Source organism: Cohnella phaseoli (assembly GCF_003386235.1).
GTDB classification, from domain to species: domain Bacteria; phylum Bacillota; class Bacilli; order Paenibacillales; family Paenibacillaceae; genus Cohnella; species Cohnella phaseoli.
Window position 1 is genome coordinate 1 of record NZ_QRDZ01000046.1, and the last position, 57,671, is coordinate 57,671.

At 55.1% G+C, this 57,671-nt stretch carries 44 protein-coding genes, 1 pseudogene and 1 riboswitch (1 of these 46 running past the window's edge); of the genes and pseudogenes, 36 read left to right on the top strand and 9 right to left on the bottom strand.

The genetic code is table 11. The features are described from left to right. Positions 1 to 486: 486 nt before the first annotated feature. Complete coding sequence (gene hflX, locus DFP98_RS35310; RefSeq protein ID WP_425455575.1) at positions 487 to 1,773, bottom strand: GTPase HflX; 1,287 nt, start codon at positions 1,771 to 1,773, stop codon at positions 487 to 489. A gap of 512 nt (positions 1,774 to 2,285) precedes the next feature. Here hflX and DFP98_RS35315 point away from each other — a divergent pair. The 13 genes from DFP98_RS35315 to DFP98_RS35375 all read left to right on the top strand — a co-directional run bounded on the left by DFP98_RS35315 (position 2,286) and on the right by DFP98_RS35375 (position 22,602). Beyond that, positions 2,286 to 3,992 carry a sensor histidine kinase gene (locus DFP98_RS35315; RefSeq protein ID WP_116065343.1) on the top strand — a complete coding sequence of 569 codons (1,707 nt, stop codon included), beginning with the start codon at positions 2,286 to 2,288 and terminating at the stop codon, positions 3,990 to 3,992. Further along, complete coding sequence (locus DFP98_RS35320) at positions 3,989 to 5,632, top strand: response regulator (RefSeq protein ID WP_116065344.1); 1,644 nt, start codon at positions 3,989 to 3,991, stop codon at positions 5,630 to 5,632. Before DFP98_RS35315 ends, DFP98_RS35320 begins: the two co-directional genes overlap by 4 nt. Before the next feature lie 106 nt (positions 5,633 to 5,738). Beyond that, the gene (locus DFP98_RS35325; protein WP_116065345.1) at positions 5,739 to 7,019 is read left to right on the top strand and encodes an ABC transporter substrate-binding protein; all 1,281 of its coding nucleotides are present in this window, start codon (positions 5,739 to 5,741) and stop codon (positions 7,017 to 7,019) included. A 93-nt stretch (positions 7,020 to 7,112) separates the two neighbouring features. After that, positions 7,113 to 7,985 (top strand): carbohydrate ABC transporter permease, encoded by an 873-nt coding sequence (locus tag DFP98_RS35330; protein ID WP_116065346.1) that lies wholly within the window; start codon positions 7,113 to 7,115, stop codon positions 7,983 to 7,985. A 12-nt stretch (positions 7,986 to 7,997) separates the two neighbouring features. Beyond that, on the top strand, positions 7,998 to 8,822 hold the full coding sequence (locus DFP98_RS35335; RefSeq protein WP_209072823.1) for a carbohydrate ABC transporter permease: 825 nt from the start codon (positions 7,998 to 8,000) through the stop codon (positions 8,820 to 8,822). An 11-nt stretch (positions 8,823 to 8,833) separates the two neighbouring features. Then, positions 8,834 to 11,515, top strand: a complete 2,682-nt coding sequence (locus DFP98_RS35340) for a glycoside hydrolase family 2 protein (protein WP_116065347.1) — start codon at positions 8,834 to 8,836, stop codon at positions 11,513 to 11,515. Positions 11,516 to 11,517: 2 nt separating this feature from the next. After that, on the top strand, positions 11,518 to 13,725 hold the full coding sequence (locus DFP98_RS35345; RefSeq protein WP_181918143.1) for a glycosyl hydrolase family 65 domain-containing protein: 2,208 nt from the start codon (positions 11,518 to 11,520) through the stop codon (positions 13,723 to 13,725). Continuing rightward, entirely contained in the window at positions 13,722 to 14,795 is a 1,074-nt protein-coding gene (locus tag DFP98_RS35350) for a glycoside hydrolase family 172 protein (protein WP_246017055.1), read from the top strand. Before DFP98_RS35345 ends, DFP98_RS35350 begins: the two co-directional genes overlap by 4 nt. A 16-nt stretch (positions 14,796 to 14,811) precedes the next feature. Further along, complete coding sequence (gene pgmB, locus DFP98_RS35355) at positions 14,812 to 15,462, top strand: beta-phosphoglucomutase (protein WP_116065349.1); 651 nt, start codon at positions 14,812 to 14,814, stop codon at positions 15,460 to 15,462. A gap of 12 nt (positions 15,463 to 15,474) precedes the next feature. Next, positions 15,475 to 16,650 carry an MFS transporter gene (locus DFP98_RS35360; RefSeq protein WP_181918144.1) on the top strand — a complete coding sequence of 392 codons (1,176 nt, stop codon included), beginning with the start codon at positions 15,475 to 15,477 and terminating at the stop codon, positions 16,648 to 16,650. A 159-nt stretch (positions 16,651 to 16,809) separates the two neighbouring features. After that, positions 16,810 to 17,913: a site-2 protease family protein gene (locus DFP98_RS35365; RefSeq protein WP_116065391.1), complete on the top strand. Its 1,104-nt coding sequence runs from the start codon at positions 16,810 to 16,812 to the stop codon at positions 17,911 to 17,913. A 559-nt stretch (positions 17,914 to 18,472) separates the two neighbouring features. After that, a complete protein-coding gene (locus tag DFP98_RS40085) occupies positions 18,473 to 22,228 on the top strand; it encodes an RCC1 domain-containing protein (protein WP_220377218.1) in 3,756 nt (1,251 codons plus the stop codon). Positions 22,229 to 22,401: 173 nt separating this feature from the next. Beyond that, positions 22,402 to 22,602, top strand: a complete 201-nt coding sequence (locus DFP98_RS35375) for a hypothetical protein (RefSeq protein ID WP_116065352.1) — start codon at positions 22,402 to 22,404, stop codon at positions 22,600 to 22,602. Between the two features lie 12 nt (positions 22,603 to 22,614). Here DFP98_RS35375 and DFP98_RS35380 read toward each other — a convergent pair whose 3' ends face one another. Then, positions 22,615 to 23,028, bottom strand: a complete 414-nt coding sequence (locus DFP98_RS35380) for a carboxymuconolactone decarboxylase family protein (RefSeq protein WP_116065353.1) — start codon at positions 23,026 to 23,028, stop codon at positions 22,615 to 22,617. Between the two features lie 70 nt (positions 23,029 to 23,098). Beyond that, positions 23,099 to 23,782, bottom strand: a complete 684-nt coding sequence (locus DFP98_RS35385) for a Crp/Fnr family transcriptional regulator (protein ID WP_116065354.1) — start codon at positions 23,780 to 23,782, stop codon at positions 23,099 to 23,101. Positions 23,783 to 23,944: 162 nt separating this feature from the next. Here DFP98_RS35385 and DFP98_RS35390 point away from each other — a divergent pair, with 162 nt between their 5' ends. From DFP98_RS35390 to DFP98_RS35405, 4 genes are all read left to right on the top strand, one after another. After that, positions 23,945 to 24,553 carry a TetR/AcrR family transcriptional regulator gene (locus DFP98_RS35390; protein WP_116065355.1) on the top strand — a complete coding sequence of 203 codons (609 nt, stop codon included), beginning with the start codon at positions 23,945 to 23,947 and terminating at the stop codon, positions 24,551 to 24,553. Between the two features lie 74 nt (positions 24,554 to 24,627). Next, a complete protein-coding gene (locus DFP98_RS35395) occupies positions 24,628 to 25,851 on the top strand; it encodes an MFS transporter (protein WP_116065356.1) in 1,224 nt (407 codons plus the stop codon). 90 nt (positions 25,852 to 25,941) lie between these two features. Beyond that, positions 25,942 to 26,523 (top strand): sigma-70 family RNA polymerase sigma factor, encoded by a 582-nt coding sequence (locus DFP98_RS35400; protein WP_116065357.1) that lies wholly within the window; start codon positions 25,942 to 25,944, stop codon positions 26,521 to 26,523. After that, positions 26,513 to 27,511 carry a hypothetical protein gene (locus DFP98_RS35405; RefSeq protein WP_116065358.1) on the top strand — a complete coding sequence of 333 codons (999 nt, stop codon included), beginning with the start codon at positions 26,513 to 26,515 and terminating at the stop codon, positions 27,509 to 27,511. The genes DFP98_RS35400 and DFP98_RS35405 overlap by 11 nt, the downstream gene beginning before the upstream one ends. A 78-nt stretch (positions 27,512 to 27,589) precedes the next feature. On the opposite strand, the gene DFP98_RS35410 is transcribed toward DFP98_RS35405, so the two are convergent. Next, positions 27,590 to 29,203: a response regulator gene (locus DFP98_RS35410; protein WP_116065359.1), complete on the bottom strand. Its 1,614-nt coding sequence runs from the start codon at positions 29,201 to 29,203 to the stop codon at positions 27,590 to 27,592. A gap of 17 nt (positions 29,204 to 29,220) precedes the next feature. Next, a complete protein-coding gene (locus DFP98_RS35415) occupies positions 29,221 to 30,942 on the bottom strand; it encodes a sensor histidine kinase (protein WP_116065360.1) in 1,722 nt (573 codons plus the stop codon). Between the two features lie 318 nt (positions 30,943 to 31,260). Here DFP98_RS35415 and DFP98_RS35420 point away from each other — a divergent pair, with 318 nt between their 5' ends. The 5 genes and pseudogenes from DFP98_RS35420 to DFP98_RS35440 all read left to right on the top strand — a co-directional run. Further along, positions 31,261 to 32,190 (top strand): ABC transporter permease, encoded by a 930-nt coding sequence (locus DFP98_RS35420; protein WP_116065361.1) that lies wholly within the window; start codon positions 31,261 to 31,263, stop codon positions 32,188 to 32,190. A gap of 24 nt (positions 32,191 to 32,214) precedes the next feature. Further along, positions 32,215 to 33,126 (top strand): carbohydrate ABC transporter permease, encoded by a 912-nt coding sequence (locus DFP98_RS35425; RefSeq protein WP_116065362.1) that lies wholly within the window; start codon positions 32,215 to 32,217, stop codon positions 33,124 to 33,126. Positions 33,127 to 33,227: 101 nt separating this feature from the next. Continuing rightward, on the top strand, positions 33,228 to 34,838 hold the full coding sequence (locus DFP98_RS35430; protein ID WP_116065392.1) for an extracellular solute-binding protein: 1,611 nt from the start codon (positions 33,228 to 33,230) through the stop codon (positions 34,836 to 34,838). A gap of 45 nt (positions 34,839 to 34,883) precedes the next feature. Then, positions 34,884 to 35,960 (top strand): Gfo/Idh/MocA family protein, encoded by a 1,077-nt coding sequence (locus tag DFP98_RS35435; protein ID WP_116065363.1) that lies wholly within the window; start codon positions 34,884 to 34,886, stop codon positions 35,958 to 35,960. 61 nt (positions 35,961 to 36,021) lie between these two features. Then, positions 36,022 to 36,165, top strand: a pseudogene (locus tag DFP98_RS35440) (ThuA domain-containing protein); the annotation flags it as partial. A 281-nt stretch (positions 36,166 to 36,446) separates the two neighbouring features. Here DFP98_RS35440 and DFP98_RS35450 read toward each other — a convergent pair. Further along, the gene (locus DFP98_RS35450) at positions 36,447 to 37,595 is read right to left on the bottom strand and encodes a ParB/RepB/Spo0J family partition protein (protein WP_116065365.1); all 1,149 of its coding nucleotides are present in this window, start codon (positions 37,593 to 37,595) and stop codon (positions 36,447 to 36,449) included. Positions 37,596 to 37,748: 153 nt separating this feature from the next. Between DFP98_RS35450 and DFP98_RS35455 the strand changes: the two genes are divergently transcribed. The 3 genes from DFP98_RS35455 to rnhA all read left to right on the top strand — a co-directional run bounded on the left by DFP98_RS35455 (position 37,749) and on the right by rnhA (position 40,497). Beyond that, positions 37,749 to 38,990, top strand: a complete 1,242-nt coding sequence (locus tag DFP98_RS35455; RefSeq protein WP_246017058.1) for a multidrug effflux MFS transporter — start codon at positions 37,749 to 37,751, stop codon at positions 38,988 to 38,990. 91 nt (positions 38,991 to 39,081) lie between these two features. Further along, positions 39,082 to 39,828, top strand: a complete 747-nt coding sequence (map, locus tag DFP98_RS35460) for a type I methionyl aminopeptidase (RefSeq protein ID WP_116065367.1) — start codon at positions 39,082 to 39,084, stop codon at positions 39,826 to 39,828. A gap of 30 nt (positions 39,829 to 39,858) precedes the next feature. Beyond that, positions 39,859 to 40,497 carry a ribonuclease H gene (gene rnhA, locus DFP98_RS35465; RefSeq protein ID WP_116065368.1) on the top strand — a complete coding sequence of 213 codons (639 nt, stop codon included), beginning with the start codon at positions 39,859 to 39,861 and terminating at the stop codon, positions 40,495 to 40,497. A gap of 215 nt (positions 40,498 to 40,712) precedes the next feature. On the opposite strand, the gene DFP98_RS35470 is transcribed toward rnhA, so the two are convergent. Further along, positions 40,713 to 40,925 (bottom strand): sporulation protein Cse60, encoded by a 213-nt coding sequence (locus DFP98_RS35470; RefSeq protein WP_116065369.1) that lies wholly within the window; start codon positions 40,923 to 40,925, stop codon positions 40,713 to 40,715. A gap of 65 nt (positions 40,926 to 40,990) precedes the next feature. After that, positions 40,991 to 41,950, bottom strand: coding sequence for a DNA-methyltransferase (locus tag DFP98_RS35475; protein WP_116065370.1), 960 nt, complete (start codon positions 41,948 to 41,950; stop codon positions 40,991 to 40,993). A gap of 167 nt (positions 41,951 to 42,117) precedes the next feature. Here DFP98_RS35475 and DFP98_RS35480 point away from each other — a divergent pair, with 167 nt between their 5' ends. After that, on the top strand, positions 42,118 to 43,182 hold the full coding sequence (locus DFP98_RS35480) for a stalk domain-containing protein (RefSeq protein ID WP_116065371.1): 1,065 nt from the start codon (positions 42,118 to 42,120) through the stop codon (positions 43,180 to 43,182). A 191-nt stretch (positions 43,183 to 43,373) separates the two neighbouring features. After that, positions 43,374 to 44,021: a GntR family transcriptional regulator gene (locus tag DFP98_RS35485; RefSeq protein ID WP_116065372.1), complete on the top strand. Its 648-nt coding sequence runs from the start codon at positions 43,374 to 43,376 to the stop codon at positions 44,019 to 44,021. 186 nt (positions 44,022 to 44,207) lie between these two features. Here DFP98_RS35485 and DFP98_RS35490 read toward each other — a convergent pair whose 3' ends face one another. Next, entirely contained in the window at positions 44,208 to 44,861 is a 654-nt protein-coding gene (locus DFP98_RS35490) for a peptidylprolyl isomerase (RefSeq protein WP_116065373.1), read from the bottom strand. 260 nt (positions 44,862 to 45,121) lie between these two features. Continuing rightward, positions 45,122 to 45,324: riboswitch (cyclic di-AMP (ydaO/yuaA leader) on the top strand. Between the two features lie 274 nt (positions 45,325 to 45,598). On the opposite strand from DFP98_RS35490, the gene kdpF reads away from it, so the two are divergent. The 9 genes from kdpF to DFP98_RS35535 form a co-directional block, all read left to right on the top strand. After that, entirely contained in the window at positions 45,599 to 45,676 is a 78-nt protein-coding gene (gene kdpF, locus DFP98_RS40350) for a K(+)-transporting ATPase subunit F (RefSeq protein ID WP_116065393.1), read from the top strand. A gap of 36 nt (positions 45,677 to 45,712) precedes the next feature. Next, a complete protein-coding gene (kdpA, locus tag DFP98_RS35500) occupies positions 45,713 to 47,392 on the top strand; it encodes a potassium-transporting ATPase subunit KdpA (protein ID WP_116065374.1) in 1,680 nt (559 codons plus the stop codon). Positions 47,393 to 47,410: 18 nt separating this feature from the next. Continuing rightward, on the top strand, positions 47,411 to 49,441 hold the full coding sequence (gene kdpB / locus DFP98_RS35505; RefSeq protein WP_116065375.1) for a potassium-transporting ATPase subunit KdpB: 2,031 nt from the start codon (positions 47,411 to 47,413) through the stop codon (positions 49,439 to 49,441). Positions 49,442 to 49,460: 19 nt separating this feature from the next. Beyond that, the gene (kdpC, locus tag DFP98_RS35510) at positions 49,461 to 50,078 is read left to right on the top strand and encodes a potassium-transporting ATPase subunit KdpC (RefSeq protein WP_116065376.1); all 618 of its coding nucleotides are present in this window, start codon (positions 49,461 to 49,463) and stop codon (positions 50,076 to 50,078) included. A gap of 54 nt (positions 50,079 to 50,132) precedes the next feature. Beyond that, the gene (locus DFP98_RS35515; RefSeq protein WP_116065377.1) at positions 50,133 to 52,478 is read left to right on the top strand and encodes a universal stress protein; all 2,346 of its coding nucleotides are present in this window, start codon (positions 50,133 to 50,135) and stop codon (positions 52,476 to 52,478) included. A gap of 120 nt (positions 52,479 to 52,598) precedes the next feature. Continuing rightward, the gene (locus tag DFP98_RS35520; protein WP_116065378.1) at positions 52,599 to 54,350 is read left to right on the top strand and encodes an ABC transporter ATP-binding protein; all 1,752 of its coding nucleotides are present in this window, start codon (positions 52,599 to 52,601) and stop codon (positions 54,348 to 54,350) included. Then, positions 54,331 to 56,172: an ABC transporter ATP-binding protein gene (locus DFP98_RS35525; RefSeq protein WP_116065379.1), complete on the top strand. Its 1,842-nt coding sequence runs from the start codon at positions 54,331 to 54,333 to the stop codon at positions 56,170 to 56,172. The genes DFP98_RS35520 and DFP98_RS35525 overlap by 20 nt, the downstream gene beginning before the upstream one ends. 137 nt (positions 56,173 to 56,309) lie before the next feature. Further along, positions 56,310 to 57,428 carry a hypothetical protein gene (locus tag DFP98_RS35530; RefSeq protein ID WP_147310325.1) on the top strand — a complete coding sequence of 373 codons (1,119 nt, stop codon included), beginning with the start codon at positions 56,310 to 56,312 and terminating at the stop codon, positions 57,426 to 57,428. A 15-nt stretch (positions 57,429 to 57,443) separates the two neighbouring features. Further along, a protein-coding gene (locus DFP98_RS35535) for a DUF6953 family protein (protein WP_116065381.1) crosses the window boundary here: on the top strand, positions 57,444 to 57,671 show its 5' portion. It continues 24 nt past the right edge of the window; the window shows 228 of its 252 coding nt (coding positions 1-228); its start codon is at positions 57,444 to 57,446; the stop codon falls past the right edge of the window.

Below are 57,671 nucleotides of genomic sequence, written 5' to 3' on the forward strand. Positions count from 1 at the left end.
CAGGGTTAGCACCCTTAACGCCGTCATTTTTCAATTAGGCACCTTTTTTTCAAGCGAGCTGTTCTAAAAGTGAGCTAGAACTTACTTTTGAGACAGCCTCATCTTTTTTTGCATCGGGGTCGACTCGGGCGTAAGGAATAAGGCCGCCCCGCGTACTTAACCGCCCGGAATCGACTCGGGCGTAAGGAATAAGGCCGCCTCGCGTACTTATCCGCCCGGAATCGACTCGGGCGTAAGGAATAAGGCCGCCCCGCGTACTTAACCGCCCGAAATCGGCTCAGGCGAAAGGAATAAGGCCGCCCCGCGTACTTAACCGCCCGGAATCGACTCGGGCGTAACGAATAAGGCCGCCCCGCGTACTTATCCGCCCGAAATCGACTCGGGCGTAAGGAATAAGGCCGCCTCGCGTACTTATCCGCCCGGGGTCGACTCGGGCGTAACGAATAAGGCCGCCCCGCGTACTTATTCGCTCGGAATCAGCAAAGACTAAGCTTGTTCCACAGCGGCGAACAGGTCTTGATACTTGTCGTAATCGGCCTGCCGGCAGGTCATTTCCAGCCGGGTTCCGTTCTCCTCGTGGCTCATGGCGTGGATGACCGCATTCTCTTTGAAGTAGGAAACGAGTCTTCCCTGAGCGAACGGGATCAGCACCTCGCAGGTTTTGTCGTCCGTGAAAATCCGTTTGCCGATCAGGCTGACGAGCTCGTCGATCCCGACGCCTTTCCACGCCGACAAGTAGATGCCGCCGTCGGCCTCTTCGGGATAGCTTTGTCCTTCCGCCAAGTCCGCTTTGTTATAGACATACAACGACGGAATGTCCCCGGCTCCGAGCTCGCGCAGCGTCTCGTTCGTCACTTCGATTCGCTTGGCCATCTCCGGATCGGAACAGTCGACGACGTGCAGCAGCAGATCGGCTTCCGTTACTTCTTCGAGCGTGGAGCGGAACGCTTTGACCAGATGGTGGGGCAGCTGGCTGACAAAGCCGACCGTGTCGGCAAGCAGAAACGAGCGCCGATTCGGCAGCGCGATGCTGCGCACCGAAGTCTCCAGCGTGGCGAACAGCATATCCTTGGCCAGCACTTCCTTGTCCGAGCCGGGATCGACCTTCCGAATGACCGCGTTCATCAAGCTGGATTTCCCCGCATTTGTGTAGCCGACTAGGCAAACGACGGGAATTTCGTTTTTGCGCCGCTGGTTTCGTTGGACTTGGCGCCTGGCCACCAGCTTCTCTAGGTCGTCCTGCAGCGCAGAGATGCGGTCCTCGATGCGTCTGCGGTCCAGCTCCAGTTTCGTTTCGCCCGCGCCCCGGTTTTTCAAGCCCGACCCGCCGCCTTGGCGGCCGAGCGATTCGCGCAGCCCGATCAGACGCGGCAGCATGTACTGCAGTCTGGCGACTTCGACTTGAAGCTTGGCTTCCCGGGTCTGGGCCCTGCTGGCGAAAATATCGAGGATAAGCAGCGTCCTGTCGATGACTCGGCAGTCCAACTGCGCCTCGAGATTGCGAATTTGCGAGGGAGACAGCTCGTCGTTGAAGATAGCGATACCGGCCTGATTGGCCGTCATTGCTTCTTTTAATTCCTCAATCTTGCCGCTTCCCATATAGGTTCCGGTGATGATCTTTTCCGCTTTTTGCGTTACCTCTCCGACAACCTCCAGCTCGCAGGCGTCGGCCAAGCTGCGCAATTCCTCCATCGAAGCGCGGAAGCCGGGCGCCTGGTTCAGTTGAACTCCGACCGCGATCGCTTTATCTCTCGTTTGTTCTATTCGTTCCATATATTAATTCCTCCATTTTCGTATCCCTTCGTAAAAAAACGCAACAAAAAACACAGACATCTCTCTGCCTGTGCGGTCGTATGACGATAGAGGTTCCGAATGGACCATACCTATACCAACGGCGCAATACAAACGAACATGCCCGAAAAACAGATGGCGATCACCGTTCGCCATCCATCATCCGTTCCGCACATATCCGTTCCGTTCGCCGTTATAAAAGGGTTATAGGACAGACTTATCCAGAGTCCTCTGCACGCAGGCAGAGCCTTAAGCGCTATTCAATTAGCCGCGCAAGGATCTAACTCGGATGAAGTCTACCACACGTAACCCCTCCATTTCCTGTAAGTATGAGTTAGTGTAGCACAGTAGGGCTTCCAGGTAAAGCGGTAAGGCAAGATTTCGCTAAGGCAAGTTGACACGTCATGAGGTCGCGCCTATGCTTATGAGCATAATATAGGCCTGTCTATATATCCTAATTCTGCCCGCGCTTCGGACATTCTGGGGTGAACGCCATGCGCATCAATTTCAAATACAAGCTTTTTATATCCTTGATCGCGATCCTTCTTCTGGCGTCGGTCACAATCTCCGCGATCTGGTATGCGCATTCCCGGAACCTGATCACGGACACGATTCTGCAGTCGACCGAGCTTCTCCTGAACGAACGGAACCGGGAGATCGGCAAGACGATCGCGGGGATCGATTACCAAAGTCGGCTGTTGTCTGTCAACAACGCGAACGTGGACAGGGGACTCGGCAATAAGTGGAAAGACCCCTTCTTGAATTCGCAAGCGAACAAGAAGCTGAACAGCTATATCGACAGCGTGTATTCCGGAAGCTTGTCTATCCAAGCGATTGAGTTGGGCAACGACCGCGGGGATTTTTACGGCAGGGGCATCCGCAGAGGGTACCCTTATCTGAGGGAGGAAGGAATCGACCGTTTGCTGGCGCAAAGTCCCGACGAACTTCTCGTTCTGCCCTATTACGACAAAGGACAAAACGTCAAAGAAATCATGTTCTATCGCGCGCTTTCCTATTACGGGAAAAATATCGGTTATTCCATGATCAGCATTTCTTCCGGAGCGCTTCAGGAAACGTACGAGGGCATTTTTCTCAAAAACGCCATCGTTACCGTTAGAAACGCTCAAGGCCAAGCCCTGTACACTTCCGGTTACTCCGAGGAATCGCCTAACGAAACGATCGCGAAATTATTCGAGAAATCGGAGGCCGGGGGCAAGCATTTGGTGAAGGATGAGCAGGGCAAGGAGTGGCTGGCCATTCGCCAGAACGTCGCTTCCGGCTACCTGACGGTTCAGGTGGCGGTGCCGATGGAAGATATTCTGGCTAACATCAAGAGCAAGTTCGCCGATATTTTGTACATTACATGTTTGCTGTTCGGATTGCTGCTCGTGATCGTTTTTTTCGTATCGAACTATATCGGACGTAACGTCGCCAAAGTCAGCAATGCGATGCAGAGGTTCAGCGCAGGGGACCTGGAACGGACGCTTGTCATTCGCAGCAACGATGAATTCAGCGCGGTCGCGGAATCCTTCAACGAAATGACACGCAGCATCCGACAGCTTCTGGAAGACGTCAAGGCGAAGGAAAAAGAAAAGCTGGACCTTGAAATTCGGGCCCTTCAAGGACAGATCAATTTGCATTTTCTGTTCAACACACTAAATACGATCAAAAACCTTGCGTATATTCAACGAGTCACGAATATCGACCGGTTGGTCGGAGCGTTGATGGAATTGCTGAATATCAGCATGGCGAAGGGGACGAGCGAGACGACGCTAGAGACGGAGATCGCCTATGTTGAGCATTACTTGGAAATTTACCGCTACAAGTCGGTCAAAGAAATCGAATGCGTGGTCGACGTCGACGAGGAAGCGAAGGATGCCGAGATTCCGAAATTTATGCTTCAGCCGATCGTCGAGAACGCGATTATTCACGGCATCGAAGCCAGCGACGAAGACAAAAACGGACTCATCTATATTAAAGCGTTCAGAAACGGGCAGGATATCGAGATTACGATCTACGACAACGGCCAAGGCTTCGATCCGCAGGAAGGGATCGGGTTCAGCGGCATTGGGATTTCCAACACGGATCGGCGCATCAAAGCCCGTTTCGGCGAAGCATACGGAATCCGGATCGAGAGCATTCCCCACGAGTCTACGACCGTACACATCCGTATCCCGTACCGGAGGGAGGACACACCATGATCCGCATCGTACTCGTCGACGACGACGTGCTCGCGCTGACGAGACTCAAGCAGCTGATCCGGCTCGAAGACGTTCAGGTGGCCGGGGAATTTACGCAGGCGGAACAGGCGCTGGAGTTTCTGAAGCGAGAAAAGGCGGACATTCTCATTACGGATATGAGAATGCCGAAGGTGGACGGGATCGAGCTTATACGAAGAATCAAGGAAGCCGAGCCGGATGTTCAATTGATCGCCGTCAGCAGCTACGAGGACTTTCATTACGTCAAGATGAGCTTTAAAGAGGGCAGCATCGACTATATCTTAAAGCATGCGTTGAACGAGGAGAGCTTGACGAAAGCGCTGATGGAAGCCATAGCCCGGGTTCATGCAATCAGAGAGAATAAGGACCGGACGTCGCCTTCTCCGGATGAAGGGCTTGCTGCGGAAAGCCGGCAAGCACTGAAGAATCAATTGCTAACGCTTCTGCTCAAGGGTGAGATTCAGGCGGACGAGGCTCGGGAGAGGATGGACAAACACGGCATTCACCTTCGACTGGGGAGCGCGATCGTTGTCGCCTGCGAGATCGACGGTTACCGCAAGACGGTCGAAGGCTTCGAGGACAAGGATAAGTCCATTTTCTTGAGCTCGGTTCATGATCTCATGGAACGCGTGCTTGCCAAAGTGCCCGAGAAAGAAATTGTGCGAGCGGAGGAAGGGCGATATGCGCTGATTCTTTCTTACCCGCACGTGAAGAGCCATTTATTCATCTACAGCGCTACGTACGAATACTGCGGACGGCTGATCTCTACGCTCGGCAAAATGCTAAATATCAAGCTTTCGGTCGGCATTGGCGGATTATGCTCGGATATCGCGGACATTCCCGCATCGTACCGTAAGTGTCTGGACATGTTGGACAACAAGCTGTTCGAAGGAACTGGCAAAGTATTCGACGCTCAACGGACCCTCTCCAAGCCGGTGGGAGCCGGGAACGGCTCTTCGGCGCGGATTCCGATTAATCAGGACGAGATTTACGGGGAATTGACCGAAGGAAGCACGGGCTATCGGGATACGATCGAGGGGTTGTTCCAACGCTTCTCCGAGGGGAAGATTCCGCTTCAGATCATTCAATTGCATCTGGTCGATCTCCTGAACGCGGGTTTCAAGGCGATCAAAAGCCGGGAGCTTCTTAAGCTGCAGGAGGAATATAGCTTTAACTTGCTGTACCAGGAAGTTCATGCGGCGGAGACGATCGAAGAGATGAAGCGGATTATTCTCGATTTCTACGAAGCGATTGCCAACGCCGCGCTGGAACATAAGCGGATGCAGGAACGGAATTACAATAAGCATACGATTCGGGCGATCGAAATCATCGAAAGGGATTACGCGAAGGCGATTTCCCTGCAGGACGTTGCCGACGAGCTTGGCGTTCATCACACATATTTGAGCAAAGTGTTTAAGGCCGATACGTCGCACAACTTTACGGAATTTCTAAGCGGATACCGAATCGACAAAGCCAAACGGTTGATCGAGACGGGCAAATACAGGCTCAAAGAAATCTACGGCCGCGTCGGATTTAACCAGTACAATTACTTCTTTAAGGTATTCCGGCAAGTCACGGGGCTGACGCCGACCGAATATGAGCGGCAAACCACAAAAAAATAGAGTAGAAACCAAAAACGTGTAGCCTTTTAGGGGCTCGCGTTTTTTTATAATGGGGAAGCAACGCAAGGGAACACTACTATCGCGAGATTAGAGGGGGAAATGCACAATGAACAATCGAGTTTATAAAATCGCATCGCTATCTCTGGCATCGGCACTGCTGATGGGAGCTTTGGCAGCATGCGGCAACGGCGGGGATAACGCCGCTCCGTCGGCTTCCGGAACGGCTTCGCCGGGCGGGAACGCATCGGGCGAGAAGATCAAGATCCGCTATGCTACGGGAGATTCGGGTCCCGCCGTTGCGGTTCAGGAGGATATCGTCAGAAGCTTCAACGAGTCGCAGGACAAAATCGAAGTCAAGCTGGAAACCTACGGTACGGCCTTCGACCAGAAGCTGACGGCCGCGCTTGGAGCGAAGAACGCGCCGGACGTCGTAAAAATGTGGAACTTCCCGGCTTACTATCAGAGCCTAGTTCCGCTTGACGACAAGATTAACGCACTCGAAGACAAGAAGGATTTTTACGAGACGTTGTTCAACTACGCCAACATGGACGGCAAGATTTACGGCATGCCGATCGGCTTTTCGACCCGAGCCCTCCACTATAACAAAGCGTTGACCGATGCGGCGGGCGTAACGGTCGGAGAAGACTGGACGATGGAGGATTTGAGGGAGGCTGCCAAGGCGACGACGAAGGACGACGTGATGGGCTTGTACTTCTATTACAATCCGGATCCTTATGCGTTCGAATCGATCTTGTGGTCCAACGGCGGAGAGTGGATCGACGACAACGGCGCTCCCGTCGTTAACAGCGAAGCAAACAAGGAAGCGTTCCAATTTATGCACGATTTGATCTACAAAGATAAAGCCGCCTACGCTGCCAATCTTTCGGACGATTTCGGACAAGCGATGGGCTCGGGCAAATATGCTTTCGGCGAGATGGGCAAATGGTTCATTCCTTCCATTAGGGATGCCGGCGTCGATCTGGGCATCGCTCCGATGCCAGGCTTCAAGGACGGCACGAGCATGAGCGTCGTTCACGCCTCCTTCCTGTCCGTCACGAACAGCAGCAAGAACGCCGAAGCGGCATGGGAATTCATTAAGTACTATACGTCCTACGATTCCGTCAAACAGCTGGGTCAGATTGAAATGCCGGTTCGCGAAGCGGTAGCGAAGGACCTCGGCTACTTGGAAGACGCCCAGATCAAACCGTTCTACACCATGTTGGAGCGTTCCGTCTCGAAGAGGCCGTCGCTGGTCAAAACCGCGAAATGGCCCGAGGTCAGCGCGGAGCTGGCAGCGGCTCTAGAAGCGGTGTTCGCCCAGGACAAAGCCGATATCGGGGCGATCTTGGACGAAACGCAAAGCAAAGTCGAAGGCATCATGAAATAACAATACCGCCTGTATGAGTGTGAAAGATGGCTGCCCGGCGTTCCCGCAAGGGCGGCCATCTCTCGTTATCGAGGCCAGAACGGAGGTATCGCGATGCAACTCAAGGGCAGACGCAAGATCGTTCCCTATCTATTCATCTCCCCTTTTCTCGTCGGACTGTTCGTGTTCACGCTTTTTCCGCTGCTCTTCTCTTTATTCATGAGCGTCCACGATTGGAACATCATGGGGGGGAAAACGTTCGTCGGATTCGGCAACTTTTCGAAGCTGTTCCAAGACGATAACTTCGCCCATTCGTTAAACGTGACCTTCAAATATTCGGCCCTTCTCGTTCCGCTTAACGTCGGAATCGCGTTGGTGCTGGCGCTCCTTCTGAGCGCGATCCGCCGGGGAGCGGGTTTCTTCAAGACCGTGTTTTACTTGCCGAGCATCATCTCGGGAGTCGCGCTCGCGCTGATCTGGACCTGGATCTTGAAGGACAAGGGCATTCTTAATCATCTGCTGACCGCGGTCGGACTGGATGCCGTGCCGTGGCTCAGAAGCCCGGGAGCAGCGCTGTGGGCGGTCGTGCTGACGACCATCTGGGCGCAGGGAGCTATGATGATGGTTTTTCTGAGCGGAATCAAAGCGATCCCGTCCCAAGTGAACGAAGCCGCAATGATCGATGGGGCAACAGGCTTCACCAGGTTCAGGACGATTACGATGCCGCTGCTCAGTCCGACGATCGTCTATAACCTGATTATGGCGATTATCGCTTCTTTCCAGCAATTGACCGTGGTAATGAACCTGACGAATGGCGGGCCGCTCAAGTCGACTTATTTGTACGCGCTGTTCGTGTACGAGAATGCGTTCAAGAAATTCCAGCTCGGCTACGCGGCCGCCAGCGCCTGGGTCATGTTCCTGATTATTCTCGCTCTTACCGGCGGAGTGCTCTATCTCTCCAAGAAATGGACTTATTACGAAGTATAGGAGGTGATCCAGATGAGCCAAAAAACGGTGAAAATCGGCATCTACGCGCTGCTGGCGCTTCTATCGGTCGCTTTTATTTTTCCGCTCCTCTGGGCGTTTCTCACAGCGGTACGGTCGGCGGCGGAAGCCGGCGCTTACCCTCCGAAGTTTCTTCCGAACGAATGGCGATTCGATAATTTCGCGGAGGCTTGGCAAGCGCAGCCGTTCAGCCGCTATTTAGGCAACTCCGTTATTGTAACGACGTTATCGGTCTGCGGAATGACTCTCTCCAGCGCGATCGTCGCTTACGGATTCTCGCGGTACAACTTCAAGGGAAGGGAATTTTTCTTTCTCCTGCTTCTGTCGACGATGATGGTGCCCTGGGACGTGCTCGTAATACCTCTCTACATGCAGTTCAATTGGTTCGGCTGGCTGGATACTTTGCTTCCTTTGATCGTTCCCGCTTTTTTCGGCGGCGCCTTCTACATCTTCCTGATGCGTCAATTTCTGCGCGGCATTCCCCATGACTTCGAAGAATCGGCTTACCTGGACGGAGCGAACGATTGGCAGATCTTCGCGAGGATTTTCCTCCCGTTGATGAAGCCCCAGCTCGCCTTGGCGGCCATTATGTATATGATCGTCGTTTGGAACGATTATCTCGGTCCGCTGGTGTACATCTCGAATTCGGACAAATTCACGCTTCCGATCGGACTGTCCTTGTTTAAGGGCGCCTATACGACGGACTTTACTTCGATTATGGCGATTACCGTCCTGATGACTTTGCCGACGATCGTCGCCTTCTTCTTCGGGCAAAAGCAGATTCTTAACGTAAACGTCTCTTCAGGCGTGAAAGGATAGGGGAGAGCAGAATGAGAACCATCGAGTTAAACGGTCAATGGACGATCGGATACGGCGATACGAAGCGGCGTCCGATTCAAGTGCCGGGCGTTGTCGAGAGCGTGGCGGAGGACCGCGGTTATCCCGGGCCGTACGAATACCGGAGGAGCTTCGAACTGTATGACGTTGAGGAAGGAGCCTCCTACGTGCTGCGCTTCGACGGCGTAAGTTACGCTTGCGCAGTCATCTGCAACGGCGTAGAGGCGGTTTCCCACGAAGGGATCTGGGACGGATTCGCGGCAGATGTGACGGGACTGGTCCGGCAAGGATTAAACGAGTTAACGGTTAAGGTGATTAAACCCGATTTCGACAAGGAAAGCCCGTACTTCTTCCGCTCCGTCCTGTTCGGCTTCATCCCGGACGTTATGCTTCCTTTCGGGGGCATCTGGAAGGACGTTTTTTTGGAGGTCAAAGGAAGGGCGTATTTCGAGGAAATCCGGTGCCGGTTCGATACCGAGCATGGCCGGATTGTCACGGAAAGCCGTCTGGCCGGCAGCGGTGTCCGGAGCGGGCTCGTTCTCTCCGTGTCCGTCAGGGATCCTGACGGAAACATTGCCGTAACGAGACACCCCCATGAAGAGCTGGTAGCGGTCGACGTGGACAACGTTAGCGTCTGGTCCCCGTCGTCGCCGTCCCTGTACGAAGTCGAAGTCCGGTTGATGGATGGGGAAAATGTCGCGGACGTCTACCGAATCAAAGCCGGCTTCCGAAGGATCGAGGTCCGGGACGGAGAAATTGCGATAAACGGAGAGCCGTTTTACATGAGAGGGGTAATCCATTGGGGCTGTTATCCCGAGAAGTTCGCTCCGAACCCGACCTACGACGAAGTCAAAGACGAACTGATCAAGCTGAAAGCCGCCGGCTTTAACGCCGTCAAGCATTGTTTATATTTTCCGCCGTCCTATTATTACGAGCTGTGCGACGAGATGGGCATCGTCACTTGGCAGGAGCTGCCGCTATGGCTTCCATACGCCAACGAGAGGATGCTGCCGAGAATTTACGAGCAGTATCCGAAAATGCTAAAGCTGTTCATGCACTACCCTTCGGTGTCGCTGGTCAGTTTGGGCTGTGAGCTGGACGCCACGATCGAAGGCGATACGCTGAACGCTCTGTACGCCATGGTCAAAGCCGAGGATCGCGCCATGATCATCTGCGACAACAGCGGCTCAGGGGAATGCTTCGAAGGCGTAAGCAATTCCAGCTCGGACATCTATGATTATCATTTCTATGCCGAGCTCTACCATCTGGACGGGTTGATCAACGAGTTTACGAGAAGCTACAGAGACATCAAGCCTTGGCTGTTCGGAGAGTACAATGACGCCGATACGTACCGGCTGACTCGCGAGACCAGGGAGGCTTTCGCGAACGCATGGTGGGTCGATTCAGACGAACGCGTCAATCCGTTGCGGCAGGTCCACAAGGGCTTCGGCTCCGATCAGCCGATCTACCATCAGGAGGCCATCCTGGATCGATACGGCATCGCCGAAGAGGCAAACCAATTGCAGGACCTGAGCTATCGACAGATGCATAGTATTCGCAAGCATATTCTGGAGCTGACCCGGAGCTACGACGAAATCAAAGGCTACAATATTACGACGATCAAAGACGTGCCGATCACGACCTCGGGCATCTTCGACGACAAGATGAATCCAAAGATCGACCCCGAGAGCCTGCGCAAAGTGAACGGCGACATCGTTCTCTCGTTCAACAAGGATCTGACTAGGATATGGGACAACGGGGCGGATCGTTTTCTTAACAAGGACATGTACAACTACTTTTCCGAAGATACGGTCGCGGGGCGAATCACGTTATCCAATCGAGGCGCGGATCCGCTCGAGGGCGAATACGAGGTAACGCTTCGCGAGGGGGATCGCGTGTTGTTCCGTCACCGGGACGTTTTCTCCGCCCCCAAGCATCGGGTCAGACAGATCGCCCAATTAGCGATCAAGCTGCCGACAGTTAACGAAGTCGCTCGGTGCGAGCTCTCCGTTAAGCTGGTTTATGCCGATGGGGAGTATTCGAACGAGTGGGACCTCTGGTTGTATCCGCGAGAGCTGACCGCCAAGCGGGCCCATCTGTTCGATCCTGCCGGGAGCTTCGCCGGAATCGAGAGCCTGTTCCGGATCGAGAGATTGGCTGCGGCTGAACAAGCCGTCCAGCTCGGCGAAGGGGACATTCTGCTGACGACGGCTTTCGACGAAAAGATCGAGAGCTTGGCCGCGGAACGGGGAATCGGAGTCCTCTTCGTTCAGAAAGGCGAAGGCTTCTTCCCGTTGACTTACAATCCTTTCTACCGGGAAAGCGTCAAGAAGGTGTTCGACCACCCGGCAACGGCGGATTTGAAGCATCTCGGCTATGCCGGCATGCAATTTTACGGAGTCGGGACGGACAGATACTTCGACAAGCTGGAAGCGGAGAAGAGAATCGGCTACTCCTATACCCCAATCGTGCGGAGATACGACGCGAGGAAATTCGCCGCCGGCGACTATTTGCTGGAGTATCGCAAAGGTAAGGGACGTTTTCTGGCCACAACGCTGAATCTGGATGGAGGCCAGGGAAGCCAACCGCATAGCTTCAAGCACAATGTATTCGCGATACGACTTCTACATGAGATAGTCAGTTACCTGGAAGTAGAGGCGCAAGGGGGAGCATGACCATGGAACGGCTGCTGACCAACAATAAATATTCGGGGGAAGACAACAAGCATTATGAGGGGGCTTATACCCAGGGAAACGGTTATTTGAACCTCCGGGCGACGTTCGAGGAAGATTTGTCCGGAGCGACGCAGAACGATCTGTATTGGAGGCTGCCCGCGAACGTAACTTTGGAGAAAGCGCGACACCCGAAGAGCAAGTGGGGGCTGTACGTCCCGGGTGTATACGGGGTCCATCCGATTCTAGGGGAGGAAATCGTGAACTTGCCGTATGGAATCGGCATCAACCTCTATAGCGGCGGCGAACGCCTGGATATGGAGGAGTCGGATTACGGAGATTTCTCGCGGAGTCTGAATCTCTCGAACGGCCTGCTTACGAGAGCGTTGGTCTGGCGGAGTCCGGAAGGCGATATTGCCGTGACGTTCCGTCGATATTGCAGTCTTCAGCACAAGCATACGATCGTGCAGGAAGTCGAGCTTTGCTCGGCGTCGAACGCGGAGCTCGAGTTCGAGAGCTTCATGGACGCGGGCGTCACGACGAATGGTTACTCGCACATTACGGATCGGTGCGGAGCCTATCGTGACGGCTTGGAGCTATACGCAAGTACGGACTCGGAGCAACGGATCGGCATGGCGAGCCGTTGCTTCGGGGGCGCGCTGGGCGAGGCACGCTTCGAGCCGATGGACGTAAACGGCAGAATCCGCGAGACGTTTCGCGTCGGCTTGAAGGCCGGAGAGACGGTGGCGATTCGCAAGTACGTGTGGGTGGCTACAAGCGCGGACGAAGACTATCGCGGGGGAATTGAAGAACATTTGGCTGCGGTCGTCAGGGCTTCGGCGCCGGATGAGGCGGATTTTTCCGTACACGAAAAACTGTGGAAGGACAAATGGAACCGTTCGGATATTGTCATCCAAGGGAACGAGCAGCTTCAGAATAGCTTGAGATTTAGCATCTACCACCTGCTCCGGTCGGCAAACGAGAGCGACAAGGTTGCCATCGACGCCAAGGGATACGCCGGAGAAGCGTACTTCGGCCATTATTTCTGGGATACGGAAATCTACCTGCTTCCTTTCTACATCTACACGCAGCCCGAATATGCCAAGAAACTGATCGCGTACCGGTATCGCACGCTGCAAGGGGCCCGGGAAAACGCAAGGCGCTACGGCTATGCGGGAGCAAGGTATCCTTGGGAATCTTGCGTTACCGGAACGGAGCAATGCTCGAATTGGCAATATGCCGATCTGGAAATCCATGTGACCGCGGATGTCGTCTACGGGTTGGCTCACTACTGCGAGGCGACGGGAGATCGGGAGTTCCTGCTTGGTCCTGGCTTGGAGATGATGGTCGAAACGGCGCGTTACTGGGTAAGCCGGATCGATCGAATCGACGGCGAGTACCGACTGATGGGGGTCATGGGCCCGGACGAATATTTGCCGTATACGCACGATAATGCTTTTACGAATTATATGGTCAAATTCTCTCTAAGGAAGACGTTGGAGACTCTTGAGCTTGTGAAAACGGCGGGGGAGCCGGACTGCACAGCACCGCTCGGCGTGACCGCCGAAGAGAGGACGATGTTCGCGGAGATCGCGAATCAACTGGCGTTTGGCGAAGATGCGGAGCGTAAATTCGTCGCGCAATGCGCCGGGTTCGAGGATTTCCTTGATGTGGATTTCGACGTCGTATGGACCGACCGCTCCAAGCCTTTCGGTCAGTTTATATCCCAAGAGCGGAACTACCGAAGCAAAGCTCTTAAACAAGCCGACGTCGTCGCGCTGCTCTACCTGTTCCGCGACAGATTCGATGAGGAAACCAAAAGGAACTGTTTGGCCTATTATGAGCCGATCACGACGCACGATTCGTCGTTGTCGTATATTTTCCACTCGCTGCTGTACAACGAAATCGACGATAGGGATAAGGCTTACGCCTTTCTGGAGAAAAGTCTGGAGCTCGATCTAGGCCGCAAGGGGGCGGCGGAGGGCATCCACATCGCCAATAGCGGAGGGATCTGGCAGGCTGTCGTCCTGGGGATGGGCGGATTCAGGGGGCTGGCCGATTCCGATCTGCTCGACGTCAAGCCTAGATTGCCCGATTCGATCCGGGCCCTCGAATACAACGTCTGCGTTCGGGGGAAATGGCATCGCGTTGCGGCAACCCATGAGGGAGTGCAAGTCAAGGAGCTTATTGAAGAGAGGGGGAGGAAGGATTGATTAATCCGGGGCTGGGCAATTTGTATCGTTTAACGTCGGCTAAATCCCGTTCGATCACGGCCGAAAACCCCACTGGAGAGCCCGGGAAGGGCGGCATGGCTCTCGTCGATCCGAACGACGCGGCCCATCCGGCCAGGGAGCTCGGGCAAGGGTGGAAGGTCAGGCCATCCATCGACATCGAACCCGGGGAGCAAGTGGTGATCGCGGAGATCGAAGGCCCGGGCATCGTCAACCATATGTGGATGACGACGTTTCCGGAGGCGTGGCGGCACTTGATTCTGCGAATGTATTGGGATGGGGAAAAGGAACCCTCCGTCGAAGCGCCGATTGGGGATTTCTACTGCAACGGGTGGGGAGAGCGGGCCAACGTAAGCTCGATGCCGATCTCAGTCAATCCTGCCGGGGGATTCAACTGCTACTTTCAGATGCCTTTCCGGAAATCGGCTAAAATCGTCATCGAGAACATCGGCTTCGATAAGCGGATGTTTTTCTACCAGATCGATTATGTATTGACCGAGGTGGACGAGAGCGCTGCTTACTTTCATGCTTCGTTCCGCCGGGAAAATCCCGTTAGCTACATGGCGCCTTACACGATCGTGGACGGCATCGAGGGCAAGGGGCAATACGTCGGCACCTACGCGGCATGGCAGGTCAACAGCAACGATTGGTGGGGCGAAGGGGAAGTCAAATTTTACATGGACGGGGATCGGGAATTTCCGACGATCTGCGGAACCGGAACCGAGGATTATTTCGGCGGGGCCTGGAATTTCGAACAACCGAAGGGGCAGTACGGAGAGTTCAGCAACCTCTATCACGGCCTCCATCAGGTGCTGAAGCCGGACGGGTTGTATCGAGCCAACCAACGATTCGGCATGTACCGGTTCCATGTGCCGGATCCGATTTATTTTGAATCAGAGTTGAAGGTGACGATGCAGGCGCTCGGATGGAGAAGCGGAAAACGATTCTTACCGCTGCAGGACGATATTGCCACGGTCGCCTATTGGTATCAGACGGAGCCTCATCGGCCCTTCAAGCCTCTGCCCGACCGCAACGGATTGGAAGTCATCTAGAAGGGAAGAGAGAGGGATGAACATACAAGCCTGTCTGTTTGATCTGGACGGCGTGATCTGCGACACCGCCAAGTACCATTTTCAAGCTTGGAAACGGTTGGCGGACGAGTTGGGTTTCGTTTTTACGTTAGAGGACAACGAAAGGCTCAAAGGCGTCAGCCGCCGAGAGTCGCTCGATATCGTGCTCGAGGTCGGATGTGTCGTCGCAGACGAGAAGGCGAAGGGCCGGATGGCCGAACGCAAGAACGAATGGTACGTCGAGTCGATTTCCCGAATCGGAGAAGAGGAGCTATTGGAAGGAGTTAAGCCGTTTCTGGAATCGCTGCGGAAGGCCGGCATTCGCGTCGCGCTGGGTTCGGCGAGCAAAAATGCGGATTTGATTCTGGACAGGCTCCGGATCAAGGGTTATTTCGACGCAATCATCGACGGGACGAAAATCGCCAAAGCGAAGCCCGATCCCGAGGTTTTCCTGGAAGGGGCCAAGGCGGTGGGGGTGGAGCCTTCCCGTTGCATTGTGTTCGAGGATGCCGTCGCAGGAATCGAAGCGGCCAAGAACGCCCGCATGAAGTGCGTGGGCGTCGGCAGGGCCGACTTGCTCCGCGCGGCTGATCTGGTTATTCCAAGCTTCGTCGGCGTCGATCTCTCCTTGCTGGACAAGCTCGCATAAGGAGGCATCGAGTTGCTGCGCTATAACCTGGTTACCTTTCTTTATTTCGGCGTGGCGAGCATATTGTCGACGTTTTACTTTCCCTTCTTGTCCCAGGACGTGGGCTTGAGTTTGGGAGAAGTCAGCAAGGCGATCGCTTTCGGAGCGTTATTCTCGCTCGCCTCGCAGCCCTACCTTAGTCATCTGTTCGCGAAATCGCGAAACAAGAAAAGGTTCATGATCGTCTACTTCGGCTTGCTGGCGATTGTGAACGTCGCGATGCTGTTCGTCGACGAACAGCGGATATATCTGTTCGCGATCCTGTACGGATGTCTGGCTCTGCCTTTGATCGGAACGTATGAAATTTATATTGAAAAAATTTCTTCGGCAAGAGGCTATATGTATTCGAAAATCCGGAAATGGGGATCGATCGGCCTCGGAAGCGTCACGCTCGTCGGGGGCAGCTTGATCGCATTGGCCGGCTTCGAATTGCTTCATGCGATCAGTCTGGTTTTTCTGGCGGCATGCGCGTGGATCGTCTACCGGAAATTCGAAACCGTCGAAGATTCCGCAGAACGGCCGAAGATGAATTATAGGAAAGCTCTCGCCGACAAACGCGTGCTCGTTCTTTTCGCGATGAGCTTCCTGGGTCTTGGCAGTTATATCGGCGTGGATTTTGCGTTCTCTTCCTATTTGACCGAATTAACGGGCAGCGTGAGAACTTCCAATCAAATTTTCAGCGTGAGCACGGGGGTCAAAGTTTTCTTGGAATTCGTGACCTTCACGCTGCTGGGGCTGTATTTTAATCGCGTAGACGTAAAGAAGGCGTTCGTGAGCGTATTCGTTTTTTCCGGATTGCGCTTTTTGTTCCTGTCGACGGGGGAGCTGCCGTTGGTGGTGCTCGGGGACCAGTTTCACGGACTGGCTTTTCCGTTGTTCCTCGTTACGGTGTTCCGATACCTGCGAAGCCTCGTTCCGGACGAACTCGTTCCCAGCTGCTACGGCATCGTCTCGATGCTCGTCTTCGGCGTCTCGAACCTTGCGTATCCGCCGCTATTTGCCGCCATTCAAAACTATGGGGGATACGGGGCGATGTACACGACGAACTTCGCTTTAAGCGTCGCGGTCATTGCGATCGGCATTTTCGGCCTTCCTCCTGGAAAGCGGAGCCGGTTCGTCGAATCCTCGGGAGAGACTGCATCCGGATAAGCGACTGCGACAGCAGAGCATGGGATCGCCTATTCATAAAGGATTCGAAACCCGCCTTTCTTCCGAACCGTATTATTGAGATAATGGGTTCAGAATGTTCTCGCGAAAGTGCGGTGAAGGGAGTCCGACGTGGATAAATCCAAAAGCAGATCATTGCTGATGGGAATCGGCGTATTCTTATTGGCGAAATTCAAGTGGGTGCTTGCCCTGCTCAAGTGGACCAAATTCGGCGGCACGCTGGTCACGATGATGGTGAGCCTGGGGGCGTATGCAGCTCTGTACGGCTGGAAATTCGGGGTTGCGATTGTCTATCTCATTTTTGTTCATGAGATGGGACATGTCGTGGCGGCCAAACGCAAGGGGATCGAGGTGTCGCCCGCGTTTTTTATCCCGTTTATGGGGGCGTTTATCTCGATGAAGCAGATGCCCAGAGACGCGGCTACGGAAGCTTATTTGGCTTACGGAGGGCCGCTGGCCGGGCTGATCTCCTTTTTGCCTGCCGTCGCGTTGTACGAGTGGACGGGAGAGCCGTTCTGGGCGCTGGTCGTTTTTCTGGGGGCGATGATTAATCTGTTTAACTTGATTCCGGTCTCTCCGTTGGACGGGGGCCGCATCGTGTCCGTATTATCGACGAAGATTTGGCTGATCGGCCTGATCTTGCTTGGAGTTTACGCTTTTATCTCGCATAGCCCGATCGTGGTCTTTATCTTTATTATCGGGGCGTTCAGCTGGTGGAATCGAGCAAGGGAAAGTTATAGGGGAGGACTCCTTGCTTACGAGAAGAGGAAGCTGACCGAATTCCGCAAAGAGCTTCTGAGATGGCCGAATCTGATCAGCACCTGGGAGCTTAAGCAATCGCTCATCGCGCAGATTGAGACGGCCAGGCGCTCGGAAGAGGAGAATGGCGGTAGAAGGCTGATCCCGTTCCTGCAGGACGAAGAGAAGCTGGCGCGGGAGCAGGTTCGCATGGATCGCCAATTTGCCGAGCGGATGCTTGCTTTGCTTCAGGAGTGGGAGTACGAGCCGGTACAGTACGAAGACGCCGACCCCGACAAACCGATTCCGTCCCACCTGCTTACGGACGAAGTACGCAAAACGGACGAGGTGATTGCCGGGGTCGATGAGGAGCTGCAGCGGTACCGTACGTACTACGAGGCGCCGGCTTCCGTAAAATGGAAGGTGCTGGCCGCCTATCTCCTGCTGGCCGGGGTGTTGTCCGTGTTTATGCTGTACGGGCATCGGATCATGGAACTGCATAGGTAGAAGGATAAGAGGGACGCTTGCCGAACGATCGGCGGCGTCTTTTTTTGCGATTCAGCCGAAGGCGCTTTTGCTTAAGAGGGGAGCTTTTTCGATTGTTGTCAGGCGTGGCGAGCGAGGACGGAATTAGAGCGGAAAACCCGGCTTATTTCCTCCAAATAGGAGAAAACCATCGATTTAGAGCGGAAAACCCGTGTTATTTTTAAAAATATAGGTGATTTTCAAAATTAAGGTTGGAAATCCGCCTTATTCGACCCGCGAAAGGGGGAGGCAGCACTTTTAAGGAGGCTTTTCCGCCTTAGATTAACAAGCTATCTACACCCTGAGGGATCGGGATGAGCAGACCCACAGTTTGAGCAGAACGCTCGGTCTTCACGCTCATCCTTGTCTGTATCGTCTAAGCAATTTTGCTTCAGCGTCCAAGGAGGCCTAAGGCAATGTGCTTGTCCGAAGATAGCCAGGATTATTAATTAGCGGAGTTAACTTTCGTCAATCGAATTGCTTATTTTCTCTTCGTACAATGGGAGGAGGTATGTACAGGCTACAGAAAGGGAGAGGAAGAATGAAGGGGAAAATGTCGCGATTCGCTCAAATAGGTATGAGTTTGTTGCTGGTGCTGGCGATGACTCCGTTACTGTCCAGTAAAGCCGCGAAGGCAGCGGAACCTTATGTCGTTGCTCCGCAGATTGCTCAGGGCTATTATCACGGTCTTACGCTGCTCACTGACGGAACGGTGTACGCATGGGGACAGAACACGAAGGGCCAGCTGGGAAACGGGGAAACCGCGGGAAGGATGGCGCCGGTCAAAGTCAAAAATCTCGATAGAGTGAAAATGGTCGCCGCGGGTATTCGAAGCAGCTATGCGATCAAGGCCGACGGGACTTTGTGGGCTTGGGGGCAAAACGGGGACGGTCAATTGGGGGACGGGACGACAATCGACAGGTTGCTGCCCGTGCAGATCACGGGCGTAACCGGCAATATTATCGCGTTGTCAACCGGAGTCAGTTATCATACGCTTGCCCTTACGGACGACGGGAAGGTATGGGCTTGGGGGAACAACGACAGCGGAGAGCTCGGAGACGGGACGACGACCGATCGCACTTCTCCCGTTCAGGTGCCGGGGTTGGACGACGTTGTCGCGATCGCTGCGGGCGGCTGGCACAGCTTGGCGCTGAAGTCCGACGGGACGGTCTGGACATGGGGGAACAATGAATACGGGGAGCTCGGAGACGGTACGAAAACGAATCGCGCCGTTCCAGCGCCTATCGGAATAGCCGAGGTGATGTCGATCTCCGCCGGAAACTCGCATAGCTTGGCTGTTAAACGGGACGGGACGGTGTGGAGCTGGGGCGATAACCGTTGGGCGATGCTGGGAGACGGCACTTCGACGGGCCGTTCGCTTCCCGTTAGAGCCGGTTCGATCAACGATGCTTTGACCGTAGTTGGGGGAGCGCATTTCAGCTACGCGTTGACGGATTCGGGAACGGTGTGGGCATGGGGATTGAATAATAGAGGCCAAATCGGGGACGGTACGACCAATACGCGATACGCCCCCGTGCCGATATTGGGTTTGACGGACGTTCAAGTCGTCAGCGGAGGCGGGTTTTCGGGTTTCGCGATGCAAAAGGACGGAACCGTATGGGGATGGGGGCTGAATTCGAGCGGGGAGCTCGGGGACGGTACGACCGCGGATCGGCTAATTCCCGTAATGAACAAGGCTATCGTGGATGTGACTCCGCCGACGCTAGCCAATCGCGAAATAACGGCAAGTGACCTCACCCATTCCGATGCGACGCTGTCTTGGACGAAAGCCGCGGACAACCTAACCCCATCCCCGCAGCTGGAGTACCGGGTTTACAGAATAGGGGGAAATACCGCGGACACGGTCGCCGCCGTCGAAAACGGAACGCCGATGGGACCCTACGAGGCGGATATTTCGACCAAGCAGATTACCGGTATGTACGGAGGACAAACGTATCATTACGCGGTGGTAGTCAAAGATAAAGTCGGCCAAAAGAGCGTCTACGCCAAAAAAGCGGTCAAGACGCTGCCCGAGCCGACCTATATCGTGTTATACGAAGGCAACGGCAATACCGGGGGAGAGCCCCCTCTTGACCCTTATGAATACTGGGCTGACGAGTATGCCGAAGTGTTGGGCAATTCGGGCGGCCTGGAGAAGACGGATTCTACGTTCGGAGGCTGGAATACGCTGCCGAACGGCAATGGAGTCGCCTATGCTCCAGGGGATACGCTTGTGATGCCGGCGGCAGATGTGACGCTGTACGCGCGCTGGATCGCCGGTCCCGATACGACCGCTCCACAGGCTGCGGCGTACGAGCCGGCTCAGAATGCCGCCGGCGCATCGGTGAGCCGACCGCTGTCGATCAGCTTTAACGAGCTTGTCGCGGCCGTTGCGGGCAAGACGATTACTTTAACTAAGGTGGACGGAAGCTGGCTGGAGACTTACGAAGTGACAGATGCCTCCAAAGTGACGGTGGCCGGGGCCAGAGTGACGATTCATCCATCCGTTGAACTTGATCGCTCCGCGGAGTATTCCGTCAGCATCGAACCGGGTGCATTCGAGGATGCCGCGGGTAACGCCTACGCAGGCATCCTCGATAACGCCACATGGACATTTACGACCGAGGGAGAACCGACGGAACCTCTGAGCAGCGACGCTACGCTGGCTTCGCTGACTTTGACCGGCTCGGGAGGAACCGTAGTTCCAATCAGTCCTGCGTTCACCAGGGCCAATAAATTTTACTCGGCCAGCGTGGCGAATGCCGTGTCGTCGGTGACGGTGACGGCAGCGACATATGATTCGCACGCTAGCGTGACCGCAAGCGTATACGGCAGCAACGGTCTTCCGGCATTCGGGCCGGTCGAGCTGACAAGCGGCGTTCCCGGTCCGCAGCTCCCGCTGCAAACGGGGGTGAACCGAATCGGACTGAACGTGACGGCGGAAGACGGAACCGAGCTTGGCTATGACCTCGTCGTGTTCCGCGAGAGTCCTTCATCAGGAGGCTCCGGCGATGGCGGAAACGGCGGCGGAAGTGGGGCTGGCGGCGGAGCGGGAGGCGACGTGCCGACGCCGTCGACGTCCGGAGTCAAGACCACGTTGAGCGGTCAAACGCTGTCGGGAGTAGCCACGGAACGGGAAACTCCGAACGGCTTAGCAGTTTCTATCCGCACGGAAGCTTTCCTGGAGCGATTGGCTGCAGGGACAGACAAGCCTTCGATTATCGTTGAGGCGGACGGGACGAATGCAAACCTGCTGCTCGAACTGACCGGCAGCATCGTGCAAGCGATGGAGAACCGTTCCGCTACGCTAGAGGTTCGCACATCGATCGGAAGCTATCGCATTCCTGCAGCTGCCCTGGATATCGCGACGCTCTCTAAGCGGGTGGGAGGACAAAACGCGTTAAACGAGGTCATTGTGCGTATTTCGATTGCAAAGGCGGACGGGACAAAATACAGTCATCCGAATGTTGTTGGCCATCCGATCGAGTTCTCCGTTATCGCCGATTACGCGGGAGCGCATGCCGAGATCGAAGAGTTTGCCGGCTATGTAGAACGGGTGATTCCGATTCCGACGGGAACGGATAGCGTAACGACCGCGGTCGTACTCGAGCCGGACGGCACGATCCGACATGTCCCAACCCGAATTGAGACGATCGGGGGGCAGCGGGCAGCAATTGCAGGCAGTTTGACGAACAGCGTTTACGCGCTTGTCTCGCATTCGTCCGCGTTCCGGGACGTTGCGAATCATTGGGCAAAAAGCGAAATCAACGACTTGGCATCGCGTTTAATTGTACGGGGCAACGATAACGGAGAGTTTCTGCCTGGAGCTTCGGTCACAAGAGCGGAATTCGCGGCGATTTTGACGAGGGCGCTCGGACTGCCCGAGCGCGGAGCGGGGTCCACCGGTTATTCGGACGTTGCAGCGAATGCGTGGTACGCGGGGGCTGCGGCGCAGGCTCGGAAATACGGAATCGTCGAAGGGGACGGACAGGGCAAATTCCGGCCTTCAGCGGCGATCACGCGGGAGGAAGCGGCCGTTATGCTGGCCCGGGCGATGAAGCTGACGGGACTGAACGACGGAGACGCAGCTCCGGACTCGTTCGTGTCAGAGAAGCTGGCCGAATTCCGGGATGCGGGAGACGTTAGCCCGTGGGCCCGACAGGCGCTGGCACTCGGAGTACACGAGCGTCTGCTGCAAGGAAACCAGGCGGTTCTGCTGCCCAAGAATGCCATCACTCGTGCGGAAACGGCGGTTATCGTCAGCCGATTGCTGCAGCGTTCCGGCTTTATCGACTGACAATATCTGCTATATAACAAAGGAAGCCGCCTCATTTGGGTCTTGAGACCCGGGGGCGGCTTCCGTTCTTTTTGCCTAAAGATGAGCCCGCATTCAGCCGATGATACTATATAAGGTAAGAGATGGCTTGCCGGTTCAGGTTGAAGTCACGACTAACTTCAGGGTGGGCTACGATGGAACTGATGAATTGCGACAGATGCGGCAAGCTTCATGTGCAAAGACTGGATATGCTCTGCAAGGAATGCCAGCAGGTCTATCTCGCGGAGTCGCATCTCGTCAAAGAATATGTCAAAAATCATCCCGGATCAACGCTCATGGATGTCGTCCGGCATACGGGGCTTCCTTTGAAATGGATTAAAGAGATGCTGAAATAGGCTCGCCCCGGCTCAGCAGAGACATTCCGGTTCGCCGCCCGTCTGAGCCGTCGAAGCTTCGCTCTCAACTGGGGAGGGGGCGTTCTCAGGCAAACCGCCGCTTCGTTCATACGCGATCAAGGCGTGCGTAGCGTGACTGAGCACCGCTCCGGCTCGCGTGGAAGCTGCGACGAGCACGGCCTCGACGATTTCTTCGCGCGTGCCGCCCAGCTTCCGGTATTTTCGAACATGGTTATCGATACAGTAAGGACAGCCGGTCACGTGGGCAACGGCGACGGCGATTAACTCCTTAGTTTTTAAGGGAACGACGTTCGAGGCCTGATAGACGTCGTTCTCGAATTTCAGGAACGAATCGGCGGCTTTCGGGGCAAGCCCGATCAGCTCCGGAATCCGCTCCAAATTCGCAGGCTTGTAATAAGCGTCCATATGAATCCTCCTTGGATTATCGATTTCGCTTCGATCATATCGCAAGGAAGAATCGATTGCCGTGACTAAGTCACACTCGCGAATCGGCGATTCGCTGCAGCTTTGCCGGGTCCAGCAGGACGACTTGCCCCCGCTGCAGTTGAATCGCTTCTTGGCTTTGGAACGTTTTTAACGTACGGGAGACGACTTCCCGGGCGGTGCCGAGCTCGGCCGCGATTCGATCGTGCGTCAGGCGTAAGGGAGCGTCGAAATGTTGAAGCTGAGCCTGCGCGAGCAGAAAATCGGCCAGACGGACCGGAATCGGCTGGAAAGCGATTTTGCCGAGCAGCGAGGCGACGTCGGTAATCCGGCCGACGAGCTGCCTGTAGACGAATTGCCGGATCGGCTTGCATTCGTCGATCCAAGAGATAAACTCCGCAGCCGGAACGGCGACGACCTCCGTAGGCACCTCGATCGCCGCGGAAGCTTCGTATTCCGTCTCTCCGATCACGCTGGCCATCATTAGCGGGCAGCATTCTCCGCCGAACGCGCGATATAGCGTGACTTCCCGTCCCGAGGTAGGACATAGCTTGTAGATACGAACTCCGCCGCTAACGATAAACAGGGCATGCTCCAGCAGCTTGCCTTCCCGAACGGAGTGGGGAGTATCGGGCGTGATCGAGACGAGCTCCGAGCGTTGCCAATTGTCTTCGGGTACGGAAGCAAAGCAGGGGAACAGCAGACGAATGCGGGACAGCTGTGCGTTATTGATCATGGGAATAAAGACTCCTTAAGGAGATAAATGGCGCCATGCTATAAAACATTCCACTTTCGCGCGACGAATCCTTTTAGCCGAAATGCGAACCGCGGCCCATTGCATTCCGGACGTCTGTTCAGTTATAATTGGACCAACTGGTCGGTCTAGGGGGTTGTAAGCATGGTCAGAGGACGGTCCGACGGAGAAGAAACGAAAAGAAGAATTACCGATAAAGCGAAGCAGCTATTCATTCGTAAAGGCTTCGGAGCGGTGTCGATGAACGAAGTATGCGAGGCGGCCGAGGTCAGCAAAGGCAGCCTGTACCACCACTTCATGAGTAAGGACGAATTGTTCCTGCAAGTCTTAGAAGAGGATTCGGAGCAGTGGAGCCAAGAGTGGGAACGGCTTCGGGTAGAGGCGGGCGGCGTGGAAGACCAGTTCTATGCGTTGGCCGAGCATTATGCCAACGACTTTCAGAATCCGCTTCTTACGGCCCAGGAGGAATATTCCCGCAGTCGACTTATCACCGATGAAGTTCTGGAGAGGCTGCTGAGAATTGCCGACAGCAATTCTCAGGCATGTCGAAGCGTATTGCGCGAAGGAATAGAGAAGGGCGAACTGGCTAACGGGGATCTTGATCGCTTGGTCATTCTGGTCAGCAGCATGATGGAGGGATTGGGCAAGCTGATCTACATGCCCGATTTTGGCAAGGATCAGGACAAGATCAGACCGTATTACCGGGATGCGGTTAAGCTATTGCTGGAAGGCATTCGTGCCAAGCGGAATTAAATATTCGACAGCTTGGCATTTTTTTATAGCTATTAACTAGACCGAATGGTCGGTCTAAAAGGTGGGGGAGAGCTATGCTAATCAAAAATCGCACGTTTCGTCTCATTTTCGCATCGGATCTTCTTCAGCAAATGGCCATCTGGATACGCAATATGGCTTTGCTGTATTTTGTGCTGGAACGGACGAACGGGGATAAGTTCGCTGTGTCGTTGCTGTCTATCGTCGAATACGCGCCGATCTTCGTGTTCTCCATCGTAGGGGGGCTGTTCGCCGACAGATGGAACCCGAAGCGGACGATGATCGCGGGCGACCTGCTCAGCGCGGCTTCCATTCTCGTCATTATCGCCTTGATCGCCGCAGATGCTTGGCAGTCCCTGTATGCCGCGGTTTTTATATCCGCAGTCCTTAGCCAATTTTCACAGCCATCCTCCGCTAAAATTTTTAAGGCGCGCATCCCCGAAGATCAAGTTCCGGCGGCGATCGGGTTGACGCAAAGCATGAGCTCGTTGTTCCTAATTCTCGGTCCGGTTGCGGGGACCGCGATCTACCAATGGGCCGGGTTAAAGGCGTCCTTGATCGTCCTGCCCGTTCTGTTCCTGCTGTCGGCTGCGGTACTGACATTGCTGCCAAGAGACGCCGGCGCCGTGGCAACGTCCAATTCCACGCTTCGCGAAGATTTGAGCGAGGGATTTCGCTTCGTAAAGTCGGAGAGCGGGCTGAAGAAGCTGTTTCTTTCCTTCGCGTTAATCGGCCTGGGGGCAGGACTGGTACAGCCGCTGGAAGTGTTCATCGTGACGGAAAGATTGGGGCTGTCTCCCGACAACGTGCAGTGGTTCGCGGCTGCGGACGGCTTCGGCCTGCTGCTCGGGGCTTTGATCGCAGCCGGTTTCGCGAAGCTGCTGAACGCCCGTTATCTGCTCCCGACGGCGATTATTTTTCTAGGCGTAACCTATGTCGTCGAGGCATTGTCGGTCTGGCCGGTGCTGACAGGGGTATTCCGTTTTGCGAACGGCGTTTTGCTGGCGATTCTTAATACCGCAGTTGGCAGCTATGTGATCGCGAAAATCCCGGGCGAGATGGTCGGAAGGGTGAGCGGCATCGTCACTCCGCTCTCGATGGGAGCTCTGCTGCTGGGAACGACGATGTCCGGTCCCTTGAGCCATTACTCGGGCATCTATATCGCGTATTTCGCAGCGGCCGTTCTGTGCGCGCTGTCAGCCTTGCCCACCTTCGGGCTGAGATTGATGCAGAAGTCTCCCGGCGTGGAGGAGGAGAAGGGGACTGTCGCGCAAAGTTAATCTCTATCTGGCCGACATCCGTGCTCGGCGACTTCGAACCTTTTTCGCCCGCCGGACCAATATAGACGAGAACCGATCAGGAGGTGCCTTATGCAGGACAGCGAATTGCAGCCGTGGCTCGAACGGATGATCCAGGGAGACGGGGATGCTTTTCGCCGCATCTACGAGCTGACCAAGGACGACGTCTATCGCTTGCTCGTCTTTCTGTTGAACGACAGGGAAGACGCCGGCGATGTGATGAGCGAGGTATATCTCAGCCTGCACCGTTCGCTGTCCGGCTATCGGCCCGAGCAGTCGTTTCGCAAATGGCTGAACGGCATCGCAGTGCGTCAGGCGAGCAATTGGAAGCGCAAGCTGTGGCGCAGAATGCGCCTGTTCGAACGGGTGAGCGCGGTAAGCGGCAGCCCCGAGGGGGATTGGCCGACCGAAGAGCGAACGCTTGCCAAGGAGTCGAGCCTGGAGCTGCTGACGCTGGTGGACAGACTGCCCTACAAGCTGAAGGAAGTCGTCGTGCTTCGGCACTATCGCGAGTATTCGCTGGAGGAGATTGCAGAGACGCTGGGCATTCCGGTCGGTACGGTCAAGTCGAGGCATCATTCGGCGCTCGGCAAGCTGCGTCAGTGGATCGGACAAGACATGTTCCTTGGGGAGGCTGCGGTTCATGCGGATTGAAGATCGGATAAAAGTCGCTTATCGCGAAGAGGCGGGCGTAATTTCCGTACCGGCTTTGGCCGATAAGAGAGCAAGAGCGCGGATCGAACGGCTGCTCAAGACGAAGCAGGGAAGAAGCGCGGCGCTGAGCCGCAGAGCGGTTAAGTGGGCCTTGGCCGGATCGCTTGCCCTGCTGGTGATGGGATTTACTGCGCAATATTTCGTGCGGATCGGAGACGATCGCTTCAGCATGGAGATGGCGATTGTCGACGAAGTCAAGTTTGACGCGCACAAGGCAAATCTTGTACGGCAGCAGTTGCAGACGGTAAGGAACCAACTGGCGGTCGGAGAGAAGGCGCTTGTCTACTCGTCGGAGATCGAGTCGCTGCTTCCGGACTATCGGAGCAAGGATCTGTATTATGCGGAATATGTGAGTAACCCGTATTTGTTCACGAACTACGGACAGTGGAAGGAACGGTTGGCCGATCTCGTGCCGCAGCTTGTCCTTCCGGACGAGCGGAGCAGTGGGCTTGTATTTGTCAGCGGGAAGGACGAGCTGGCCTTCGGAGGGTTCGTGACCGAAATGGATGTCGCCAAGCGGTTGCAGACAGAGGTGGCGGACAAGGGGACGGCGCTTGCTTGGGAGAAGATCACGAGAAGCGAGTCGTTGTTTGACTCGTATACGTCGTCCTACAAGGACGCGAGCGGAGATGAGCTGTCATTCACCGTCCAGGTTAATAAGGAAGGCTCCAAGTTTGTCAGTCTGACGCAGGCCCAGTCGGAGAAGCTTAAGCTGAGCGACGGCCGTGAAGCGCTGTATGCGTTTAACGACAAGTTCCTGTACAGCGATACGAACCGGTATGTCAGCCTGAGCTGGGTCGATACGCAGGCGGAGTCTCCCGTCCTGTACACGCTCGGCAGCTTCTCGCTATCGATGACGAAGGAGCGATTGATCGCTGTTGCCGAGTCCATGGTTGCCCAACAAATCAAAGCAGAGCCGGCCGCGTAGGGCTGAAGCTGCCTCAAACCATAATCGCCCTCTACTTGGCCTTCTTGGCCAGGCGGAGGGCGATCTTCTTTATTAATGTCAGTTCTCGCACGCTCCCACGTTCCCTGCTTGCTTATATTCGCTTGGAGATAGGTCGGTCTCTTGCTTGAACACTTTGGCGAAGTAGGAATAGTTGGCGTACCCGACCTTGTTGGCCACGGCGAATACCGAGAGCTGCGTCGTGGTGAGTAGCCTTTTGGCGGCTTCGATTCGTGCGCCAATGATATATGCGCCGAGCGATACGCCGGTTTCTTTTTTGAACAGGCGGGCCAAATAGTCGGGATGAAGGAAAAAAACATCGGCCAGGCTGATTCGGGTCAAGTCTTCCCCATAATGCGAATGAATATATTGTTTGATCTCCTCGGCCACGGTTCTGGGCTGGTCGGCGAAGTCGCGGTATGACATCGCGGTCCGGACAAGATCCTGCAAATAAGCTTCCATATCTTCGATGGAGTTCAGGGATTGGGCCAGCAGTTGCTCTTTGGCCTTGCCCTTGTACAACTGATGCGCCTGAATGCCTTTGGATTTGAGGAAGGCGTATACGAGCTGCATGATATCGATCCGGAACAGAGCGAGCGTAGATGTTGCGACGTGATTTTCATTGGAATGTTGATTGAGATATAGTGTTGTATCCTGAAGAAAAGCATCGGGCCGGTGGTGCTCCAAATGACTCTCGAGTCGAGGCAGATCCGGCGGGGTATAGACTTCTTCCGATCGGTGGTCGTCCCGCTCCGCAAGAAAAATCTGATTGCGGCGTTTGGCGAACCCTTCATTCAACTGCAGCAGTTGGCGGAAGCCGCCGCTGACGGTTTCAAGCGCGGCGGCTGCGCCGACGATGCAGCAAGCATCGCACTTCAAAGACTGATTGGCCTGTTGAATGAACGAGTCGCACAACTGTTCGAGCGTCGATGCTTCGGGCGGATGGCTCCATTTCAGGACGACGATCCAGTTATGCGCGCTGTATTCCAGTATGGTTTCTACCGTGAATGCCGGGGACTGGAACAGCTCGTACGAGACATTAAGCAACGCAAAATCGAACAGGTTTTTCTCTTTCGTCCCCATGCTTCCGGCATAAGGAAACAGATTGAGGAACAGCGGCTGAATGAGATCGGACATGCTATACGACAGATTTTGCTCGTCGACGGCGTGTGCGACCTGCAGGGGCTTCAGTTCGCAGGAAGTGCTGTCATGGATCAGCTTGCGCCAGAAGTGCTCCAGAATCTTCGCTTGATTGCGCTGCCAGTAATAGCCCTCCCGGATCGCCTGCTTCTGTTTCTGCTGCTCCCGAGCCCGCTCCACAGCCTTCCGAATGATGAGCATCAGCTTGTCGAACTGAATCGGCTTCAGAAAATATTCGAAACTGCGCAGTTCTATCGCTTTTTGCGCATAATTGAAGTCGGCATAGTTGGTCAGCAGAATGGTCTGTACCTCATAGTTTTCCTCTCGAATCCAAGCCAACAATTCCAGCCCGCTTCCTTGCGGCATCTCAATGTCGGAGATCAGAATCTGGATGGCATGATTTAACAAAATGTCGCGCGCCTGAGCGACATTGTGCGCGGTATACACCCGCTCAATGCCAAGGGAAGCCCAGTCGATCTTTTTTTCCAGCGCAGTCACGACAAAATAATCGTCATCCACCAACAGGGCATGCATGAAGTCGGACCTCCTTTTCAGGTTGAATGGGGTGGGAACTCCGGTAAATACAGCTTGACGCAGGCACCGCCGCAGTTGGCGAATTCAATTCGTGCGCGCGATCCGTACAAGTACTCGAGCCGCAGAATGGTGTTCATAATGCCGATCTGCGTGCCGCCGCTCTGATCGAGCGGCTGTCCGTGCTGCAGCTTATCCAGCACCTCCGGCGGGAAGCCGGGACCGGTATCCGATATGGTGATGACGACCATCTTCTCGTCAGACAGTTGTCCGCGCTCCACAGTGAGCGAGATGTGAGAATGCTGATCTCGCGCAACCGCGTATTTGATCGCATTTTCAATGAAGGTTTGCAGGATAAGCGGCGGAATCGGCGTCTCGCACACGGCAGCTTCTCTTTCGATTTGATAAAAAAAAGTGTCTTGATAACGGCTCCTCTGAATATCGAGATAGACGCGAACATGCTCGATCTCGTCCTCCATTCGGACAAAGTCCTTACCGTTCTGAAAGATGTACCTGAAATAGACGGAAATGGACAGCGCCATCTGCTGAATCTCCTCGGTCATATCCATCTGAGCCATACTGTGTATCGTCGTCAGACAGTTCAGGAAAAAATGCGGCTTGATCTGCAGCTTGGTATAGTCCAGTTGAATGCGCTGTTTTTCGATCTCGCGCTCGTAAATGTCGATTTTATACGTTTTGATCTGGTTGACTAACTGCGCAAACTGCTTGTTGGCCTTCTCCAACTCGACGATCTTGCTGCTGGCGATATCCAGCGGTTCGCCGTCCTCCTTCCAGAAGGATAGATTATAGGAGAAGCTTTTGATCGGCTGCAGCACTTTATTCCTGAAGTAGAGCATAATAAAGCTCAGGCTGCAGGCGACAATAAACGCGAGCAATATGATGAGCAACTGGGCGATCATAATTTTCTCGAAGGCGCCGAACTGAATGACGAGCTTAACGTAAAAGGAGGCGTTGTCGAACTCGCCCTTGACGGTCGTCTTGGTCTGAAAGGCATTCCAGAAAGCGGAGCGCTCCTGATCGACTTCCAGCGGCTTGCCTTTGCTCGAGATCGGGCTGGTTGTGAGCTGGCCGTCTTCTGTCCACAGGGACGCATACCCGTTCTCGCCCAGGTTGATCTGGCGCAGCGGGCGGATCAGATCGTCGGCAGCGATCAGGCAGATCATATAGTTGTCATGATACAGGAAGATGTTAAGGATATAAAATTGGTCTGCGAGCTGAACGGTCGACCACCGCGAGTAGTATTTTTCATAAATGATCTTGTCTTCAATAAAGGCTTTAATCTGCTGCTGGAGCTCCTGATACGCCTTGTACGACAGCCCCATGGGCGCGATGTTGAGCATGAAGTTTTTTTGGCTGGAATAAAGAAAGAAGTTATAGCTCTGATCGTAGCTCTTCTGCAACTCAACAAACCTGCGGTATAGCGATTCGTTAGCTTTGATGAAAGCGTTATCGTCTGTGTCGTGAGTGTTCATGATCTTGATGTTATCGTCGTTGGCCAACGTCCAGCCCATGAAATGATTAATGTAGGAAAAGTCTCCGTTGAGCCTATTGATGTACAAATAAGCGGTATCTCGCAAATCGCGGGCGGATTGCTGCTTGACGATCGCGATTGACGCGAAGCTGATGATGAAGTCCAGAATGAGCGCGGTAAAAGAGATGACGAGAATGATCTTGACATAATGCTGGATCGGATACAGCTTGTTGTCCGCTTGTTTGTTCATACTCGCAGCCCCTTGCTTCAAGTCTATTGTTAACTGAAAAGGATAGCGCTGTCTGAAGATTATAATACCGGTACTTGAAATTGCAACCCGGGATAGAGGGTCTGCAACCGAATGTCTGGATAATGGCAGTAAAAAGTCTGGATCGGACGGGCTTCGGCGACGCTCCGGATCAGATAGGCTCTTCGATCCCCGCACGTTCCCCGTAAAGTCCGAAAAACAGGGGACACATAGTCCAAATCTCCTCCGATCCGGCAAGTATACTGAGGACGTGACCAAGAAACAGAAGACACAGAAGACACAGAAAGAGGGGACTGCGCGTTGACCAACAGCTCATCGGGCGGCTATCTGCAGCACAAAATCGCGGGGATCGGCAGAAACTGGGGACTATACTTGCTTTTACTGCCGGCCGTGACGTTGCTGCTCTGCTTTACGTACAAGCCGATGTACGGCGTAATTATTGCCTTTAAAGACTTCAAGCCGGCGCTGGGCATTATGGGCAGCCCGTGGGTGGGACTTAAATACTTCGAGAAGTTTTTTAATTCCTACCAATTCTCGATCACGATTAAAAATACGATTTACATCAGTCTATACAGCTTCGCGACATTCCCGATTCCCATTCTCTTCGCGATTTGCGTCAATCAACTGCGGGCAAACCGATTCAAGCGCATATTTCAGACAGTCACTTACATGCCGCACTTCATATCGACCATCGTCATCGTCGGCATTCTCATGATTCTGCTGTCGCCCGGCAACGGTCTGCTCGGCAATATCTATCGCTTGTTCGGGGCCGAAGCGCCGAACTTGCTCGGTTCGGCCAGTATGTTCAGCAGTCTGTATGTGTGGTCCGACGTGTGGCAGCATGCGGGCTGGGACAGCATTATTTATATCGCAGCCTTATCGTCGGTCAACCCTAGCCTGTACGAGGCGGCGACAGTGGACGGCGCGAGTCGATGGCAGAAAATCAAGTATATCGACATTCCGATGCTCATCCCGACGGCCGTGACGCTTCTGATTCTGAGAGTCGGCGGATTGCTCGGCGTAGGATTTGAGAAAGCATTTCTGCTGCAAAACAACCTGAATATTTCCGGCAGCGAAGTTCTTTCGACTTATGTGTACAAGATTGGCCTGCTCAGCTCCCAATACAGCTTTTCGGCGGCGATCAATTTGTTTAATACGGTCATTAACTTCATACTGCTTATTTTGGTCAACCAGATATCGAGAAAATACTCGGAGCACAGTCTCTGGTAACGGAAGGGAGGGGGAGCAAGAGAGATGGAGTCTGCAACGAATATGGGAATGCGCATCGAAAAAACGCGCAGCAGCGACAATGTGCTGGAAGCTTTAGTGTACATTGGGGCCGGGTTGGTGCTTATTCTTGTCCTATATCCGCTTTATTTTATCGTCATCGCTTCATTCAGCGATCCGGCGGCTGTCGGTACCGGCCAGGTATGGCTGTTTCCCAAAGGCTTTACGCTGGATGGCTACAAAGAGTTGTTCAAGCACGCTAACATCTGGATCGGCTACCGCAACACGATTTTCTACACAGCCGTCGGCACGGCGATCGGGCTCGCGGTCAATCTGTCGGCCGCCTACGCGTTGTCTCGGAAGGACCTGGTCGGCCGCAAGTTTTTATCCTTGTTCTTTATTTTCACGATGTTCTTTAACGGCGGGCTAGTGCCTACGTTTCTGACAATCCGCGATTTTCATCTGTACGATACGGTGTGGGTCATGGTGCTGCCGTTTTCTGTTGCCGTTTTCGATATCATTGTGGCGCGGACGTTTTTCCAGACAGGGATTCCGCAGGATTTGTGGGAGGCTGCCCAGGTTGACGGCTGCGGGAACTTACGATTCTATTTTCAGATGGTGCTGCCTCTTTCCAAGGCAATCATCTCCGTGCTGGCGCTATGGTTTGCGGTCGGACAATGGAACTCATATTTTAACGGTCTGATTTATTTGCAGACCCCCGATCTGTATCCGCTCCAACTGGTCCTGCGGGATATTCTGGTGACGAATCAGATGCAGAATGCGCTCGGAACGGGCGAGGCGGCCCAGATCGCGCTGCGGCTGGCCAATCTGCTTCGCTATTCGGTCATCATCGTCGCTACGCTGCCGATCATGTGCCTGTACCCGTTCGTGCAGAAGCACTTCAATAAGGGGGTGATGATTGGCGCCGTGAAGAGCTGACGAAGCAGCGGCGGGGAAGGCAAGGCTATGTGACGTCATTCCTGTTGTGAAGACGCAATTCATTTTGTACAAAGGGGAGTTATACAGTGGTGAAAAAATGGATGTCCGGCTTGGTTCTGGTCTCCGTATTGGGGACGGCTGTGCTAACAGGTTGCAGCAGCGATAGCGGTGAGAAAAATACAGCATCCAACGATGCAGGGAAAAGCTCGGCCAGCGCTTCGAACGACAACTTCCATCCAGAAGGCCTGCCGATCGTCGATAAGACCGTAACGCTGAATGCACTGACGATCCGCTGGGGCAACATGGGCGATTCCTTCGCGAAAAACGCGTGGCTGCAGGAGCTGGAAAAAAACTCGAACGTTAAGATCAACTGGCAGGTCATCTCTAACACCGACTGGGAAACGCAAAAATCCGTCATGCTCGCGAGCGGAAAAATGCCGGATATCATCGTCGGCGACATGGCGTTCGGCGATGCCGATATCATGAATAATCTTAGTCTGTTCCGCCCGCTCGACGATTATATCGATCAGTATATGCCGAATCTCAAAGCGGCGATGGCTGAAATGCCGGATCTGAAAAAGCTGAGTACGTTCCCGGATGGCAAAGTCTACTCGCTGCCGGCCAGACTGCCGTCGCGCCCGTATTCCTCCATACAACCGGTAATCAATAAGGCCTGGCTGGATAAGCTGGGCCTGAAGGAGCCGGAGACACTCGACGATCTGTACAAGGTGCTCAAGGCGTTCAAGGAACAGGATCCCAATGACAACGGCGTATTGGACGAGATACCGTATAGCGATACCAAGGATGTCGATATGAATCTGTTTGCACCGTTTGGTATTACCGATATTCGCAACAACCATATGATGCTCAAGGACGGCAAGCTCGAATATATCCCGACCTCGGACGCCTACAAGGCGGGCATCGCCTGGGTGAACAAGCTGTACTCGGAAGGCTTGATCGATAAGGAGACGTTTACGCAGGACAATACGATGCTGACGGCCAAAAGGCAAAATCCGGACGCAGCGCTGGTCGGCTTCTCCTACCAGTGGACGCCGGATGCCGTATTCGGCCCTTGGAGCAAGCAATATGTGACGATCGCACCGATAAGCGGCCCGGACGGGAAGAAATATCAGGTCGGCGATCCGAACGGCTTGAGCTTCCGCCGCAACGAACTGCTGATCACGACCGCTTGTAAATATCCGGAGATAGCTGCACGCTGGGCCGACCAGTTCTATACCGGAGAAGCGAGCATTCAGAACTTCTGGGGCGCCATCGGCACTTCGATCAGCAAAAACGATGACGGCACTTATTCGTTGATGGACCCGCCGGAAGGCACAAGCGCCGACGCTTGGTATTGGGACAGCTCTCTGCGGGACTTCGGTCCGAAGTACGTAAGCCCCGAATTCGAAAAGAAAATCAAGCTGGATCCCGCTACCGGCGACGGTCTGAAGCTGCAGCTTGACAACCTGGGCAAAGATTATGTGACGCAGCCGTTCCCGGACGTGATGTACACGGTCGAGGAGTATGAGGAGATGCCTACGCTGACGACGGATATCGAAAACTATATCAAGAGCACTCGCGCAAAGTGGATCACGCAGGGCGGTATCGACGAGGAATGGGACTCCTACGTTAAGCAGCTCAATGACATGGGGTTGCAGAAGCTGATTCAGATCTACAGCGATGCGTACGATCGCTACCAGAACGTGAAATAAAACCTGCTTAACAGAAACAGAGTAATAGGGAGTGAAGACGATACGATGCAAACCTATCGAATCGGATTGATCGGTCTCGGCGGAATGGCGCATTCGCATCTTCGCTGGATGGCAGAGGAAGGCCGTTACGAGGTTGTTGCGGTCAGCGATGTGAATGAACAGGCGCTGGCGGAAAAAGGCGATGCGCTCGGCATTGCGCCCGGTAAAAGATATACCGATTTTGTACAACTGATCGCAGACCCGGACGTCGATGCCATTGTTTCCGTGACGCCGAACCATATTCATGCAGCGATCATTCGCGCCTGTCTGGAGGCAGGCAAGCCGTTTCTCGCCGAAAAGCCGTTTACCCGTATTTTACAGGAGGCAGATGCTCTGCTTGAGCAGTACGAAGCGCAGCCGATACGCGGCATGGTCGGATTCAGTTATCGCTACACGCCGGCCTTCCGCTATGCGCGGGAACTGGTTCGGGAAGGGAAGCTGGGCGCGGTGCGCAGCTTCTCCGTCCAGTACTTGCAAGGCTGGGGCTCGGTTCTGAACGACACGCCTTACATTTGGCGGTTCAACCCGGAGATTACGGGAACGGGCACACTCGGCGATCTGGGCTCGCATATGATCGATATGGCGCGGTTTCTGTTCGGCGAATTCAAGGAGCTGTCGGCGCAACTGCGCACTCTCGTTCCCGAGCGGCGCGATCCCGCCACAGGCCGGATGGTCAAGATCGAGATCGACGACTTTGTCAGCTTCCAAGGGCTGATGGCGGGAGGCGAGGCCGGTGTCTTTCAATCCTCTCGCAATGCGGTCGGCTCGGATAATCAGCACGAGGTGACGATCTACGGCGATTTCGGTACGCTGCATGCGTCGACGCTGGAACCCGAGCGGGTCGTCTGGACCCGCGAGGAGGCGCCGGGCCGACTCGCACGGGCAGTCGTCGATGTGCCGGCGCATTGCAAGGCGACGCAGTACGGCGACTTTCTGTTGCTGCTGGACGGCGAAGCGCCGGATGGCCTGCCGGGTTTCATGGATGGTTATCGCAACCAGGAGGTGCTGGACGCCGTCATTCGTTCGAGCGAGCAACGGCGCACCGTATCGTTGTCGAATTCGTCAGACCCGTTATCAGAATAGACACGTAGGAGCGGGCGGGCCATAGGTCGGCCCGCTTATTGCGAATAGGAGGTTTCAACCAATGGCAACGATTAAAGTTACCGTGTGGAATGAATATCGGCACGAAAAAACAAACCCGCACGTGGCGGAAATCTATCCGGAAGGCATTCACGGCGCGATTGCAGGATATTTGCGGACGGTGGATTCGCTTGAGGTTGCGACGGCGCGGTAAAATGGGCCGCCCCGACAAAAGGAGCGACGATCTCCTACGGACATATCGCGGCAGGTAGTCTGGCAAAGAGCAGTGAATAATTTACCGCAATATCATCATTAAGGAGCAAAAATCATGCGCGAAAAATGGTGGAAGTTGACGGTCGTCTATCAGGTATACCCTCGGAGCTTTCAAGATACGAACGGAGATGGCATTGGTTTGAGACAGCTTCGGAGCTGAATCCGTTCGCCTCAGTTCATTTTCAAATTTCTATAACCCCGAAAGGGGTTTTTCTTTTATTTTCTGACGGTCAGCATATCCTTTACCGAGCGCCATTCCGCGAGATGCTTCTCCAGATCGGCGATCAGCGTATCCACGTCCCGGGAGAATTGCTGCAGCTCGATGCCTTCCAGCTCCGGCAGGTCGGACGGAGACAGCGGGCCGGGAGGAGGCAAGGTGGCAAGCAGCAGGTTCAGCATGTCCTCGACGAAGCTGCCGGACGTAGGCTCATCGTCTTCATCCGATTCAGGCGTCTCTTCCGCCAGGCCGGAGAGCATGGGCATGGCGAGCTGAACGGTTTCGGAAGTTACTCTTGCCCTTGCTCTCGGCAGATCGACGGCCGATCTTTCCTCCGCCGCGGGTGGAACCGGCGCCTGAGTGCCATTCTCCGCTACCGAATTTTCCGGAGGCGCTATGTAAGGCTCCTCCTTGGGCATCGCGCTTTTGGCTCTTTCTTTGCGGTTGTGCTCGTACGTCGACCAGGTTTCGAGCAGCTGGTATCCCGTCTTAAACAGCAGCTTGCCCTTTGTCGCGTCGGAAATTTCCTTATCCTTGAACAAGCGCGCGATCCGCTTCACATCGGTGACGGGCATCTCGTCTTCGGCCATGATAAGCGCCAGAGAATCGCGATATTCCATTGGCAAGTCCTTGAGCGCTATCACTTGATCCTCGGTCAGCCGTCCTTTCTTAATCTCGGTGCCGGCAGAGATCAGTTGGCGGACGGCGGGGCTGAACTTCAACAGCTCCAGCTTGTTCTTAATATAGTTTTCCGGCTTGCCCAGCTTGCTGGACAAATACTTGACCGAGCTGCTGAACTTCGGATCGGTCAGCAGCTTATTGAAAGCTTCGGCTTCCTCGATCGGAGAGAAGCCTTGCCGAGTCAAGTTTTCCGCGATCTGCTCCAGATAGATTTCCATCTCGTCCGTCGCTTCGGATACGATGCACGGAATCGTCGGCAGGCTCAGCGCGGTGCAAGCTTTGTAACGCCGGTTGCCGTAAATGATTTTGTAGCGCCCGTCCGGGGTTTTGCGGACTTTAATGGGCGATAGCAGCCCCAGCTCTCCAATGCTGTTCATTAGCTCCTGCAGAGCTTCGTCGTCGAACTGGTAGCGGGGCTGCTCTTTATCTTCATCGATTAAATGCGTAGCAATCGGAATAATGTCCATGCTTGGTCTCCTGTCTATGAATTCTTATAAGGACGAGCCAGTGGGAACATCTGTATTATAGCTCAGCGACGCGACGATGGGAATAAAGCTTGAAGTTTCAAAATCGCTCGTACTATGATAGGAGGATGCAAAATAGACAAGGAGATCGTTATTTTGAACAGATATCAAGACAGACTTGCGGCTGGGACGGGAGAGCGCGGCAGCGCCGGACGGCTCTGGTATGTGGCGCTGCTCGGATCGTTGTCGGCCTTCGGGCCTTTATCTCTTGATTTGTACTTGCCGGCGCTGCCGGGATTGGCGGAAAATCTGCACACGAGTTCGTCCTACGCGCAGCTCAGCTTGACCGCTTGTATGATCGGACTGTCGGTCGGCCAACTGTTCGCCGGGGCGATCAGCGACTTTCGCGGCCGTAGAGGACCGCTGCTGATCGGAGTGGCGGTCTACGCCATCGCTTCGATGTTGTGCGCCTTCAGTCCGTCGATTGGCGTACTGATCGCGCTCCGGTTCGTGCAAGGCTTGGCAGGATCGGCGGGCATCGTCATTTCCCGGGCGATTGTCCGGGATCTGTATTCCGGCTCCGAGCTGACGAAATTTTATGCGATGCTCATGCTGGTTAACGGCGCAGCGCCGATCTTGTCGCCGGTCGTCGGCGGGCAGCTGCTGAAGTTTACGTCATGGGAAGGACTATTCATCGTGCTCGCCGCTTGGGGAGTCGTTACGCTGCTCGCCGTCTTTTTCGGCTTGCGCGAGACGTTGCCGACGGAAAAAAGGATGACGGGCGGGCTGAAGACGACATTCTCGACGTTCCGCACATTGCTCGGAGACCGGTTGTTTATGGGGTATGCGTTGTCGCAGGCGCTGGTGACGGCGGCCATGTTCGCTTACATCTCGGGCTCGCCGTTCGTGCTGCAGAACATTTACGGTGTATCTCCGCAGCTGTTCAGCTTGTTTTTCGCCATTAACGGCGTAGGAATAATAATTGCGGGACAAACGGCGGGGAGATTGGCGGGAAGAATAGGGGAGAAGAAGCTGTTTGTGACCGGTCTGCTGCTCGCTATGCTAGGGGGCTTGGCTCTGTTGGCCGTCATCCTTGCGGGCGGAGGTCTAATCGCGCTGCTTGTGCCGCTCTTCTTCGTCGTCTCCAGCGTCGGTCTCGTCGGCTCGGCCGGTTTTACGCTGGCGATGAGCAAGCATGGGCATGCGGCCGGAAGCGCTTCGGCGCTGCTCGGATTGCTGGCGTTTCTGTTCGGCGCGGCGCTGGCGCCGCTGGTCGGCGTAGCGGGAAGCGCGAACGCGCTGCCTATGGGTCTGCTGATCGCCGCGGCGAACGTCGGCGCAGTCGCTTGTTACCTCTGTATGGTTCGCGCAGTTGAGCAAAAGAGTCAAAAGCTGTAAGGTTAAGATATATTAAATGAACTGAGATACTGTAACGATTAGATCCCTTTCGGAATGCAACGGGACTTCTCTTCACAGGAAGGAGCGGCCTATGATCGCGCAATCCCCTCAAGACATCGACCAATTGAAGAAAATCGGCAAAATCGTGGCCCTAACGATTGAGGAAATGAAAAAGCGGACGCAGCCCGGAATGACGACGAGGCAACTCGACTTGATCGGCCGGGACGTACTGCTTTCGCACGGAGCGGCGTCCGCTCCGATGAAGGACGTGCAATTCCCCGGCTATACGTGCATCAGCATTAACGAAGAGGTTGCTCACGGCATTCCCGGTGACCGGATCATTCAAGCCGGCGACCTGGTGAACGTCGACGTATCTGCAGAGCTGGAAGGCTATTACGCCGATGCCGGCCAATCGTTTCAGGTGGCTCCCGTCGAGACCGAAGTGGATCGTCTGTGCCGACATACGTACGCGACGATGATGAAGGTAATCTCCGGTTTGAAGGGCGGCGTCAAGCTGAACCAGATCGGCAAAACGATGCAGGAGGAAGCAAAGCGGGGAGGCTACCGCATTATCGAAAATTTGTGCAGCCACGGCGTAGGCAGAAGCTTGCATGAGGAGCCCTTCGAGATTTTGCCCTATTCCGAGCCGCGCGACCGAAGAGTGCTGAAGGCGGGCCAGGTCATTACGATAGAGCCGTTCGTCTCGACGGGGGCGACCTACGTCGACCAGCAGGCGGACGGCTGGACGCTTAAAGTGCCCGATCGCAGCCGCGTCGCGCAGTTTGAGCATACGATCATTATTACGAACGGCAATCCGATCATTACGACCGTTTGTTAAACGGCTGACGGAACGGGAGAGTAACGAAAGATGTCGAAAACGAAAACGAAGCATTACGTCGTATGGGTCGGACGCAAGCCCGGGGTGTACGATAGCTGGGCGGAGTGCCAAAAGCAAATCAACCAGTTCGACGAGGCGAAATACAAGTCCTACGAATCCAAGGCGACCGCGGATCAAGCGTACCGGGAAGGCTGGAAGAAGCATTGGGGCAGCGGCAAAAAGACCGGCTCCGCCAAAGCCGGGGCAGGAGAGAGCCTGGGGGAGGTCGACTACGACAGCATCTCCGTCGACGTAGGCACAAGAGGCAATCCGGGACCGGTGGAATACAAAGGCGTGGATACGAAGACGGGGGAGGTGCTGTTCGCGGTAGGTCCGATCGCCAAAGGAACGAACAATCTCGGAGAGTTCCTCGCGATCGTGCATGCGCTGGCCTATTTGAAGAAAATCGGCAGCGGCAAAACGGTCTACAGCGACTCCGTCAACGCGATGAAATGGGTCAAGCAGAAGGAAGTATCCACTACGCTCCCGAGGGACGAGACGACACGGGAAATCTGGGATCTGATCGACCGCGCGGTCCGCTGGCTGAAGACGAACAGCTACCCCAACAAGGTACTCAAATGGCAGACGAAGCAATGGGGCGAGATCAAGGCGGATTACGGCCGGAAATAAGAATAGGCAATTCATCATTCGCATTCGGGGGTATAGTGTTGAAGGCATTGAGTAAAGCGGCAACGAAAGCTCCGATCTTACGTGGGCGAACGTAAATAGCCAATCGCAGAGACGCAAAACAAATCCCCCTCGCTATGACCGCGGCGCCGCCGACGGTTCGCTCAAGGGGGATTTGCCGCTAGGAGCCGAATTCCGTGCGGCTGCCGATATCCGCGCTATCGTTTGGCGGATGGGGATGGAGCGGAATCCGTTCTGTAGACGACCAAGATCGCGCTGCGCTGCTCGCTGATATTGTTCAAGCTCGGTTTACTGATCGAGCTGTAGCAGATGTTGATCACTTGCTCGTCCTTCAGCTCGGCGAGAAATTCGTTCACTCTTTTCTCGGCCAGGGAGCTGTCGCTATCCACAAATTCTTTGACTCTAATCATGGGAAATCCCTCCAATCGTAGCATTGACGGAGCCAGCTCTGGTGACAGAACGTCCGTCGTTTTCTTTAAAGCCGAGGCTGCCCGCTGCGCGGAAGCGTATTCCGTTCCCAGAATACGCCGTCCGAGTACCCTTGAATAGAGGCGTCTTGCTCGGCCAGTCGCAGTCTCTTCTCTGTCAGGCAGCAGTAAGACTCGTCGATCTCGACGGTGACGAACTGCCGGTTCAGCTTTTTGGCGACGACGGCCGTCGTGCCTGCTCCACCGAAAGGATCGAAAACGACGTCGCGCTCGTCCGAGCTGGCTAGAATGATTTTGGCCAGCAGCTTCTCCGGCTTCTGTGTGGGATGATCCGTGTTCTCGGCCATGGACCAGAAGGGCACCGTCAGATCGGTCCACAGATTGGAAGGATGCGTAAGGCGGTACTTGCCGTCCTCGCCTTCCGCCCAGTCCTTCGGCACGCCATGGGCCGTCCGATAAGGGGCGATGACCCGCCGCTTCAGCTTGACGCGATCGACATAGAACTTGTAGTCGGTCGATTTCGTGCAGTGCCAAATATCCTCCGAGGCGTTCTTCCAGTTCGAGAGCGCTCCCCGCCCTTTTTCCCGTTCCCATGTAATCCGGTTAATGACGTTAAGATAGCTGGAAGCGATCTCGAAGATCGAATGGCTGGATCGCCAATCCCCGCATATGTAGACGGTCGCGCCGGGCTTCAGAATGCGCATAAGCTTGCCGAACCAGCCGTCCAGCCATTCCGCGTACTCCCGATGATTCATACGGTTAAAGGTTTGGCCGTTAAAATTTTTCGTCAGATTGTACGGAGGATCGATGAACAGCAAATCTACGAACTCGTCCGGCAAATAATCGATTGCCTCAAACAGATTTTGGCAGACCGTGCGGTTCAGCAGCTGCTCCGCCTCCATCGGCGCCGCCAACGAGATCAGCCGTGCGCGATATTCCGTTCTCTCGGCTTCGCTGAGCGCAATCGTTTTATTGCGTTTCGCGCGTTCTTTTCCGCTCTCGGGCATGGAGCAGCACCTCCCAACATTAGTAAGCTTAGATTCCCCTATCATATAAGATACTAGAGCGGGTTATCAACAGCGCGCATTTATTTTCGGGAAAGACCGAACCCTTTCGACAGGAATTGCGTCTATAACAAGAGGGAAAACTTAATTCTTAGAGAGGAAGTATTTCGATGCAGCCTATTTCTATATTGAGAGTGTCGAGAAAAACAATGACCTGGGCCGTTGCGGCGGCAATTGCGATCGCCCCTTTGCTCCCGTCCGGGGATGCGGCCAACGCGGCGGCGAGCCGTTACAAGATCATCGAGCAAGCGATCGACGTGAACGGCACGGCGGTTACCTTGCCTGCGATTAATTCGGAAGGCACGACCTATGTCGCCTTGCGCAGTCTTAACAATCAGATCGGCTTGACGACGAAATGGAACAAGACAAGCAATACGATCACCGTAACCGGCCGCGACCGGGAGCTTGTGCTAAATCTGGGCGACGGCAGCGCAGTGTTGAACGATCAGCAAATTTACGGCCTTCCGGCTATCGTCCAGAGCGGCACGAGTTACGTTCCGTTCAGATTTCTGCTTGAGCGAATGGGCTACGGCGTTGCCTACGACCCTGCGACCAAAGGAATCGGAATCGAGGAGATTCGGGAAAATTCGCTGACTATCGAGACTCAGGCGATCAAGGAGGATAAAAAGCGCCAATCGATCCTGGTGCATTATCCGCAAATCGCCGGCTATGCCAACGAAGACGCGCAGAAGAAAATCAACGAACTGCTGAAGAAGGACGCCGAGCTGAACGTCGAGCTGGCCAAGGAGTCGCTCGCCAATGCGCTTGAAGGAGACGACGGCTCTTACGAGGTTACCTTCGATGGAACCTACACGGTTTCCTACAACGAGCAAGACAAGCTGAGCCTGTACGTCGATTATTATATCTATACCGGGGGCGCTCACGGGTCGACGGCCCGCGTCACCTACACGTTCGATTTGAAGACGGGCAAGCTGCTCTCCCTTGCGGACGTGACCGGAGGCAAGGCCAAATACGTGTCGATCATTAATTCTCACATCCAAAAACAGATTCAAGCGCGCGGCCTTCAACTGTTGGCTCCGTTCAAGACGATCGAGCCGGATCGCGATTTCTTCCTCAAGCATAACGGCATCGTCGTCTATTTCGGTCAGTACGAATATACGCCTTACGCGGCGGGAATGCCGGAGTTCGAAATTCCTTATTCCGCGTTTGAATAACGGACCGACTGCGTAATATATGTCTTCGAATAGGCTGCTCCTAAGCAAACTCTCACCGCCGGCTGGGCGGATGGGACGATTGCTAGGGGCAGTCTTTTTTTCCAGTAGATAACTGCAAAACGCCGCCGAGTTAATCCTCCGATAACATTGATCGGTATAATTAATAGGATAACGATAAAAGGAGCTCTCGCATGTCCGGTTCTCCGCTAGTTGAAATCGCTTATGAACAAATACGTCACAATCTGCTGAACGCGGATTACGCTCCGGGAATGCTGCTATCCGAGAGCGAGCTGGCGGCGCAATTGAATATGAGCCGTACGCCGATCCGCGATGCGATCCGGCTGCTGGAGAAGGAAGGCTTCGTGCAGACATTGTCCAAGCGCGGCATTCGCGTGAACGCGATCGAGGTTCAGGAGCTGTTCGATATTTTCGATCTGCTGACCGCGCTGTATCTGTATACGCTAGACGTCGTGGAGCAGTATAGCGGCGAGATTAACCTGCCGAAAATGAAAACGCATCTGGAGGCGTTGATCGAAGCCAGCGACCTTAAAAAATATCGCGATTATTACGAGAACGGCCTGCTGTTTATGCGGACGCTGCTGGAGACGATTCATAATCGTCATATTCTTCAAACCTTCGACGCTTACAAGGACAAAATTTTATTTTTCGTCGTCGTTCATCGTTCCTACAAGCGGCCGAATCGGCCGTTCACGGGAAGAGTCGTCTATACGGAGCTTTACGAGCGGCTGAAGGAAGGGGATATTCAAGGGGCGAGACAGACGCTTCGGAATTCCAAGTGGCACGTGCGGGATGAAGTGATTCGAGGCGGCATGGATTAAGGCATATCCAAGAAAAAAGGGGCTGTCCCCTAAGCAGGACTGATTAAGATGATCGATAAACAAAAAGCAAGGAGTATATACCTCCCGTAGACTGCCTCATACGCTCATGAAACTACCTTGTAACGGGTTTACCCATTCAGGTTTCAGGAGCGTATAGCATCGGAGGGAGGTATATACTCCTTATTCTTACTTGATGATTTCAGGTTCAGGGATTGCGGCGCCGCGAGTGTCCACGGTAACCTTCTTCATCACCTGATCGGTTTTCGGACGATCGTTGGCTCCGCGCGGCGTGTTGACGATCTCCTGTGCGACCTCAATGCCTTCGATGACTTTGCCGAAGGCTGCGTATGCGCCGTCCAAGTGCGGAGCGTCGGCGACCATAAGGAAAAACTGGGAGCCTGCGCTGTTCGGATTGCCCGAGCGAGCCATGGAAAGAACGCCAGTCGTATGCTTCAAGTCGTTCTTGATGCCGTTTTGCGAGAACTCGCCTTCGATCGAATATCCGGGACCGCCCATGCCGGTTCCGTCCGGGTCTCCGCCCTGAATCATGAATCCGGGAATAACGCGATGAAAGATCGTTCCGTCGTAGAAGCCCTTGCTTACGAGGGAAACAAAGTTGTTAACCGTGTTCGGCGCAATTTCCGGATAGAGCTCGACTTTAATCGTTTTGCCGCTGTCCATCTCGATCGTAACGATCGGATTGTTTGATCCGCCCATTGTAGAATCCTCCTTTTGTTTGCCTCCGCATCCCGTTGCGATCAACAGAAGCGCGAATACCGCAAGTAGAGATACAGACAATCGATGACTTCCTGATTTCAAGCTCGAGTCCCCCTTGTCCATTATATCCTTTCGTATCATATCATCTGCGCGAGCAGGAATCCACTGAAGAGCGACAACAAAGGAGAGATCGGAAGATCCGACGATGCGGAGATTGCGAGAAGACGAGAATTAGAGAGCTGCGAGGAGCTTCGTCAAGCTCGGGGCGATTGTAAGCGGTACGAATTCCCGCGGCGGGGCCAAACGGCTTTTGGAAGCCGTCAGGATCGCTTTACAAAGTTTGGGGGCAGGCGTAATATTCGATTCATGATTTTAATATCGTTCCATTCGAATCGCTGAGTTTCCGGGCCTGACCCGGAAAGCGGGGGAACCAATTGACGGAGGGACGATCGGTGTGAGAGCCGATCGTCTCGCCGTCCGGGGTGAATCCCGAGCCGACTGCACCTAGGATGCGGCCGGCTCGGGTAGGGCGACTCTCACCGCCCGAATCCGACAGCTAACCTCGTAAGCGTTGACGGGCGACCGACGATTATGTCGTATGGTCGTGTCCGATGGGGAGAGGATGATGAACTTGTGAGCGTAGGCCGCAGGGTTAATCCTCTGCGGTCTTTTTGTTGTGCTTATTTTCGCTTAGCGTGTATGCGTTTCTGATCGCCCTTGATTCGAGACCGAGTATGTAAGGAGGCTACGCCTATGCTAGATGTGTACATGGCGTTTATATTGGCGGGAACGTTCGCGTTGTTTTACGGTTTTACGATCTGGTGCGACCGGGTCGTCGAAGAGGCGGGGGGCGAACGAAAATGATCGTCGTATCGATTGCGGCCGCTTGTGTTTTTATCTACCTCGTCTACGCATTGATTCACCCGGAGAAATTTTGACGAAAAACGTGGTTTTCGGATAGAGGAGGAAGGCCGATGGGAATTGTGCAAATTTTGCTTGTCCTAGCAATGCTAGCGCTGCTGGTTAAACCGATTGGGACCTACGTGTATCATGTGTTCTCGAACGAAAAGAACGGGCAGGACCGGATATTCGGGCCGTTCGAGAAACTTATTTTCCGGCTGATCGGGCTGAAGAACCGCGGCGGAATGACTTGGAAGCAATACGCGCTTGGCTTTTTGCTGACGAATATCGTACTGACGGCGGTCGGTTACGTTATTTTGAGGCTGCAAAAATACTTGCCGTTTAACCCGAGCGGAATCGGCGGCATGGAAGAGACGCTTTCCCTGAATACTGCGATCAGCTTTATGACCAACACCAATCTTCAGCATTACAGCGGCGAATCGGGGGTTTCCTATTTCTCGCAAATGGCCGTTATGACGATGATGATGTTTACTTCGGCCGCTACGGGCTTTTCTGTGGCGATTGCCTTTATCAGAGGGATTACGAGCAAGGGAAAGACGCTGGGAAATTTCTTTGAGGATTTCGTCAAAGCCCATACTCGCGTGTTCTTGCCTGCGGCAATCCTCGTTACGCTGCTGCTTGTCGCTTTGCAAGTTCCGCTTACGCTGAACCCGACGTTAATCGTCCAGACGCTCGAAGGATCTACGCAGAGCATCGCGATGGGCCCGGTTGCGGCCCTCGAGTCCATCAAGCATCTCGGAACGAATGGCGGAGGCTTCTTCGGCGCCAACTCGGCGCACCCGTTCGAGAATCCGAATCCGCTCACGAACGTGGTCGAGATGTTGTCCATGTGGGCGCTGCCGGCTTCGCTTCCTTACGTATTCGGCCGTTTCGCCCGCAATCGCAAACAAGGCTGGGTCGTTTTCGGCGCGATGATGACCTTGTTCGTCGCTTTCCTGTCGCTGATTTATTTCTCGGAGCTTCGCGGCAACCCCGCGATAGCCGCTATGGGAATCGACGCGTCGCAGGGCAGCATGGAAGGTAAAGAGGTCCGTTTCGGCATCGCCCAGTCCGCTTTGTTCTCGGCTGTTACGACCGCGGCGACGACGGGGACGGTCAACAATATGCACGATACGCTAACGCCGCTCGGAGGTTTGGGCACGCTCGGTCAGATGATGCTGAACGTCGTGTTCGGAGGCAAGGGCGTCGGTTTGATCAACATGCTGATGTACGCCATGCTCGGCGTGTTTCTGTGCGGCTTAATGGTCGGCAGAACTCCGGAGTTCTTGGGCCGTAAAATCGAGCCGCGCGAGATGAAGTTGATCGCCGTAGCCATTCTGGCGCATCCCTTCATTATTCTGGTGCCAACGGCGATCGCCTTTCTGACGGATGCGGGCAGCGGGGCGATTACAAATCCCGGATCGCACGGCATTACGCAGGTACTGTACGAATACGCGTCTTCCGCGGCCAATAACGGCTCGGGCTTCGAGGGGCTGGCGGACAATACGCCTTTCTGGAATATGACGACAGGGCTCGTGATGCTGCTGGGCCGCTACGTCTCGATGATTGCCATGCTAGCGGTGGCGGGGTCGCTTGTCCGCAAGCCGTGGGTGCCCGAGACGATCGGCACCTTTCGCACGGACAATAAGCTGTTCTACGGCATATTAATCGGCACGGTATTGATCATTGGCGCGCTGACGTTTCTGCCGGCCGTCGTGCTGGGGCCGATCGCCGAGCATTTGAAGCTGGGTTAAGGACGAGGTGAACTTATCATGAACGTGAAACGTAAATCGATGCTCACGTCCTCGATCGTAGGGCGCGCATTAAAGGAAAGTCTATTGAAATTGAATCCGGCCGTCATGATTCGCAATCCCGTTATGTTTGTTGTGGAGATCGGAACGGCCATCGTGCTGCTGCTGTCGTTATTTCCCGGACTTGTCGGAACGGAGGGGGATACCGGGTTTAATCTGACCGTATTCTTCATTCTGCTCTTTACCTTGCTGTTCGCGAATTTCGCCGAAGCGTTGGCGGAAGGAAGAGGCAAGGCCCAGGCGGCGTCCTTGAAAAATACGAAAAAAGAGATTCAAGCCAACAAACTTGTCGGAGGGGCGGTGCGAGTCGTTCCGTCCACGGAGCTGCGCAAGGGCGACGTAGTCGTCGTCTCCCAAGGCGAATCGATTCCCGGCGACGGCGAGGTGATAGAAGGCTTGGCCTCGGTCGACGAATCGGCCATTACAGGGGAGTCCGCCCCCGTCATTAAAGAGGCAGGCGGAGACTTCAGCTCGGTAACCGGGGGCACCAGGGTCGTCAGCGACAAGATTACGGTGAGAATCACGAGCGACCCGGGCGAATCGTTCATCGACCGGATGATCTCTCTCGTCGAGGGCGCCAAGCGGCAGAAAACGCCGAACGAGCTGGCGCTGAGCACGCTGCTGATCAGCCTGACGATCATCTTCCTGATCGTTGTCGTTACTCTCAAGCCGATCGCCGCTTATTTGGGCATTGATTTGCAGGTTCCGGTGCTGATCGCTTTGCTCGTGTGTCTCATCCCGACAACGATCGGCGGTCTGCTGTCGGCGATCGGCATCGCGGGCATGGATCGCGTCACGCAATTCAACGTGCTGGCGATGTCCGGCAAGGCTGTCGAGGCGGCCGGCGACATCAACACGATGATTCTGGACAAAACGGGAACGATCACGTACGGGAACCGGATGGCCGGCGAGTTCGTTCCGGTCGGCGGCCACGATGTCCGTACGGTCGGCGAATGGGCCGCGATCGGCTCGCTGCACGATGAGACGCCGGAAGGAAGGTCGGTGCTGGAGCTGGCGAAGCGCATCGGCCTGGAATTGGACGCATCGCAAGCCAGCGGCGCGGAAATCGTGGAATTCAAGGCGGAGACGCGGATGAGCGGCTTGGACCTGCTGGACGGCCGGAAGGTTCGCAAGGGCGCGGTGGACACGGTGAAGAAATGGATCGTCTCGCTGGGCGGGAAGGTGCCGGAGGACTTGGACGTTAAGAGCGACGCCATCGCCCGCGAAGGAGGAACCCCGCTGGCGGTCGCGGTCGACGGCAGAATCTTCGGCTTAATCTATTTGAAGGACACCGTCAAGCCGGGAATGCGGGATCGATTCGATCAACTGCGCGAGATGGGCATCAAGACGATCATGTGCACGGGCGACAATCCGCTTACGGCGGCCACGATCGCTCGGGAAGCGGGCGTCGACGATTTCGTCGCCGAGAGTAAGCCCGAGGACAAAATCGCGCTCATTCGCCGGGAACAGGCCGAAGGCAAGCTCGTCGCGATGACCGGCGACGGCACGAACGACGCGCCTGCGCTGGCGCAAGCCGATGTCGGGCTGGCAATGAACAGCGGCACGATCGCCGCCAAAGAAGCCGCGAACATGGTCGATCTGGACTCCGACCCGTCCAAGATCATCGAGGTCGTATCGATCGGCAAGCAGCTGCTGATGACGCGCGGAGCGCTGACGACATTCAGCATCGCCAACGATATCGCCAAATATTTCGCTATCATTCCGGCGATGTTCATTCTAGCGATTCCGGAGATGGGCGCGCTTAACGTCATGGGCTTGGAATCGCCGAAAACCGCAATTTTATCGGCGTTAATTTTTAACGCCATTATTATCCCGTTGTTGATTCCGTTAGCCATGAAGGGCGTTGCATATAAGCCGATGAGCGCTGCGAAGCTGCTTGGGCGCAATCTGTTCGTCTACGGGTTCGGCGGAGTCGTCGCCCCGTTTATCGGGATTAAGCTGATCGATCTGTTCGTCGGGTTATGGATATAGCGTATAAGGGGAGAGAGCTATGGAAAATACGGCAGGCAATTCCGGCAAGACCGGAGTTTCATTCATCGGAGTGGCTTTGCGGGCAAGCCTCTTGTTTTTACTATTGTGCGGGATCGTCTATCCGCTGGCGATGACAGGTGTCGCGCAGACGCTAATGCCGGATCGGGCGAACGGCAGCCTGATCAGGGACTCGCAAGATAACGTTGTCGGGTCGGAGCTGATCGGACAGAATTTTTCCGATCCGGCGTTTTTCCAAGGCCGGGTGTCGAGCATCGATTACAACGGCGCCGGATCGGGATCCAGCAACTATGCTCCGTCGAACCCGGAACTTCTGCTGCGCATGCGGAATTCGATCGAAGCTTGGAAGAAGGACAATCCGGACGTTCCGGAATCCGAGCTGCCGGTCTCGCTGATTACAAATTCCGGATCGGGGCTCGACCCCCATATTACGCCGCTTTCGGCGAAGGTTCAGGTTCCGCGAATCAGCAAGCTGACGGGTATTCCCGTCGATGACCTGGAGCAGTTGGTCCGGCGGCATACGGAGGGGCGCGACCTCGGTCTTATCGGGGAACCGCGGGTGAACGTGCTTATGCTGAACCTGGAGCTGCAAGCGATGGAAAACAGTCGGAATCAATAAGGACGGGAAGGGAGGACCGACCGTTGCTATTCAAGACGAAGGAGGCCGCCGACAATGGACGCTTATCGCCGCAAGACGCCCGAGGAGCTCTTATCTTCCATCTATAAAATGCAGGCCGGGCGGCTGAAAGTCTATATCGGCGCCGTCAACGGCTCGGGCAAAACCTATCATATGCTGCGGGAAGGACAGGCGCTGAAGCGGCAGGGCATCGACGTCGTCGCCTGCGCCGTATCGACGATGCGCCGTCCGGAAACGGTCGAGCAGCTTGCCGGATTGGAGCGAATTCCGAGTATTCATTGGATTAACGACAAAGGCGCGAGCAAAAAGGATTTAAATCTGAAGGCGCTGCTGGACCGCAATCCGGAGGTGGTGCTGGTCGACGCGCTTGCGCACCGGAACCGCCCCGGAGCGCAATACGGCACTAGGCTTGAGGATATCCGCTGCTTGTTAGGCAAGGGGATTAGCGTCATTGCGACGGTCAACGCCTACGAGCTGGAGGGGATAACCGAGCTGGCCTACAGGCTGACCGGGATCGAGGCGGAAGAGACGGTGCCGGCGGATACGCTCGACCTTGCCGACGAGGTCAGGTTGATCGACGTCAGCCCGGAGACGATCCTGGCGCGGCTGCATGACGGCAGTCTCGCCGATCTGTCCCGGGACGGCTCCGGCTTTCTGCAGAAAGGCAATATCGGCAAGCTGCGCGAGCTCGCTCTGAGACGAATGGCCGAGGGCGTGAACGAGTCGCTGGAAAAGCACCGCGAGAAGCAGGGGCGGATCGGTCCATCCGGTGCTTCCGAACGCATTCTTGTGTCCGCTCAGTACCATTGGAACGGATCGATCCACATCCGCCGCGGTCAGCAGATCGCCAAACGGCTGGGCGGGGAGCTGAAGATTGTTACGCTGGCCAATCCGCGCCGGAAGCTGTCCAAGGAAGAGGAGCAATTCAAGCGGTCGATGGCGAAGCTGGCCGACAAAATCGGAGCGACGATCGAGGAATTGCCGATGAAGTCCCGAAGGCTGGTTCCCCGTACGCTCGTACGCTATGCCATGATCCACAACGTTACGCGGATTGTGCTCGGTCATTCCAAGCAAAGCTTCTGGCAAGACTTCCGGCGCGGCTCGATCGCGGACGGGATTTTGCGGAAGACCAAAAACATCGACGTGTTTTTCGTGGCCGACCGGGCGGACTATGCCGGGGAACGCGTGCTGCCGGCCAAGCGGGTCAACGAGCCGAGTCCGCCTTCCGATGCGTACCGTCGACTTTCCCAAGAGGAAATTGAACGCAAGATTGAACAGATCAAACGGGGCAGGCTGAAGGTATATATCGGAGCCGCTCCCGGCGTCGGCAAAACTTACATGATGCTCAGGGAAGGCAACGACCTGCTGCGCAAAAAGATCGACGTCGTCATCGGCTTGCTGGAGACTCACGGACGCGAGGAAACGTCGGCCCAGATAGTCGCCCTCGAGACGCTTCCCCGCTCCCGCATCGACTACAAGGGAACGAAGCTCGAAGAGATGGACGTACAGGCTATCCTGCGGCGCAATCCGGAAGCTGTGCTCATCGACGAACTGGCTCATACCAACGTGCCCGGAAGCGCGAATAAAAAGCGGTACGAGGATGTCTTGCAAATTCTCGAAGCGGGAATTTCCGTTATCGCGACGATGAACGTGCAGCATTTGGAGAGTCTGAACGACGCCGTCGAGCAGATGACGGGAGTGCGCGTTCGCGAGACGGTGCCCGACAGCATCCTGAGACTGGCGGACGAAGTCGAGCTGATCGACGTCGCTCCGTCGGCTTTGCGGCAGCGGCTGCGCGAAGGCAAAGTGTATGCGAGGGACAAAGTGGACCAGGCGCTGGATCATTTTTTTCAGACGGGCAATCTGATCGCGCTCCGGGAGATGGCGCTGCGCGAACTGGCGGACGATGTGGATGAAAGGCTGGAGGCTTGGGAACGGGGAGGCTCGCTTCGGGGACCGTGGAACAAACGCGAGAGCATCTTCGTCTGCGTCTCGGCAAGCCGGAATGCCGACCGGTTGATCCGGCGCGGGTTTCGAATCGCCCACCGCCTGAAGGCGGAATGGCATGTGTCCTATGTGCGTCCAGTAGACGGATTTTCCGAAGAGGTCGGACTAAGAATGAAACAGATGCGAGATCTGACGGAAAGATTGGGAGGCCGCTTTAATATTTGCGAGAACGACAAGCGCTGGCGGGTGGCCGACGTCCTGTTGGAGAGAGCGGCGCAGCTTCGGGCAACGCAGTTGATCGTCGGGCAATCCGGTCGGAGGGGCTGGTCGCCAATTTTGCGCAAATCCGTCGTTCAGACGCTTTTGCGGAGAGGTCGCCATATGGATGTGCTCGTCGTAGCCGACTACGATCCGAACGTCCGCATGGAGGATTAAATTGGGAGGAAGACTCCCATCCTCGGACAAGAAGGGGTACAATAGGAGGGAGTGCTTATGTAGAAGCTGACATAGGGTTACGGAAGCGGACGCATCCTGTCCGTCGGAGGACAACGAATTATGAAATCCGTTTTTCAAGTGTTGGGCAAGTACCGGGTTGCCGCCTTTACGGCGATATTCCTGATGTTGATCGAGCTTGCCGTCGAGCTGGTTCAGCCGATGCTGATCTCCAGAATAATCGACGACGGTATCGGACCGCGCAACGCGCAGGTCGTCATTTTATGGGGAGCGGTGCTGGTAGGAGGAACTCTGCTTGCCTTCGGCGCCGGAATTTTAAGCTCCTTCTATGCGGCGCATGTCAGCCAAAGTCTGGGTTACGACATTCGCGAGAAGCTATACGGCAAAGTGCAATCTTTCTCTTACGCGGTGTTTAACCGCTTTGCGCCATCTTCGCTGATTACCAGACTCACGAACGACGTTACGCAAGTACAGGATACCGTTTTTATGGGGCTCAGGTTTATGCTGCGCGTTCCGCTAGTCGTAATCGGAAGCGTCATCATGGCGCTGATCGTGCATGTGGAGCTGGGTTCGCTGCTGGTGCTGACCGTGCCGATTCTCGTTCTTTTTATTTTGTGGATGGTGAAAAAAGCCGCCGAAATGTTCGCCAGAGTTCAGAATCGGCTCGATGCGGTTAACGGGGTTATGCAGGAAAATTTAACGGGGATGCGGCTGATTCGGGTGTTCGTGCGCGGAGAGAGGGAGACCGAACGCTTCGCTCAGCGCAGCGGCGAGCTGATGCAGAGCCTGACGTCGGCTCAGCGACTGACGGAGATGACGCAGCCGTTTATCGTTCTGATCATGAATGCGGGGATCATCGCGGTGCTGTGGTTCGGGCACTTGGACATTCAAGCCGGCAGCGCAACGACCGGAGAAGTGGTAGCCGTTGTGAACTACTCGCTGCGGACGGCGGGCGCATTGTCCGCTCTGTCGATGCTGGTGGCGGCGTTCTCCAGGGCGCGAGCTTCGGCTGGACGCATCGAAGAAACGCTCCTTACGGAAAGCGGGGAGGATGGCCGCGAAAGCGATTCGGCTAGTGTCGGCGGCCAAGCGGGGATCGAAGACGCAAGCGTTGCGTTCGATCGGGTTTCCTTCCGCTATCCGGATACGGAGGCGCTCGCGCTGGAGGAAATTTCTTTCCGGGCCGAAGCGGGCGATTCGGTGGCGATTCTCGGAGCGACGGGGGCGGGAAAATCCTCCCTGGCCCAGCTGATTCTTCGCTTGTACGAGGAAGAGTCGGGAACGATCCGGATCGGCGGCAGAGACGCGCGCGAATGGGACGTACGGGAGCTTCGAGACGCTATCGGTTATGTGCCGCAGGAGGTTGTGCTGTTTACGGGCACGATACGGGATAATATCGCCTGGGGCGCCCCGGAGGCCAACGAAGAGGCAATCGTCGAAGCGGCCAAGCAGGCGCAGATTCACGAGACGATCGTCGGCCTGCCGCAGGGCTACGATACGATGCTGGGGCAGCGCGGCGTCAACCTGTCCGGCGGCCAGAAGCAGCGCCTCTCGATTGCCCGCGCGCTCGTGCGCAAGCCGGCGATTCTGCTGCTGGACGACAGCACCAGCGCGCTGGACGTGCGCACGGAGGCTGCGCTGCTTGAAGCGTTGGCAGGCATGGCCTGTACGACGTTCCTGATCACGCAGAAGATTAGCTCCGCCGTCAATGCGGATCTGATTCTGCTGCTGGACGACGGTCGTCTTATCGCGCATGGCAGCCATCGCGAGCTGCTGGCCAAAGACGTCTTGTATCGTCGCATTTACGAGTCGCAATACGGGGAGGAGGAGTCTCATGCGGAAGGCGCTAAGTGATCCCCTTCGTTACCCGAAATCGCAGGCGTTGGCGGAAAGTACACATGCAGTCAAGCAAGCAACCAAGCCTACAAAAGGCAAAGCGAAAAACTGGCAGGCGACCATAAAGCGAATATGGGGCTACCTTGCTCGCCGTAAAGCGATGCTTACTCTCGTTTTGTTAATGGTGATGATTAGCTCGGGTCTTTCGCTGCTCGGCCCATATTTAATCGGCGTCGCTATCGACCGATATTTGGAAGGGGCCGGAGGAACGCCTTGGCTGCTGTTCCTTGTAGCGCTTGCGGCGGTATACGTGTTGGGGTCCATTGCAGGATGGCTGCAGAACGTATGGATGATTTCGATTGCGCAGGAGACGGTCTACCGCATGCGGATGGATCTGTTTAAGCACTTGCATCGGCTGCCGATTCCGTTTTTCGCCAAGCGGCAGCGCGGAGAGCTGATGAGCCGGATGACCAACGATATGGATAACGTCAGCTCCACGCTCAACAGCTCGGCGATCCAGATCTTTTCCAGTGCGCTTATTCTGGTCGGGACCGTCGTCGTCATGCTGCTGCTAAGCCCGTTGCTTACCTTGTTGACGTTTCTAGTCGTACCGCTGATGTCCGCAGGCATGAAATGGATTACGCGCAGAACGGGGGTTCTGTTCAAGGAGCGCCAGCGCAATCTCGGAGATTTGAACGGATACGTCGAAGAGACGCTGTCCGGTCAACGCATCGTCAAAGCCTTCTCCAGGGAGGAGGCGGTCATCGGGGAATTCGGGGAGCGCAATGTTCGGATCAAGCAATCCGGCTTCTGGGCGCAGGCGATCTCCGGGTTTATTCCGAAGCTGATGAACGGCTTGAACAACTTGAGCTACGCCGTTATCGTCGGAGTCGGGGGCTTGCTGGCGATTCGCGGGACGATAACGATCGGCGTTATCGTCGTGTTCGTCGAGTATGCCAGACAGTTTACGCGTCCGCTTAACGATCTGGCCAACCAGTGGAATACGCTGCTCTCGGCCATTGCAGGTGCGGAAAGGGTATTCGAAATATTGGACGAGGACGACGAGACGAAGGACGAGGGAGACGCCGGTCCGATCGATGCGGTGCAGGGCGCAGTCTCGTTCTCCGACGTCTTCTTCTCCTACGATTCCGGAGAACAGACGTTGAAGGAGATCAGCTTCGAGGCGAAGCCGGGGGAGACGGTGGCGATTATCGGGCCGACCGGCGCGGGGAAGACGTCGCTGATCCAACTGCTCTCCCGGTTCTATGAGGCCGATTCCGGGGAAATAACGGTGGACGGTCGCGATATTCGCACGATTAAGCGAGCCAGCCTTCGTTCCCATATGGCTTTCGTGCTGCAGGACTCTTTCTTGTTCGAAGGAACGATTCGCGACAATATTCGTTACGGCAAACCGGAAGCGACCGACGAGGAAGTGGAGCGGGCCGCCAAGCTGGCGAACGCCCATTCCTTCATCAAGCGTCTGCCCGGCGGCTACGACAAGCTTTTGCACGGAGACGGCGGGGGCATCAGCCAAGGGCAGAAGCAACTGCTTGCGATCGCCAGGGCGATTCTGGCCGATCCGGCCATTCTGGTGCTGGACGAGGCGACGAGCAGCATCGATACGGTTACGGAAATTAAAATTCAGGAAGGTTTGCAGCGGTTGATGGAAGGCCGGACAAGCTTTGTCATTGCCCACAGATTAAACACGATCCGGCGCGCCGACCAAATTCTGGTGCTTAAAGACGGCAGGCTGCTGGAGCGGGGCTCCCACGAAGAACTGCTCTCCAAGCCCGGACTATACAACGATATGGTTCGAGGACAAGTGCAAATAGAGGGTTAAGCCAAGGGGCTTCCCTCTCTTTTCAATCCGAATATCTCTTAATAGGTATGGAGATTGTAGACGGTTTGCTGTAAGGTAGAGGCAGTTTTGGCGATATAGAAGAGAGAGATTCTATGGACAGGCGGTGGGGGGAAGGCATGAAGAAGAGATTCGTTCGGTTGTCCGGTATGTTGATGGCGGTTGCCTTGGCGCTCGGTCTGATCGGCGCGCTGCCGGGCCATTCAGTCGAAGCGGCTTCCGGTAAACCGATAGCGAAGTACGTGTCTCCGGAGCACATTGAGTTCGTCAGCTATAGCAAGCAATGGAACCAGAAGAAATTGAAGGCGCTGTACGCGGAACTGCTGAAGAATATGCACGGCGAGGAACTGTACGATTTGGGCAAAGTGATTTTATCCGCTGAGCCGAGCGACGAAGAACTGGGCGTTGCGGATATGAGCTACTCTTGGTACGAGGACGATCTGTCCGATATCGAGATGGACGAGCCTACTGAAATCACACTGTACGGCGCCGACGAGCACACAACGGTTGAAAGCATGGCGACGACGTTAAGCCACGAATACGGCCATCATTTTACACACTATTGGCTTATCAAAAAGGAACGCAAGCTGCCGAGCAGTCCGAAGACCAAATGGGCGTCCATTCGCGGCATCAAAGGGTATCCGGTCTTGTTTACGGAGGACACATCCTCTGCCGACTACACGCATTACTGGGATGCGACTGAAATTATGGCCGACGATTACATGGCGTTGTTCGGATCGCCGACGGCGAAAACGAGCATGGTAAACTCTCTCCGGACTGAAGAGGGGATGGGCTTCTATGCAGAAGTAGAGAACGAGGAGATTCCGTCGGTCATGACGCTGGCGGCGGTTCGCAGCTATTGGCTAAAGCTTAGCGGGCTTAAAGATCCGCTTCCGCTTGTTTTTAAGGAACCTAAGCTGACGAGAATCCAGGCATTGGACGTGGAAGACGACGGAATTACCGACCACAAGCTGATCTTCGACGCGGGTTCTGCGAATTCCAACGTGGCTGCGAGATTGAAATATAGCGTTTACTGGGAAAATGAAGAGGAAGAAGTGTTCGATTTCACGGACATGACAACGGGCAAGCTATCCATTCTCGTTCCCGACGGACTGCCAGAGACGGAGCTGACGTTGAAGGTGTACGCCTACGATCCGACAACCAAGCAATTCGTCTATGCGAGACCGGTCAAGTACGATCTGAGCGATCCCGAGGCCCCCGTGAGATTGCGTCAGTAATAGGAGGGAAGCAGCATGAACAATTCCGCAGAAGATGTTGCGGCCTGGATGTTCGGCGAGTTGAGGAATGCCGGAATTCTGTACCAGGCCGCAGCGATCGAGCATATTAAGACTCATTTCGGAGAACGGTTCGTCTATGTCAACGAGAACGGGAACGCCTCGATCGACAAGGAGGTCAAGAAGGCGTTCAAGAAGCTTCATGGCGGCAAAGCAGCGTGGGACAGAGATGCGTTTTACTGGGGC

Excerpts from the sequence above, each read along its gene's own strand:
- DFP98_RS35415 (WP_116065360.1), bottom strand. The coding sequence starts at position 30,942 with ATGAACAAACAAGCGGACAACAAGCTGTATCCGATCCAGCATTATGTC.
- DFP98_RS35325 (WP_116065345.1), top strand. The coding sequence starts at position 5,739 with ATGAACAATCGAGTTTATAAAATCGCATCGCTATCTCTGGCATCGGCA.
- DFP98_RS35435 (WP_116065363.1), top strand. The coding sequence starts at position 34,884 with ATGCAAACCTATCGAATCGGATTGATCGGTCTCGGCGGAATGGCGCAT.
- DFP98_RS35375 (WP_116065352.1), top strand. The coding sequence starts at position 22,402 with ATGGAACTGATGAATTGCGACAGATGCGGCAAGCTTCATGTGCAAAGA.
- kdpA (WP_116065374.1), top strand. The coding sequence starts at position 45,713 with ATGGGAATTGTGCAAATTTTGCTTGTCCTAGCAATGCTAGCGCTGCTG.
- DFP98_RS35340 (WP_116065347.1), top strand. The coding sequence starts at position 8,834 with ATGAGAACCATCGAGTTAAACGGTCAATGGACGATCGGATACGGCGAT.
- DFP98_RS35530 (WP_147310325.1), top strand. The coding sequence starts at position 56,310 with ATGAAGAAGAGATTCGTTCGGTTGTCCGGTATGTTGATGGCGGTTGCC.
- DFP98_RS35395 (WP_116065356.1), top strand. The coding sequence starts at position 24,628 with ATGCTAATCAAAAATCGCACGTTTCGTCTCATTTTCGCATCGGATCTT.
- DFP98_RS35515 (WP_116065377.1), top strand. The coding sequence starts at position 50,133 with ATGGACGCTTATCGCCGCAAGACGCCCGAGGAGCTCTTATCTTCCATC.
- DFP98_RS35470 (WP_116065369.1), bottom strand. The coding sequence starts at position 40,925 with ATGATTAGAGTCAAAGAATTTGTGGATAGCGACAGCTCCCTGGCCGAG.
- DFP98_RS35425 (WP_116065362.1), top strand. The coding sequence starts at position 32,215 with ATGGAGTCTGCAACGAATATGGGAATGCGCATCGAAAAAACGCGCAGC.
- DFP98_RS35320 (WP_116065344.1), top strand. The coding sequence starts at position 3,989 with ATGATCCGCATCGTACTCGTCGACGACGACGTGCTCGCGCTGACGAGA.
- DFP98_RS35405 (WP_116065358.1), top strand. The coding sequence starts at position 26,513 with ATGCGGATTGAAGATCGGATAAAAGTCGCTTATCGCGAAGAGGCGGGC.
- DFP98_RS35410 (WP_116065359.1), bottom strand. The coding sequence starts at position 29,203 with ATGCATGCCCTGTTGGTGGATGACGATTATTTTGTCGTGACTGCGCTG.
- DFP98_RS35315 (WP_116065343.1), top strand. The coding sequence starts at position 2,286 with ATGCGCATCAATTTCAAATACAAGCTTTTTATATCCTTGATCGCGATC.
- pgmB (WP_116065349.1), top strand. The coding sequence starts at position 14,812 with ATGAACATACAAGCCTGTCTGTTTGATCTGGACGGCGTGATCTGCGAC.
- DFP98_RS35450 (WP_116065365.1), bottom strand. The coding sequence starts at position 37,595 with ATGGACATTATTCCGATTGCTACGCATTTAATCGATGAAGATAAAGAG.
- rnhA (WP_116065368.1), top strand. The coding sequence starts at position 39,859 with ATGTCGAAAACGAAAACGAAGCATTACGTCGTATGGGTCGGACGCAAG.
- DFP98_RS35475 (WP_116065370.1), bottom strand. The coding sequence starts at position 41,950 with ATGCCCGAGAGCGGAAAAGAACGCGCGAAACGCAATAAAACGATTGCG.
- DFP98_RS35365 (WP_116065391.1), top strand. The coding sequence starts at position 16,810 with ATGGGAATCGGCGTATTCTTATTGGCGAAATTCAAGTGGGTGCTTGCC.
- map (WP_116065367.1), top strand. The coding sequence starts at position 39,082 with ATGATCGCGCAATCCCCTCAAGACATCGACCAATTGAAGAAAATCGGC.
- DFP98_RS35390 (WP_116065355.1), top strand. The coding sequence starts at position 23,945 with ATGGTCAGAGGACGGTCCGACGGAGAAGAAACGAAAAGAAGAATTACC.
- kdpC (WP_116065376.1), top strand. The coding sequence starts at position 49,461 with ATGGAAAATACGGCAGGCAATTCCGGCAAGACCGGAGTTTCATTCATC.
- DFP98_RS35520 (WP_116065378.1), top strand. The coding sequence starts at position 52,599 with ATGAAATCCGTTTTTCAAGTGTTGGGCAAGTACCGGGTTGCCGCCTTT.
- DFP98_RS35485 (WP_116065372.1), top strand. The coding sequence starts at position 43,374 with ATGTCCGGTTCTCCGCTAGTTGAAATCGCTTATGAACAAATACGTCAC.
- DFP98_RS35430 (WP_116065392.1), top strand. The coding sequence starts at position 33,228 with ATGTCCGGCTTGGTTCTGGTCTCCGTATTGGGGACGGCTGTGCTAACA.
- DFP98_RS40085 (WP_220377218.1), top strand. The coding sequence starts at position 18,473 with ATGAAGGGGAAAATGTCGCGATTCGCTCAAATAGGTATGAGTTTGTTG.
- hflX (WP_425455575.1), bottom strand. The coding sequence starts at position 1,773 with ATGGAACGAATAGAACAAACGAGAGATAAAGCGATCGCGGTCGGAGTT.
- DFP98_RS35525 (WP_116065379.1), top strand. The coding sequence starts at position 54,331 with ATGCGGAAGGCGCTAAGTGATCCCCTTCGTTACCCGAAATCGCAGGCG.
- kdpF (WP_116065393.1), top strand. The coding sequence starts at position 45,599 with ATGATCGTCGTATCGATTGCGGCCGCTTGTGTTTTTATCTACCTCGTC.
- DFP98_RS35400 (WP_116065357.1), top strand. The coding sequence starts at position 25,942 with ATGCAGGACAGCGAATTGCAGCCGTGGCTCGAACGGATGATCCAGGGA.
- DFP98_RS35480 (WP_116065371.1), top strand. The coding sequence starts at position 42,118 with ATGCAGCCTATTTCTATATTGAGAGTGTCGAGAAAAACAATGACCTGG.
- DFP98_RS35345 (WP_181918143.1), top strand. The coding sequence starts at position 11,518 with ATGGAACGGCTGCTGACCAACAATAAATATTCGGGGGAAGACAACAAG.
- DFP98_RS35330 (WP_116065346.1), top strand. The coding sequence starts at position 7,113 with ATGCAACTCAAGGGCAGACGCAAGATCGTTCCCTATCTATTCATCTCC.
- DFP98_RS35335 (WP_209072823.1), top strand. The coding sequence starts at position 7,998 with ATGAGCCAAAAAACGGTGAAAATCGGCATCTACGCGCTGCTGGCGCTT.
- DFP98_RS35490 (WP_116065373.1), bottom strand. The coding sequence starts at position 44,861 with ATGGACAAGGGGGACTCGAGCTTGAAATCAGGAAGTCATCGATTGTCT.
- DFP98_RS35380 (WP_116065353.1), bottom strand. The coding sequence starts at position 23,028 with ATGGACGCTTATTACAAGCCTGCGAATTTGGAGCGGATTCCGGAGCTG.
- DFP98_RS35385 (WP_116065354.1), bottom strand. The coding sequence starts at position 23,782 with ATGATCAATAACGCACAGCTGTCCCGCATTCGTCTGCTGTTCCCCTGC.
- kdpB (WP_116065375.1), top strand. The coding sequence starts at position 47,411 with ATGAACGTGAAACGTAAATCGATGCTCACGTCCTCGATCGTAGGGCGC.